This is a genomic window from Oerskovia enterophila, from assembly GCF_001692445.1.
In the GTDB taxonomy this organism is placed as follows: Bacteria; Actinomycetota; Actinomycetes; order Actinomycetales; family Cellulomonadaceae; genus Oerskovia; species Oerskovia enterophila.
This window is the reverse complement of record NZ_MAQA01000040.1, coordinates 1-43,880: the sequence shown is the minus strand read 5'-3', so window position 1 is coordinate 43,880 and position 43,880 is coordinate 1. Positions and strand designations below refer to the sequence as shown.

Annotated in this window: 35 protein-coding genes and 1 pseudogene; 9 read left to right on the top strand and 27 right to left on the bottom strand. The window is 68.9% G+C overall.

The features are described 5' to 3' along the window. Nucleotides 1-1,000: 1,000 nt before the first annotated feature. From OERS_RS15035 to OERS_RS15025, 3 genes are all read left to right on the top strand, one after another. Nucleotides 1,001-3,370: a glycoside hydrolase family 3 N-terminal domain-containing protein gene (locus tag OERS_RS15035; RefSeq protein WP_231907772.1), complete on the top strand. Its 2,370-nt coding sequence runs from the start codon at nucleotides 1,001-1,003 to the stop codon at nucleotides 3,368-3,370. Nucleotides 3,371-3,493: 123 nt separating this feature from the next. After that, entirely contained in the window at nucleotides 3,494-3,907 is a 414-nt protein-coding gene (locus OERS_RS15030; RefSeq protein WP_068626661.1) for a hypothetical protein, read from the top strand. A 152-nt stretch (nucleotides 3,908-4,059) separates the two neighbouring features. Beyond that, the gene (locus OERS_RS15025; protein WP_068626659.1) at nucleotides 4,060-7,050 is read left to right on the top strand and encodes a glycoside hydrolase family 3 C-terminal domain-containing protein; all 2,991 of its coding nucleotides are present in this window, start codon (nucleotides 4,060-4,062) and stop codon (nucleotides 7,048-7,050) included. 78 nt (nucleotides 7,051-7,128) lie between these two features. On the opposite strand, the gene OERS_RS15020 is transcribed toward OERS_RS15025, so the two are convergent. Both OERS_RS15020 and OERS_RS15015 read right to left on the bottom strand, forming a co-directional pair. Continuing rightward, entirely contained in the window at nucleotides 7,129-7,809 is a 681-nt protein-coding gene (locus OERS_RS15020; RefSeq protein WP_169834238.1) for a PAS and ANTAR domain-containing protein, read from the bottom strand. A 237-nt stretch (nucleotides 7,810-8,046) separates the two neighbouring features. Beyond that, nucleotides 8,047-8,334, bottom strand: coding sequence for a hypothetical protein (locus tag OERS_RS15015; RefSeq protein WP_056761917.1), 288 nt, complete (start codon nucleotides 8,332-8,334; stop codon nucleotides 8,047-8,049). 200 nt (nucleotides 8,335-8,534) lie between these two features. On the opposite strand from OERS_RS15015, the gene OERS_RS15010 reads away from it, so the two are divergent. Further along, nucleotides 8,535-9,155 carry a hypothetical protein gene (locus tag OERS_RS15010; RefSeq protein WP_068626656.1) on the top strand — a complete coding sequence of 207 codons (621 nt, stop codon included), beginning with the start codon at nucleotides 8,535-8,537 and terminating at the stop codon, nucleotides 9,153-9,155. On the opposite strand, the gene OERS_RS21220 is transcribed toward OERS_RS15010, so the two are convergent. The 6 genes from OERS_RS21220 to OERS_RS14980 form a co-directional block, all read right to left on the bottom strand. Next, on the bottom strand, nucleotides 9,139-9,567 hold the full coding sequence (locus OERS_RS21220; RefSeq protein WP_139107866.1) for a hypothetical protein: 429 nt from the start codon (nucleotides 9,565-9,567) through the stop codon (nucleotides 9,139-9,141). The genes OERS_RS15010 and OERS_RS21220 overlap by 17 nt on opposite strands. A 133-nt stretch (nucleotides 9,568-9,700) precedes the next feature. Further along, on the bottom strand, nucleotides 9,701-10,309 hold the full coding sequence (locus tag OERS_RS15000) for a hypothetical protein (protein WP_068626652.1): 609 nt from the start codon (nucleotides 10,307-10,309) through the stop codon (nucleotides 9,701-9,703). A 66-nt stretch (nucleotides 10,310-10,375) separates the two neighbouring features. After that, nucleotides 10,376-10,762 (bottom strand): hypothetical protein, encoded by a 387-nt coding sequence (locus OERS_RS14995; protein WP_068626650.1) that lies wholly within the window; start codon nucleotides 10,760-10,762, stop codon nucleotides 10,376-10,378. A gap of 246 nt (nucleotides 10,763-11,008) precedes the next feature. Further along, on the bottom strand, nucleotides 11,009-11,398 hold the full coding sequence (locus tag OERS_RS14990; RefSeq protein ID WP_068626648.1) for a hypothetical protein: 390 nt from the start codon (nucleotides 11,396-11,398) through the stop codon (nucleotides 11,009-11,011). A gap of 505 nt (nucleotides 11,399-11,903) precedes the next feature. After that, the gene (locus OERS_RS14985) at nucleotides 11,904-12,716 is read right to left on the bottom strand and encodes a hypothetical protein (RefSeq protein ID WP_139107865.1); all 813 of its coding nucleotides are present in this window, start codon (nucleotides 12,714-12,716) and stop codon (nucleotides 11,904-11,906) included. Then, nucleotides 12,713-13,837 carry a site-specific integrase gene (locus OERS_RS14980; RefSeq protein WP_083201506.1) on the bottom strand — a complete coding sequence of 375 codons (1,125 nt, stop codon included), beginning with the start codon at nucleotides 13,835-13,837 and terminating at the stop codon, nucleotides 12,713-12,715. The genes OERS_RS14985 and OERS_RS14980 overlap by 4 nt, the downstream gene beginning before the upstream one ends. A gap of 90 nt (nucleotides 13,838-13,927) precedes the next feature. On the opposite strand from OERS_RS14980, the gene OERS_RS14975 reads away from it, so the two are divergent. Next, nucleotides 13,928-14,812 (top strand): hypothetical protein, encoded by an 885-nt coding sequence (locus tag OERS_RS14975; RefSeq protein ID WP_068626645.1) that lies wholly within the window; start codon nucleotides 13,928-13,930, stop codon nucleotides 14,810-14,812. A gap of 835 nt (nucleotides 14,813-15,647) precedes the next feature. Here the strand turns inward: OERS_RS14975 and gap are convergent. Further along, nucleotides 15,648-16,643: a type I glyceraldehyde-3-phosphate dehydrogenase gene (gene gap, locus OERS_RS14965; protein WP_068626641.1), complete on the bottom strand. Its 996-nt coding sequence runs from the start codon at nucleotides 16,641-16,643 to the stop codon at nucleotides 15,648-15,650. 76 nt (nucleotides 16,644-16,719) lie between these two features. After that, nucleotides 16,720-17,325 (bottom strand): TetR/AcrR family transcriptional regulator, encoded by a 606-nt coding sequence (locus OERS_RS14960; protein WP_068626639.1) that lies wholly within the window; start codon nucleotides 17,323-17,325, stop codon nucleotides 16,720-16,722. A 245-nt stretch (nucleotides 17,326-17,570) separates the two neighbouring features. On the opposite strand from OERS_RS14960, the gene OERS_RS21590 reads away from it, so the two are divergent. Then, nucleotides 17,571-17,747 (top strand): hypothetical protein, encoded by a 177-nt coding sequence (locus tag OERS_RS21590; RefSeq protein WP_169834237.1) that lies wholly within the window; start codon nucleotides 17,571-17,573, stop codon nucleotides 17,745-17,747. A gap of 149 nt (nucleotides 17,748-17,896) precedes the next feature. Further along, entirely contained in the window at nucleotides 17,897-18,454 is a 558-nt protein-coding gene (locus tag OERS_RS14955) for a hypothetical protein (RefSeq protein ID WP_068626637.1), read from the top strand. Between the two features lie 74 nt (nucleotides 18,455-18,528). Here OERS_RS14955 and OERS_RS14950 read toward each other — a convergent pair whose 3' ends face one another. From OERS_RS14950 to OERS_RS14905, 10 genes are all read right to left on the bottom strand, one after another. Then, nucleotides 18,529-19,002 carry a DUF4192 family protein gene (locus OERS_RS14950; protein WP_169834236.1) on the bottom strand — a complete coding sequence of 158 codons (474 nt, stop codon included), beginning with the start codon at nucleotides 19,000-19,002 and terminating at the stop codon, nucleotides 18,529-18,531. Between the two features lie 127 nt (nucleotides 19,003-19,129). After that, the gene (locus OERS_RS14945; RefSeq protein ID WP_068626633.1) at nucleotides 19,130-19,342 is read right to left on the bottom strand and encodes a hypothetical protein; all 213 of its coding nucleotides are present in this window, start codon (nucleotides 19,340-19,342) and stop codon (nucleotides 19,130-19,132) included. Nucleotides 19,343-19,375: 33 nt separating this feature from the next. Next, nucleotides 19,376-19,657, bottom strand: a complete 282-nt coding sequence (locus tag OERS_RS14940) for a hypothetical protein (protein WP_068626631.1) — start codon at nucleotides 19,655-19,657, stop codon at nucleotides 19,376-19,378. After that, nucleotides 19,657-20,778 (bottom strand): hypothetical protein, encoded by a 1,122-nt coding sequence (locus OERS_RS14935; protein ID WP_068626630.1) that lies wholly within the window; start codon nucleotides 20,776-20,778, stop codon nucleotides 19,657-19,659. Before OERS_RS14935 ends, OERS_RS14940 begins: the two co-directional genes overlap by 1 nt. A 52-nt stretch (nucleotides 20,779-20,830) precedes the next feature. Then, nucleotides 20,831-22,165: a M15 family metallopeptidase gene (locus OERS_RS22280; RefSeq protein ID WP_139107864.1), complete on the bottom strand. Its 1,335-nt coding sequence runs from the start codon at nucleotides 22,163-22,165 to the stop codon at nucleotides 20,831-20,833. Between the two features lie 124 nt (nucleotides 22,166-22,289). Next, the gene (locus tag OERS_RS14925) at nucleotides 22,290-25,064 is read right to left on the bottom strand and encodes a hypothetical protein (RefSeq protein ID WP_139107863.1); all 2,775 of its coding nucleotides are present in this window, start codon (nucleotides 25,062-25,064) and stop codon (nucleotides 22,290-22,292) included. A gap of 368 nt (nucleotides 25,065-25,432) precedes the next feature. Beyond that, nucleotides 25,433-26,461, bottom strand: a complete 1,029-nt coding sequence (locus tag OERS_RS14920; protein WP_068626624.1) for a hypothetical protein — start codon at nucleotides 26,459-26,461, stop codon at nucleotides 25,433-25,435. Between the two features lie 92 nt (nucleotides 26,462-26,553). Next, entirely contained in the window at nucleotides 26,554-27,066 is a 513-nt protein-coding gene (locus tag OERS_RS14915; RefSeq protein WP_068626622.1) for a hypothetical protein, read from the bottom strand. A 39-nt stretch (nucleotides 27,067-27,105) separates the two neighbouring features. Beyond that, nucleotides 27,106-27,924: a deoxynucleotide monophosphate kinase family protein gene (locus tag OERS_RS14910; RefSeq protein WP_068626620.1), complete on the bottom strand. Its 819-nt coding sequence runs from the start codon at nucleotides 27,922-27,924 to the stop codon at nucleotides 27,106-27,108. A gap of 168 nt (nucleotides 27,925-28,092) precedes the next feature. Then, nucleotides 28,093-31,296 carry an LAGLIDADG family homing endonuclease gene (locus OERS_RS14905; RefSeq protein WP_068626618.1) on the bottom strand — a complete coding sequence of 1,068 codons (3,204 nt, stop codon included), beginning with the start codon at nucleotides 31,294-31,296 and terminating at the stop codon, nucleotides 28,093-28,095. 257 nt (nucleotides 31,297-31,553) lie between these two features. Between OERS_RS14905 and OERS_RS14900 the strand changes: the two genes are divergently transcribed. Next, nucleotides 31,554-31,883, top strand: a complete 330-nt coding sequence (locus OERS_RS14900) for a hypothetical protein (protein WP_068626617.1) — start codon at nucleotides 31,554-31,556, stop codon at nucleotides 31,881-31,883. A 1-nt stretch (nucleotide 31,884) separates the two neighbouring features. On the opposite strand, the gene OERS_RS14895 is transcribed toward OERS_RS14900, so the two are convergent. After that, nucleotides 31,885-33,159, bottom strand: coding sequence for a right-handed parallel beta-helix repeat-containing protein (locus tag OERS_RS14895; RefSeq protein ID WP_068626615.1), 1,275 nt, complete (start codon nucleotides 33,157-33,159; stop codon nucleotides 31,885-31,887). 39 nt (nucleotides 33,160-33,198) lie between these two features. Further along, complete coding sequence (locus OERS_RS14890) at nucleotides 33,199-34,380, bottom strand: hypothetical protein (protein WP_139107862.1); 1,182 nt, start codon at nucleotides 34,378-34,380, stop codon at nucleotides 33,199-33,201. Nucleotides 34,381-34,961: 581 nt separating this feature from the next. Here OERS_RS14890 and OERS_RS14885 point away from each other — a divergent pair. Next, a complete protein-coding gene (locus OERS_RS14885) occupies nucleotides 34,962-41,990 on the top strand; it encodes an RHS repeat-associated core domain-containing protein (RefSeq protein WP_139107861.1) in 7,029 nt (2,342 codons plus the stop codon). Between the two features lie 360 nt (nucleotides 41,991-42,350). Here the strand turns inward: OERS_RS14885 and OERS_RS14880 are convergent, their stop codons facing one another. The 5 genes and pseudogenes from OERS_RS14880 to OERS_RS21805 all read right to left on the bottom strand — a co-directional run. Continuing rightward, the gene (locus OERS_RS14880) at nucleotides 42,351-42,677 is read right to left on the bottom strand and encodes a hypothetical protein (RefSeq protein WP_068626609.1); all 327 of its coding nucleotides are present in this window, start codon (nucleotides 42,675-42,677) and stop codon (nucleotides 42,351-42,353) included. 49 nt (nucleotides 42,678-42,726) lie between these two features. Next, a complete protein-coding gene (locus OERS_RS14875) occupies nucleotides 42,727-43,104 on the bottom strand; it encodes a hypothetical protein (protein WP_068626607.1) in 378 nt (125 codons plus the stop codon). After that, a complete protein-coding gene (locus tag OERS_RS21585) occupies nucleotides 43,101-43,271 on the bottom strand; it encodes a hypothetical protein (protein WP_169834235.1) in 171 nt (56 codons plus the stop codon). Before OERS_RS21585 ends, OERS_RS14875 begins: the two co-directional genes overlap by 4 nt. Beyond that, complete coding sequence (locus OERS_RS14870; protein ID WP_068626605.1) at nucleotides 43,268-43,588, bottom strand: hypothetical protein; 321 nt, start codon at nucleotides 43,586-43,588, stop codon at nucleotides 43,268-43,270. Before OERS_RS14870 ends, OERS_RS21585 begins: the two co-directional genes overlap by 4 nt. A gap of 72 nt (nucleotides 43,589-43,660) precedes the next feature. Continuing rightward, nucleotides 43,661-43,880, bottom strand: a pseudogene (locus OERS_RS21805) (hypothetical protein); the annotation flags it as partial.

Sequence of the window (43,880 nt, the reverse complement as noted above, 5' to 3'; positions counted from 1 at the left end):
ACCCACGCCCCCGGCCGGCATGCGATGGCCCTCGTACCGGGCCCCATCGCTCGCCCCGCAACCCCGGCTCGCGCCACGTCCGCTGCCCGGCACCAGTCCGCTCGCGACCTTGGCCGGCACCGTAGCCGCACGAGCACCTGGGCCCGGCCCCGCCCCTTTTCCCTTGCTCACGGCCACCGCACGGCTCCTTCGCCGGCCATGACCCCGGCCCGCGCCGAGCCCTCTGCCCGGCGAACACAGCAGGGTCCCCAGCTCGTGTGTGCGCGTAGCCACCACCATCGTGGTGGCTACGCGCACACACGAACCTCCCCTCGGGCGAGGAGACCCCGGCACCCGCGGCACCCCGCCCCGTACTCGCTGGACAGAACCTCCAGTGCTCCGGGCCGGGATCAGAGCACGCACCCAGGGGCTGGTGTTCGGTTGCCCGCGCGCATCTGCCCGGGCCCGGCGAGGCCAGCCCGATCGCGCGCGAGACCGTTGTCACGGCTCCCTCGAAGTCCGTTGCTTCCCCGGTCGCCTTCGCGGCGCGCGGTCGTCCGTCCCGCAGCGCCGTCTGACGGCTGGCACGCCCCCGCTCCCCGAGAGTCGCCCTGCTCCCCGACAGCGTCGCGCCGTGGAACGGCGGGCGCCGACGACGCGTGACAAGCCCTCCGCCACTGACAGCGCGCCTCTTCGCCGTGCCCGATCTCGGAGCCGTCGACAGTTTGTGCGCTGAAATCGACAGGTTGTGCAGAACGGGCCGGAGCGTGCCGCCGGGCGCGCTGTGATGGGTGCGCTGGGCTCCGGTGATGGGACACGAGGTGTGCCAGAGGAACCGCAGCTTCGCACGGACCAGGAACGACGGGGACGTCGCCCAGGTCCACGCGATCGATGTTGCCACGAGGGGGCATCTAGAGCGCGGCAGCACTTGAAGAGTCGAAGGAGACACACACGTGTACACCCGCAAGCGCGACGAAATGGGATGTCGATGAAGACTACGGCGGCACGACGAGGCCAGAAGATGACCAGAGGGGCAAAGGGAGCGGCGGCGCTCTCGGCGATCGCCCTGATCGCGGTTGCGGGATGCACCAGCGGCACCCCCGACGAGAACGAGACGAACGACTCGAGCGCCTTCACCACACGTGAGGTCACGGACGGCAAGACCGAGTTCGTGGTCGTCACGAACCCCGGTGACGGACCGGTCCTCTCCTACGGCGCGGACAGCGGTATCGAGCTCCTGACCGAGGAGGTCGACGGCAAGAAGCTGGCGTTCAAGGACATGAACGCCAACGGCTCCCTCGACACCTGGGAGGACTGGCGCGAGACCGCTCAGGACCGCGCGGCGGCCCTGAGCGAGGAGCTCACGGTCGAGCAGATCGCCGGTCTCATGCTGTTCAGCTCGCACGAGCGTTCCCAGGCGGACGGGCTCACCGACGCCCAGAAGGAGTACCTGAAGGACTCCCGCCTGCGCAACGTGCTGCACGCCGGCCCGAGCGACGTCCAGGCTACGGTCACGTGGGCGAACGCGATGCAGGCGTACACCGAGTCGCTGGCCACCGCCGACGAGCCGTACATCCCCGTGAACTTCGCCTCCGACCCCCGTTCGACGGCAGGCAGCGGCGGCTACAACGCCGAGGGCGCGGACATCTCGCGCTGGCCCTCCAACCTGGGTCTCGCCGCGACGTTCGACACCCAGCACATGGATGCGTTCGCCGAGATGTCGTCCGCGGAGTACCGCGCACTGGGCATCACGACGGCCCTGAGCCCGCAGATCGACCTGGCGACCGAGCCGCGCTGGCTGCGTGTCGGCGGCACGTTCGGCGAGGACGTCGACCAGAACACCGAGCTCGCGGCGTCCTACGTCAAGGGCTACCAGGGCACGACGGGCCAGGACGGCTGGGGGCCGGAGTCGGTCAACTCGATGATCAAGCACTGGGCCGGTGACGGTCCGGGCGAGGGCGGCCGCGAGTCGCACACGGACGTCGGCAAGTACGGCGTGTACCCGGGCGACAACTTCGACGCCCACACCAAGGCGTTCCTCGGTTCGCTCGACTCGGCCGCGGTCATGACCGCGTACTCGATCGCTCTCGACGGCAACGGTGAGCCGCTGTTCGGCGAGCGCGTCGGCACGGCCTACGACGACGCGCGCATGAACCTGCTCCGCAAGGACAACAACTACCAGGGTGTCGTCGTCACCGACTGGAGCGTCACGACGTCCGTGACCGACCCCGACGCGAAGCTCGGCACCGCCTGGGGCGCGGGCGACCTGACGGTGGACCAGCGACACTACGAGATCCTCAAGACCGGGCACGACATGTTCGGCGGCAACAATGCGATCGAACCCGTGCTCGCAGCGCACGCGTTGTGGCAGGCGGACTTCGAGGCGGGCGTCAACGAGATCGACGCCGACTCCCGGTTCCGCGAGTCCGGTGCGCGCATCCTCACGATGTTCTTCAACCCGGGCCTGTACGAGAACGCCTACCTGGACCTCGACGAGTCCAAGAAGGTCCTCGCCTCCGACGACAAGATCGAGGCCGGCTACTCGGCCCAGCTCGACTCGGTCGTCATGCTGAAGAACGACGGCGAGACGATCTCGGCCTCCGACGCCGCGGCGTGGAAGGACAAGACCGTCTACATCCCGCGCAACTACAACACGGGCTTCGACGGAGCGTTCGGTCCTGGTGAGTACGTCGAGGGCGAGGGGATCGACGTCGAGGTCGCGAAGGAGTTCTTCGCAGAGGTCGTGACCGACGAGGCCGTGACCGACGCCGACGGCAAGGTCACGAGCTACACCGCTCCCGACCTGTCCGAGGTCGACCTCGTCCTGGTCGGGATGGACAGCCCGGACAGCGGCAGCAACTTCACCAAGGCCGGCCGCGACGCCACGACCGGTGAGTGGTACCCCCTGTCCCTGCAGTACCGCCCCTACACCGCCGACGGCGCGAACGTTCGCCAGACGTCCATCTCAGGTGACATCCTTGCCGACGGGAGCCGGGAGAACCGTTCGTACTTCGGCAAGACGTCGCGCATCGCGAACGAGTCCGACCTCGACGCGTTCGACCGTGCCGTCGCTGCGATCGAGGCCAGCGGCCAGGACATCCCGGTGGTCACCGTGCTCAAGGCCATCAACCCGGTCGTCCCGGCCGAGTTCGAGAGCCGGTCCGACGCGATCGTCGTGGGCTTCGGCACGAGCGACAAGGCGCTCATCGAGGTCGCTCTCGGTCTCTACGAGCCGCAGGGCCGCCTGCCGATGCAGTTCCCGAAGGACATGGACACGGTCGAGGCACAGCTCGAGGACGTGGCCAAGGACATGACGCCCTACACGGACGCCGCGGGCAACGCGTACGACTACGGCTTCGGCCTGAACTACTCGGGGCCGATCACCGACTGACGGCCACGCACCGGGTGGCCGTCGGCGCGAGCTGGCGGTCACCCGGGCGTCGGCGTGTCCATGGACGCGCCGATGCCCGGGCCGCGGGGTGTGCTCGTGGCCGGATCTCATCAAGGAGCAGAAGTGAAGCAGAACAAGGTGCTGACCACCGGCCTCGGCGTCGTGCTGGGCCTGACCGGGCTCTTCGGGCTCACCGCCTGCGGCAGCGGCGACAGCGACTCCGGCGCGAACGCCTCCGCGGAGCAGGCAGCCGATGTCGACATCAAGGACGACCTCGAGAACGCCAAGACGGCCGTGACGGACGCCCTGGCCGAGGACGACTCCTGGGCCCAGATCATGCTTGCCAGCGACGTCAAGGCCCCGACCGTCAAGTACGGCCTCCTCGTGGTGCCCTTCACGGCCTCGGACGCAGCGTCGCGCGTGCAGGGCACGGTCGACATCAAGGACGGCAAGTTCACGATCGAGGGTGACTCGGCCGCCACCGGCCAGACGTGGCAGATCGACCAGAACGGAAAGATCTCCGAGGTGTCGGAGTAGCTCTACGGAGCACCGCCCGGTCCCTGGCCAGACGACGTCCGCGGACCGGGCCGTCGACCAATCACGACGAGACGCTGGCAGTGCGTCACGTCCGCTGCGCAAGCCGGCGATCCCCATGACCTGATCGCTGCCCGCACTCGAGGAGGAATGCAGTGAACGCCAAGGCGAACAACGCCGACCGGCAGAAGAAGCCGATGTCGAACAAGAAGTACCTGTGGATCTGGGCCCCCGTGCTCGCCACGGTGACCGTCGTGACAGTCGTCGCGAACGTGGGCCTCAACGTCGCGGGCGGCTGGGTCGCGTCCCAGTTCGGCTCCGGTACGTACGAGTTCACGAACGCGCCCGAGTCTGCAGGCTGGGACACCGAGTACTACACGTCCGACTTCGGCAGCATCGAGGAGGTCGACGAGGCGGCCAAGACTCTCGTCGAGGAGATCGCCGCAGGCGGCATCGTCCTGGCGAAGAACGAGGCGGGCACGCTACCCCTGGCGACGAGCTCGCGCGTGACGATGCTGGGTCGCGCGGCCGCGGACCCGGTGTTCGGGGGTTCGGGCTCCGGCTCGGTCGACACGAACTCGGCCGTCACCGCCCGCGCCGGGCTGGAGAACGCCGGCTTCGAGGTGAACGACCAGGTCTTCACCACGATCGAGGCGTTCGCTGCGGAGAACCCCCGGGGGTACATCGAGATGGACCGCCCCGACATCTCCACCTATTACATCGGTGAACTCCCGGTGGGCGAGTACGAGGCGCAGTCCGCGTCGTTCGCCGACTACTCCGACGCCGCCGTCGTGTTCGTCGGCCGGCCCGGTGGTGAGGGCGGCGACCTCACGCAGGACATGACCGGCTGGGACGACAACGCCGAGCCCGGTCAGCACCAGCTCGAGCTGAACCAGGACGAGAAGGACATGATCGAGCTCGCGAAGTCGAGCTTCGAGAACGTGGTCGTCGTGGTCAACTCCTCCACGACCATCGAGATGGGCGCCCTCCAGGACGACCCTGAGATCGACTCGATCCTGCTGGCCGGGTCGCCGGGCGCCACGGGCCTCAGCGCCCTGGGCCGCATCCTGGCGGGCGACGTGAACCCGTCCGGCCGTACCGCGGACCTCTGGGCGGCCGACTTCACGGCCGACCCGACGTTCGCCAACTTCGGTGAGTTCGTCTACGACAACATCGAGGCGTCCTTCCCGGTCCCCGCGATCGAGAAGGCCACCTCCAACGCCACGCTCACGTCCGACGCCCCGTTCGTGAACTACGCCGAGGGCATCTACTTCGGCTACCGCTACTACGAGACCGCCGCGGCCGAGGGCTTCATCGACTACGACGAGGCCGTCGTCTACCCCTTCGGGTACGGCCTGAGCTACTCCGACTTCGCCTGGAAGGTCGTCAGCACCGAGGCCGGCGAGGTCGACGGGAAGATCTCCGTGACGGTCGAGGTCACGAACACCGGCACGACCGCGGGCAAGGACGTCGTCGAGCTCTACTACAGCGCGCCCTACACGGCCGGCGGCATCGAGAAGTCGGAGGTCGTGCTCGGCGGCTTCACCAAGACCGGTCTGCTCGAGCCCGGCGCGAGCGAGACCGTCACGATCGACCTCGCGGTCGAGGAGATGGCCTCCTACGACCACCTCGACAACGCCGCGTACGTCCTCGAGGCGGGCGACTACGCCATCACGCTGCGCACAGACTCGCACACGGTCGCTCCGGGCACGGAGCCGATCACGTACACGGTGGACTCCGACGTCGTGTACTCCGGTGACAACCACCGCTCGACGGACCTCGCCGAGGTGACCAACCAGTTCGACGACGTCTCGGAGCAGTTCAGCGCCGAGCCGACCGACGGCAAGATCCTCATGATGTCCCGCGCGGACTTCGCGGGGACGTTCCCGAAGGCCCCGACCGCGGACATGCTCGTCGCCGACGAGGCAGTCCAGGAGGGCTTCGAGCCCTGGGACGACGAGGCTGCGGCCGCCGCGTTCGAGGGGGAGATGCCCGCGACCAGCGCCGAGACCGACCTGACGCTCGTCGACATGCGTGGCCTCGCGAAGGACGACCCGAAGTGGGACGAGCTGCTCGACTCGATCGCCGTCGGCGACATGACGAGCATGCTGCTCAACGGTGCCTACCAGACGGCCGCGATCGGCTCGATCGCCAAGCCGCAGACCGTCGAGCCCGACGGTCCGGCCGGGTTCTCCTCGTTCATCAACTCCTCGATCAACGGTGTCGCCTACCCGTCCGAGTTCCTCATCGCGCAGACGTGGGACGTCGAGCTCGGTGCGGCGATGGGCGAGATGCTCGGCAACGAGGCGATGTTCAAGGACATCAACGGCTGGTACGCCCCGGCGATCAACCTGCACCGCTCACCGTTCGGTGGTCGTAACTTCGAGTACTACTCGGAGGACCCGTTCCTCTCCGGCGCGATGGCGACCTCGGTGGCCAACGGGGCAGCGAGCAAGGGCATGTACACCACGCTCAAGCACTTCGCGCTCAACGAGCAGGAGACCAACCGCGTCAACAACGGCATCGCCACCTGGGCGACCGAGCAGACGATCCGCGAGATCTACCTCAAGCCGTTCGAGATGGCCGTGAAGAACATCTCCATGGACGTGCAGTACGTGTCCGACGCGGACGGCACGATCTCGGAGACGACGATCGGTGCAGGCGGCATCATGAGCTCGTTCAACCGCATCGGCGCCACCTGGGCCGGCGGCTCGGAGGCGCTCATGACGGACGTGCTGCGCAGCGAGTGGGGCTTCGAGGGCTTCGCGATCTCGGACTTCAACCTGTACCCGTACATGAGCCCGAACCAGGGCATCAGTGCGGGCACCGACCTCACCCTGACGTTCCAGCCGTCGAAGTCCTTCGTGGACACCACGTCGGCGAAGGCGGTCAGCGACATCCGGGAAGCGACCCACAACATCCTGTTCACGGTCGCGAACTCCAACGCCATGAACGGGCTCGCGCCCGGCGCGACCGTCAGCTACACGCCTCCGACCTGGGTCTACATCCAGATCGGCGCGACGGTGCTGATCGGTCTGCTCGTCCTGGCCGGCGGGTTCATGGTGACCCGCCGCGTCCTGCGGCACCGGAAGGCGGACTCGTCCGTCTCCACGTCAGAGCGGACCCCCGTCGGCGCTGACGTCTGACAGCCGACCTTCGCCCCCTTCTGAGCAGCCGACCCCCTCCAGCTGCTCAGGAGGGGGCGAAGGTCTTCCTGCTCCCGGTCACCCTCGCCCGGGGTGCGGCGCGTGCGGGTGCTCGAGGAGCTCGCTGACCGAGCGGCGGCAGTCCTCGGTCGGCGGCAGCTGCTCGGCCAGCGCGACGACCCAGCCCGCGAGCCTGCGCAGGGCCACGTTGTGGTCGTTCGACGCTGCGCGCAGGACGCTGAAGGCGTCGTCCGCGCTGACGTCGCACGTGAGGGCCACGATGCCTTTCGCCTGCTCGATCGTGGCACGGTGCTCGACGACCGCCCGGATCTGGTCCTGGGCCAGCGCTCCTGCCCGGTGAGCGAGGGGGGCGGTCAGGTCGGTCAGGTAGCCCATCACCTCGACGACCCGATGGGTCGTGCGATCCCTGCGTCCCTGCCCTACGAGGCACACCGTCCGCTCACGTCCACGGGCGGTCACGATGCGGTGCACGCTCGTGAAGGGTTCGCCGTTCTCACCGGCGCATCGAAGTGCCTCCTCGACGTCGGGACGGTCGTCGGGATGACGGTGGGCCAGGAACAGCTCGATGGTGGGGGTGACGTCGCTGGGCTCGAAGCCGTGCAGGGCGTACGTCTGGCGCGACCACCACCAGCACCCGGACGCCAGGTCGTAGCGGAACTGGCCGACCGGGGGAGTGGCGACGGCGTCGCCGGAGCGTGACGCCGTGACCGGCTCGTGCCGGGAGGGGGCGATGGTCATGATGCGGGGCTCCTTCGGGTGCGGGCTCATCTCGGTGCTCGGCACCACCTCGTGCCCCTCACCCGTCGAGGATCCCGCGTCCGGCGATCGGGCACCTCGACCGGAGGTCGTGATCTTGCGCGTCGCCGTACCGCAGGTGCAGTACGCGCCGCGGGTCTCGTCGTCGGCGCCTCCGTCGAAGCGATCGTCGGGTCCGCGATCGCCTCGGGTTGCCCTGGTCCGCTGGGACGAGGAACGCTACTCGGCGCGGGGCAGGAGGAACCCCAGCGCGACCAGGGCGAGGCCGAAGATCGTGAAGGTACTCGCATAAGTGAGGATCGCGCGGTTGGCCCTGATCGCCTCGGTGGTCCATGCCAGGTCTTCGCCGTCCTGGTCGGCGTAGTACCAGACGGAGTCGTACATGAACCCGCCGTCGGAGCCGAAGGAGAGGAACACCCCGACGGCGACGAACGCGAGACCGGCGGCCACGATCGCGATCGGTCCCCACGGGATCTCGCGTCGTGGATGACGCACCGCCTCGGACATGTGTTCCCCCTGATCGTCGAACCGACGGGGGGAACGTACACCAGCCATGCTCGGTCGACGTAGCACCGAGACGCTGTGTCGATCGGCAGGGGGACCACTCGGCGTGCCCAGCAGCGGCGGTCGAGCCGTGCAGCAGAACGACGGCGGGCACCCTCCCCAGCGCGGTAGGTGACCGTGCTGATGATGGGACGATGTGTCTCATGACCGAGCTGACCCTGCACGACGCCGCGAAGCGCCAGGTGGTGCGCTCCAACCTGACCCTGACCGCGATACTGGTCCCGCTTCTCGGGCTGAACGCGCTCACGACCATGATCACGACGCGCAACGTCTGGCTGGCCCTCGGCTATCTGTGCCTCGTGCTCGCCATGGTCCCGATGGTGTACCTTCTCGCGCGCCGTATGGCTGACCGGTCACGGGTCACGTTCGGTGACGGCTCCGTCACCATGCAGGGTTGGGGGCGGCCGAAGAGGTTCACGGTCGCCGACGTGGAACGTGTGGTCACCATCGACCAGATGGGATTCATGGGCACCGCTCCGACCCATCATCTCGTCGTGGTCGGGCCGCGAAAGCGCCTGCTCCTGCTCGTCGGGCAGATGTGGGACCGCGAGCAGCTCTCGGCCCTGGCGCTCGACCTCGCGCACCGCGGCGTCCCGCTCACACCGATCCACCAGCCGGTCACTCCCGCACAGCTGCGCAGGCTCGATCCCCGCCTCGTTCCCTGGCGCCAGGCCCACCCCGTGGCCCTCAGCCTGCTGGTCGTGCTCGGCGTGCTCCTCGTCCTCGTCGCGGTGTTCGTCGTCGTGGTCACGATCCTGGTCTGACCGACGTGACCGGGGGCGGCTGGCAGCCCGCGGCTCTCCTGACGGCACGAGCCTGTCCGGAGCGGGAGAGCATGATGCACCCCGGGACGAACGCGCCGAGCAGGACCGGGCCACCGACGAGCATCACGCCCCACACGAAGAGCGCGAGGTAGCCTGCGCCGGAGTTGCTCGTGGGATCGCTGTCTGCGTACGCGAGCAGGGCAACGCTCAGCACCCCCGCCGCGACCATCAGCGCGACCGGTATCCAGACCAGCGCCAACGCCGTTCGCCGGTACCCACGCGTGAACGCCGCAGGCGGGATCGCTGGCCTTGGCGGGTAGCTCGGGTACGGGGCACCGGTGTAGGGGTAGCCGAGGGGAACGGGCCCCGTCGACGGGTCCGCCGGAACGGGGTGGACGGGTGGTTTCGTCATGGTTCTCTCCTGATCTCGACCTGGGCCGGCCCGTAGCGGGCCCCGTGGTGTGTTCCCGGCGGGTGCGCAGACGAACCGCCTTCAGCGGCCTCGGTGCTCCGTGGCCTTCGCTCGGGCAGCACACCGGGGGTCATCATCCGTCGTGGCCGGCGGTCCTGGTGACGTCGTCTGGAAGCGCGTCCGGGACCGCGCCCGGCCAGTCACCCTCGCGGGCAAGCCTCTTGAGGTTGAGGGCGCCCTCGGGGCTGTCCTCGGACAGGGGGACGACGAGGGTGTTGTGCTGGGCGCTCTCCCGGACCGGCCCGTACGTCCACCCAGCACCGGCGCCGCTCGCGGACAGGTCGAAGTACGGCTCGCCGTCGCCGGTGCTGGTCCTGATCTCGATCTGCGTGTTCGGCATGTACCCCTCGCCGACCGACCAGACCGACCAGACGACGAAGTCGACCAGCAGGTCGCCGTAGTCCACGACGTAGCCGGGCTCGATGGTGAGGGCGACCGTGTAGCCGGTGTTCCCCTTGACGTTGGGTCTACCACCACCGGTGAACTCGGTGACAGCGATACCCGAGATCGCTTCGATGGACGCTCGAGCCTCGTCGAGAGTCTGTCCGGTCTCCGCATCGTGCGGAATCGTCTCCGCAGCGCTCTGCGGCTCTCCGGGGCTCGGCGGGCTTGAGCTGCACCCCGAGAGCGCGATGGTGAGGGCGACGACGGATGTCAGGGCGCGTCGTCGGGTGATCTTCATGCGAGGTGGGCTCCAGTCGTGTCGCGGATGGCTGCGGCCGGGGTGAGTCAGCTCCAGGCTGTGTGCTCAGCGCTCGTAGGGCTTCGCCCACCAGTCGTGATAGACGGAGACGTGGGTTTCGCTGCCGGTCCGCATGCGCAGCGCCATGTACGCGTCCCACCGGTACTCCTCCTGGTCGAGACCGTCCCCGGGGGCCTGTAGCTCCGTGAGGTACTCCCGCGGCATCTCGAGCGCGTCGGCAAGACACGCCACGTCCCCCCAGGAGGGGCCCACGACCGCCCCCACCTCCCCGAAGTCGACGAACCCGTCGTCACGGTCGATGCTCGCGCCCACGAGGCCCAGGTCGCAGCCGTCGAACGCCGTCGTCACCGCACGGATGTTCGCGCGGCGTTCACGATCTGGGCGTATCGCGACGTGCACGACGAGCGCGGCGACGGCGATGAGAACCAGCACGAGCGATACCGCGAGTGGGACCAGCCATCGCCGTCGGCGACGAGCCGAGCTGGCGAGCGATGGTGCGAGACCCCCGGTCGCGCGGGGGTCGGGGGGCAGAGCCATGGTTCTCCTGCACGTGATTCGTAGGAACTAGCAGGGCTCGCCACCGTCACCAGGCAGGCGCCGCGCACCACCCACGGCTCGCCCCCCGACAAGGCGGGGCGCCGCGCACTCCGCGCGACGCCCTGCCTTGTCGTGCGTGGCCTAGCCGATGAACGTCCTCCATGCACCGCAGTCCTTGATCGGGCCGCCGGCCGAGACGTCCTGTCGGCACGCGCGCACGGAGACTGACTCGCCCCGTGAGATGCCACCGGGGAACCACGTGATGCTCGAGCCCACACCGTCGCTCGCCCTGTAGGTCTTGGTGGTCCCGTCGAACGTCACCTGCGCGACGGCGCTGGCGCCGTCCTTGCGGTTGTCGATGACCTTGACGTATGCGCTGTGATACCCCGGGTCGTTGGGGGCGAAGGTCGCCTTCGCGTAGCTGCCCGCACTGTAGACAGTGCCCGACGTGCCCGCGGAGGCACCGCTTGCCGTCGCGAGCAGCAGTGCGCAGGCCGTGAAGACCGCTGCGGCGATTCGTCGAGTTCTCAAGACGGCTCCTTCGTCGTCGCGCTTCGAGCTGGACGCGACGGTCGATCGTGACGGTGGGCTTCGAGGATCTTCGCACCCGGCAGCACCAACGGGCGATGGGCACTGGTACCCATCCGGTCGCTCGACGAACCACGCCGGCCCGGCGCGACGGGGCCGTGCCGCGGTCGCCTCAGGCGCGCAGAGCCGCTGATGTCCAGGCGCCTCTGGGATGTGTCGTACAGCACCTGGCCGTTTCGAGGTGCTTCTGGATGCCTACGTGAAACGGTCGTCACATCTGGCCGCTCTGAGAGGGGCGAGATGGAGTGCTTCCGCAGGTCACGGGCCTGACGTAGAGGTGCCCCGGGTGGGATTCGAACTCCCACCCGAGTGGGTGCACCCACGATCGTCCTGACTCCAAAATCGGCGAGATTCCAACGACTTCGGGGTGGGTGCATGTGCCGATCGTGCATCCTGATACGTCCAGAATCAACTCCGTAGACGCATGGGTAGACGCATGGGCGCCGCACTACCTCACCTCGTGTGCGCCGACCGAGGCCTCCATGAGCGCGACCGCCTCGTCGAGCCTGGCGAGCAGCTCGTCGAGCTCACGCCCCACCTGCTCGCGGTCGAACGGGACCAGGGGCCGGGTGCGCGCGGCCGGTGCGTCCAAGGACATCCGGGCGGCGCACACACGGGCCACGGTGCGAGCCGAGATCGGAACCTGGCCCGGCAGACCGTGACGGTCCAGGGCGACCAGGAGCGGGGCGCCCGGCTCGACGGCGGGCACCGGTCCCTGGCACACGTGCCCCTCGCCGGCGTGACGCACCACGTGCTGCGCCCCACCCCGCGAACCGTGCGGGACGAGCTCGCGGTGGACGACCAGCCAGCGCGCGAGCACGCACTGGGGGCACACGTCCTGCCCGGACGTCAGGGGCACCCCGGCCACCTCCCACGCGGCCGGGGTCGTGCGCGCCGAGGCGACCTGACGGGCGGTCAGCCCGAGCATCTGGTGCGCCATCACGATCACCGCATCACGGCGGTCCCGGATCGAACCGGGGGAGCAGCGCGCGATGGCCTCGGCCGGGTCCAGCCACCCGGACCCCGCCCGCGAGGGGCCCGGCGGCGGGACGTCGTGGGTCGCAGGTAGCGGTGGGACCAGCCCGGCGCGCTCGTGCTCCGCACGGATCGCGCGCACCCGGCCCAGCGTCGTGCTGGGCGCGGAGGGGACCTGGGCAAGGAAGGCCGAGATGTCCGCGGGCCGGGCCGGGAGCGGACGGCGCCCGGTTGCGGTGCACCAGTCCACGAAAAGCGCCCAGGCGCCGGGGTCGGCCCGAGTCACAGGCCGAGCCTGGTCACGGCGTTGCCGGCCAGGGGGTCGTTGTCGCGCGAGTACACCGCGACGGTCGCCGGGTTCGTGTGCTGGGTCTGGCGCATGACCTCCAGCGAGGACGCGCCCGCACGGACCGCCTGCGTCACGAAGCCCGCCCGCATCGAGTGGCCCCCGAATCGGGAGGCGTCCAGCCCCGCGGCCATGGTCCGACGCTTGACCACCAGGTTCACGCCGTGCCCGCCCATGGCGTCCGGCTGCACTCGGCCCGACCGGTGCACGACGGGGAACAGCGGGCGGTCGCCGTCGAGCGAGTGCGCCTCGAACTCCGGGGCGCGGCACACGTGCCCCGCCCCGCCCGCGACCTCGAACACCGCGGCCATGACCTGCGCGCGGTCGTGCCCGGCGTCGAGCACGTGGACCCAGCGGACGAACGCGCACGGAGCGCACGTGATGGGCCGCTGGCCGTACGGCAGCGCCTTGACCGCACCGCGGCTCTCCTGGTCCGTCTTGGACCGGCGGACCTTGACGTGCAGCCCGTCGTCGCGGTGGCGCGTGACGTCAGCGACCCGCAGCCGGGACAGCTCCTCGCGGCGGAACGCCCCGACGAAGCCGAAGAGCAGCAGGCACGCGTCGCGGGCGGCGTGGACCCCGCCCGGGTAGGTGCCCTCGCGCGCCACCTCGAGCACGTGGGCCAGGTCGTCACGCATCAGGGGCGCCACGCGCCGGGTCGGGCGGGCCGCACCCGACAGGCGCCGCACCCCGGCCAGGACGACCTTCACCTGAGGGTGGGCACCGGGGGCAGCCATGCCCTCGCGAGAGTGCACGGCGTTGATCGAGGAGATCCAGCGGCTGATCGTGGCGGGGGAGTACGTCGGGCGCCCGTCGACGTCGACGAGCTTGGCGTGCGAGGCGATGTACTCCACGAGCGCGGCCGGACCGACCGGCAGCGGGTCCACGCCCTGGTCCTGGCACCAGCGGGTGAAGCGCGCCCAGTCCGCGGTGTACGCGGCCCACGTGCTCGGCGCCAAGGCCCCCTGGGCGTAGACGATCGCCTCGGCGCTCACGGCCATCGTCTCGACCGGCCTGTGCGCGCTGGGGTGGGCGATCAGTGCGCCGTCCTGGGGGTCCACACCTCGAATCTAGCCATCGCCTCCCACCCGGCATGAATCGCGGCCCGGCGACTGGCGGCCCCCACGAGGCCTTGGCTCTAGGATCTGGCCATGACCTTCGCAGCGAACGTTGTTAGCGTCCTGATCGCTTCGCCGAGCGATACCGCTGCGGAGCGGGATGCGGTCGAGCAGGCGATCCACCAGTGGAACGCCGATCGCGCAGAACGCCAGGGCGTTGTGCTAATGCCACTGCGGTGGGAGGTGAACGCGGTGCCGGTGATGTCCGACACGCCCCAGGGGGCGATCAACAAACAGCTGCTGGACCGAGCGGACATCGTCATCGGAGTGTTCTTCGCCCGCCTGGGCCAGGCAACCAAGCGTTACCCGTCGGGCACGGTCGAGGAGATCATCGAGGCGAACGAGGTCGGCAAGCCCGTCCACGTGTACTTCTCGTCGGCCGACGTGCCGATCAACCAGATCGACATCGGGCAGCTGACGCACCTCAAGGACGTCAAGGCCGACCTGCGCATCCGTGCGCTGTACGGGGAGTTCGCGTCGATCGACGAGCTCAAGATGAAGGTCCGCTCTGCCCTTGAGCACGACCTGGCTGAACTGAACCTCTCGACTCCTGCAGCGCCCGCACGGGAAGACGAGAAGCCCGCGTTGCGCGCAACGTACGAGTCGAGGCGCAAGCAGTACCAGGACTCGAAAGGCAGAATGAAGTACCGCACCGTAGGCACACGCGTCGTGGTCATCAACAGCGGCAACGCGGTCGCCCGAGAGGTGCGCTTGTCGCTGGAGCCTGTAGATGGAGGTGCCCTGCCAGCGCGCATGGATGGGTGGGAGCGTCCTCGTGACATCGCGCCGAACGGGGGCACGTCGAGCTATCCGCTCATCCTCATGATGGGGGTCGCCAGGGAGTACGAAGCGACTCTGACGTGGACGTCCGAGTTCGGGGACGAGGAGACCACCTCTCACTCCCTTTCGTTCGCCTGATCCTCGCGATGGCGGTCCGTTTCGGTGCGAGTGGCGGCAAGGTGCCCGGCGGCTACTGCATCAACTTCGCGATGCGCAAGCGGACTCCCTGCGACTCGGGGACCTGCTTCACGAAGTAGTGCTGGTGAGGCTGGGCGTCCATGACGACCTGTGGGCTGGCGGCGATGGCATCGCGATGCTATTGGGCTGAGCCTCTCGCTATTCGTTGCCCCGTGCCTTGAGTCTGGTCGAGCCCCGCAGCGACCTCGCGTTCGAGACGACCGTCTGCTTTGACGTAGAGGGCCTGGCAGATGGTCTCCGGACGTACTCGGTGCCCCGGAGATGGGACCGCCCACTGACATGCCGATTCCTGTCGCGTCGAGCACGCTGGCACGCTGCGGTCTGGCACGCGGTCCGCCGCCTGGTCGAGGACGGTGAGCGCCCGTGAGGGCTGAGCATCGCCGAGGCGTTCACGTTGCTCGGCGAGGAGCCCGTCGAGGTGCGGCGCAGCAAATCCCGCAGCGAGGTTGAGCACGGGCCGTCGTTGTCGAGGCCGGTCCAAGTGCGGTGGTTGACGTCGGCGGCGCGGTCGGCATCGTCCATGTCGCGGCGGTCGTCGTTCTCGGCCATCTGCTCGAGGATGCGCCGGGCCTGGTCCGCGTCGCCTTCCACGATCCGTGCGGGGCTGGCACCACGCAGGGGCCGGGATGTCGCGCTCGTCCTGGTGCCCGGCGGGCGCACGACTTTGCCCTGTCCCGCCGGGCCGGCCCTGTCCCGGTGCGTCTACGAGGTGCTCGCCTGGGTCGACGAGCACCTCGTAGATGTCACCGCGTAGGACGGCTAGCCGGCGGGTCGGTCAGCCCGCGACGAGCTGGGATAGCTCGACGAGCCGGTTCGAGAAGCCCCACTCGTTGTCGTACCAGGCGAAGATCTTCACCTGCGTGCCGAGGCTCTCGGTGAGCGGCGCGTCGAAGATCGCCGACGCCGGGTTGCCGACGATGTCGGCCGAGACGAGCGGCGCCTCGGAGTACTGCAGGTACGGAGACAGCCCTGACGTCTGCGCGGCGGCCCGGAACGCCTCGTTCACCTCGGCGGCCGTGGCTGGTCGCGAGAGGACCGCCGTGAGGTCGGTGATCGACCCGACCGGGACCGGCACGCGCAGCGAGAGCCCGGTGAGCCGGCCCTCGAGCTCAGGGATGATCTTGCCGATCGTGGCGGCGGCACCCGAGGACGTCGGGATGGTCGACAGCGCGGCGGCCCGGGCACGGCGCAGGTCGCTGTGCGGGGCGTCGTGCAGGCGCTGGTCGCTCGTGTAGGCGTGGACCGTCGTCATGATGCCGGACTCGACGCCGAACGCGTCGTGGAGCACCTTGACCATCGGGGCCAGGCAGTTGGTGGTGCACGAGCCGTTCGAGAACACGTCCTGCGTGAGGTCGAGCGCGTCGCTGTTCACGCCGAGCACGACGGCCGGGACCTCGCCCTTGGCCGGTGCGGAGATGATCACCTTGCGGGCACCGCCCTCGAGGTGCTGGCGAGCGCTGGCCGCGTCGGTGAAGAACCCTGTCGCCTCGATGACGACGTCGACGCCGACCTCCGACCACGGGATGCGGGCGGGCTCGCGCTCGGCGAACACCCGGATGGTCGAGCCGGCGACGGTGAGCGTGGAGCCGTCGGTGCTCACGCCGTCGAGGTGCCCGGAGACCGAGTCCCACTCGAGGAGCGTGGCGAGGGTCCGCGCGTCGGTGATGTCGTTGATCGCGACCACCTCGACGTCCGCGGCGCTGCTCAGCGCCGCGCGCAGGTAGCTGCGCCCGATCCGACCGAATCCGTTGATGCCGATGCGTACTGTCATGAGCGTCCTCCAGGTGGGTGTGGTGGTGGTGGGGGAGCGCGAGGCTGCTGCCCTGCCCTGCGCGGTGTGCGGGCGGTCAGCCCTGCACAGGTCGGGGGCGGGCGGCCTCGAGCAGCGCGAGCGCACCGCGGACGGCGGCGTCCATGGGCTCCTGCGAGCCCTGGGCCCGGGCGAGCACGTAGCCGCCCTGGACGACGGCGGCGAGCGTGCTCGCCAGCTCGTCGGGGTCTGTGGTCGCGGGCAGGTCGCCGTCGGCGACAGCCTCGGCGACGAGCGCCGCCCACTGGGCGGCGGCGGTCTCGAACGCGTCGCTGACGATCTTCAGGAGGTCAGGGTCCTCGACGACCTGGGGGTCTTGGGTCATCCGCCCGAGCCGGCACCCGAGGAGGCCCGGCCGCGGGTACGAGAACCGGCGGCGGAGCCGCTCGATCGCGGTTCCCTCCCCCTCACTCTCGACGGCCTCGGCCATGAGATGCTCCGCGACGGCACCGAGCGTCTCCAAGGCAAGGCCGTGCTTGCCGTCGAAGTGGTGGTACATGCTGCCCTGGCCCACGTCGGCGCGGGCCATCACATCCCGGGGGCTCGTCGCGGCGTAACCGCGTTCCCAGAGGAGCTCGGCCATCGCCTCGGTGAGGCGCTCTCGTGATCCGGGACGCGGGGCGAGTCGTTCGTGTACTGCCATGATCTGACTGTAACACCTAGTACGTACAGAGGTGATGTTGTGTGTCCCTGGACGGGCAGCACGTCGATGTCGTCGAGGACAAGATGCTTGGCAGAGGCCTCCACTCAGGCCTGCGGCCGACTCAACGAATCGCGCGCCTCCTGAGCGCAAGGCGCGCTTTTGCCAGGGGGCAGAACGCTGCCGGCGCACACATGAAGCCCGGATGACAGGCGACACTGGTGGTCCCTGCCGCAAATGTGCGAGGTATGAACTTGAGTATCGCCCGCTGGGGCCTGAACGCACTGACAACTCTGCGGGCCCTCGACGGTCGTACATCCGACGAGCACGAGCGCACGGCACTCGAGCAGTGGGGCGGATGGGGACCGCTGACGCCAGCATTCGAGACGTTCCTCGCCCGCGAGTGGATGCCGGTCACCGACTAACCCGCCTCGAATCCTGGGTCGCATAACCTACATTGTCGGAGCCTTGCTGCTGCCCCCCTGACACCAGGTCCGAAAACGCGATGGCCCGCGCGCACCGGGCAACCGGCCAGGTCAGCGCCCCATCGGGCGGTCCCCGTCAACACACGGGTATGGACTACACCGAGGCCGACCACCCGCGCACCAGCGACGGCAAGTTCGCGACCAAGCCCGTCGACGAGGCGCCTGGGGGACTGAACTCCCTCGGCGGATCGAACGTGGGGCGGTACGCGACGTTCGAGCTCTCGCCCGAGGACCGCGCCGGACGCGACATCGAGGACCTCGTGGAGGCCGTCGAGCTCGCCGCACCCGGTCAGGAGTGGAAGGCCCAGGCCCGCGAGCAGGTGCGCGCGCTGGCGCCCGACGTCGAGGAGCAGGCGTTCGGCGAGCACTGGGGCAAGGTCGAGCAGGCCTACGAGCTCGCGCGGCGCTTCGAGGACGACCCGGACCTGGCCAGCCAGGAGGAGGCCGTCGCGAACTCCCTCGTCGAGATCGAGGACTACTTCGGGGTCAACGCCGGCGACCGGCCCGGGGAGGGCGACTACGGCGGGTACGACTACTCGGCGATGAACGACGACCTGGCCCAGGCGTGGCGCGAGGAACTGCGCGGGGCCGCGCGGGCCCTAGCGGTGGCGCAACGCGAGACGACGCGAACCACAACCGGTGCGTGAATCCCGGCGGTGATCCGCGTCGTGGTGGCTGGCGTCGTGGGCGGTCGCAGCAGAGGCGGCGCCCGCGGGCTGGGTCAGTCGATCTCGGGCTGGCCCATCATCGTCTCGCGGGTCGGGGCGTAGAACTCCTCGCGCAGGATCATGGCCGCACCGATGCGGGTGGTGGCGTCCTGCGGCAGGGGCTTGATGTCCGGGACGTCGGCCTCGGCGTCGAACCAGCCGTCGGCGGTGACCACGAGCACGGCCCGCAGGTTGTCCAGGCGCAGGCGCAGCATCTGGGCAGCCTGCGCCGCCCGGGCGGTGTCGTCGAGGTAGATCACGGCCAGGACCCCGTCAGCCTGCTCGGTCTCGGTCGCGGCCCAGCCCGCCAGGGACACCAGGTCCACGGTCGGGGGCAGGTCGATGCGGCGGATCGTGCCCGAGCTCGTGCGACCGCTCTCGTCGCTGGTCAGCGACATCACGACCATCGAGTGGTCGGGGGCGAACCCGAGCTGGTACGGGATCAGGGTCAGCACTTCGCGGGGGTCGATGACTGAGGTAGTGGTCACGATCGGAGCCTTCCGTCACGGCCGACCTCGGCCAGCCCGAGGTCGTTGCGCCCGGCTCGTGGGGCGGGTCGCGAGGAAAGTCCCCGACGGGTTCAGTTCGGGCCCGGACGACCGGGCGCTGGCGGGGTCATGCGGCGGTCGGCGGCTCGGGGGTGGGCTCGTGCCCGGCGAGGGTCAGCGACTTGGGGCACGGCCAGTGCACGGTGCTCCCGGCACGTGCCGAGCAGGTGGGGCAGATCCCGAACAGGTCCGCGGTGTGCGTCAGCGCCGAATCGACGTCCGGGTCGTACATCGACGGGACGGACCGCAGGGTCGCTCGCTTGCGCGTGGTTCGGGCCATGACTGCACCTATGCGCGCAGGCGCCCGAGAGCGTCAAGGAGCCCGCGAGGCTCCGTCGGCCGGCTCGTTGGGCCTCTGGCGGGCCAGGAGCGTCGCCTTGGCCCTGCGCAGGCTCGACACGCTCATGCCGGCGAAGCGGTTCGGCTCGCGCCAGATGCGCTCGATCTCGGTGTCGGCGAACCGGAGTCCGTCGTCGAGGCAGCCCTCGCAGATGCTCCGGTCGTACCAGCGGCCGGGACGGTTGTAGCTTCCGCCGCCGAACTTGGCCACGCGGACCAGGCGCTCGGTCCGCTTCTTGCACTCGGCGCAGCGCATCAGGCTCGGACCCCGACCTGCTCTTCGAGCCAGGTTGCGGCTTGCTCGGCCAGGTCGACGAGCGCGAGCATCGCCGCCTTGTCCTTGATGCAGGCCGAGTACGAGCCGCGCCCCTTCTCCTGCTCCAGGATGATCTGGGTGGTGTCCTGGTCCATGTCGGTCCCGAGGGCGAACCGCACCCAGCGCGAGAGGTTGGCGGTCATGTACGCCTCGTCGGAGACCTCCGTGCTGACGTCGTCGTCGTAGTCGCGGCGACCGCCGTCGAGGGCCAGGTGCTCGGCCGCGACGCGGGCAGCGTCCGCGTAGGCGCGAGCCTCGCGGGGGTCGATGAAGGCGCCCAGGTTCCCCATCCCATTGGAGGTGGGGGAGGACGAGCCGTACAGGACGGCGACCGGGGCGCGGCCGTACGTCGTGCGCTCACCCTTGCCCAGGCGCAGCATGATGTGCCGGTGCCCGGAGGAGCCGTGCACCATGGCGGGGCCGACGGTGATGCGCTCGGAGACGGGGGACAGTTCGGGGTTCTGGGGGTCCATCGGCTCGACGATGACGCGCGCCTGGTCGTCGGGTGCGTGCACCTCGACGCGCAGCCCGTACCGGTCGAGCAACGCGATCACGGACCCGGGCTCGACGCCCAGGGCGCCGGGACCTGCGACCTCGACCGCGTAGACGCCCAGTTCGTCGGGGGGCAGGGAGCCGATGTTGGATGGGACGAGGATCTCGTCGCCGGGGCGGACCTCGCTCCACGCCTTGGTCACCGCGCGCCCGTCCAGCTCGCGGGTCTTCTCAGCGACCCGCTCAGCCTGGGCGGCGGAGGCCTGGGCGCGAGCCACAGCGTCGCGCTCGACGAGGGAGGCGCCCTGCGGGTCATAGTCCTCGACGCGGACGGTCTCGCCGTCGTGATCGGTGACGGCCTCGATCTCCTCGACGTCGTCGAAGCACTCGGAGCAGCCGGGGGACTCGACGCGAGCGGCGAAGATGTTGTCGGTCGGGCAGCGGCGCTCGTCGGACCGCTCACCGCAGCGCGAGCACTCGTACACGACGACCGGCTCGACGATCTTCTCGTCCTGCGGGCACCAGTGTGCGGTGAAGGTCTCGATCGGTGCGCTCGCCGTGGTCGTCATGACCTCAGAGTGGGGCGCTGCTCCAGGTAAGTCCCAGGGCGAACGGGCGACCTCAGCCCACGAACTCCCAGTGCCACGGCTCGGGCAGGGACCCGCCGGGCTCGGCCCACTCCGGGTGGACGAACCCGAACCGGGCAGCGTTCGCCTTCATCCACCGGTACTCGGGGGACGAGAAGGAGTTGATGCCGCCGCGGAGATCCACGGCCAGACCCCAGCCGTGGTTCGAGGTGCCGGGGGTCGCCGCCCACTTGCCGCGGATGGCCTTGGTCGAGACCTGCTCGGAGAAGGATCGGTATCCGCCGGAGATCGTCAGGTTGCGCCCGAACGCGCCGACGAACGCTGCGTTGAGCGAGTCCAGGCTCTGGCTGGCGGCGCAGGCTATCTGCGAGCTCGGCGCCCAGCTGATCGGGCACAGCTGGCTGGGGCTCAGGCGACCGTTGGCGCCCGAGATGGTCGGGAGGGAGGTTGTGGCCGGCGTGGTGGCGGACGCGTCCTTCTTGGCCTTGGCCTCGGCCTCGCGCTGGGCCTGGAGCCGTTCGGCTTCGACGCGTGCCGCCTCGACCCGGGCCGCTTCCTCCTCGGCCAGGCGTTGCAGCTCGACCTCGGCGCCCAGCCGTTCGGTCTCGGCGAGCTCGATGGAGGCGACGACGGCGATCGCGTCCTCGATCGGCAGCTCGTCCACGGCCACCGAGGCGACCACGACCTGCTCGGCGACCTGCACCAGGCGTTCCTGGTCGTGCAGGGGCCCAGGGTCGGCCGGGATCACCTGCACGGGGGTCACGACCTCCACGGCGTCCACGATCGCTGCCTGGGAGGCTGGGGCCAGCGGGACGGGGGTGTCTGCGGCGGCGGAGGCCTGCATGACGGAGGACTCGACGGCGGCGACACGTGCCGCAAGGTCTGAGCGCACCTCCTGCTCGGTCCGCAGGGCCTGCCCGCGCACCGCCACCGACTGCGCAGCGTCCACGACCCGGTCCTGCTCATCGAGCCAGACCCGCTCGTCGCGGTCAGCCTGCCCCTGGGCGGCATCCTCCCCGAGCACCAGGGTCGCCGCGAGCGGCGTGGGGTTCGGGGAGCCCTCGCCCCCGGCCAGCGTGGCCACGGAGCCGCCGCCGACCAGCGTGGTGACCATGACTAGGCTCACCCCGAACGCCGCACCGCGGCGCGCAGGGATCGAGCGGCGGGCACGGTGGGACGGGCTGCGCCCCGACGCGGACCTGCGCACCTGTGGGCGTCGCCGGACCGCGGTCTGCGCCTGGGCCTGACGGGCCTTGGCCTCTGCCCGGGTGGTGGGGGCAGGGACGGTCTCGGCCTGAGCTGCTTGTGGCGTGCTCAGGTCGACCGCCGCGTCAGCGGGCATGGTGAACTCTCGCGCCTTCGGGCTCATGCACTCACCTATGCGCTGAACGCGGGCCCGGGTACGCAAAGAGCCGGGGTGCCAGGCCATCTCGGCCCAGCACCCCGGTTCTTGGTCAGGCGCCCCAGTCCTGCGGGCACCTACCTGACGAGACTCACGCCTCCAGGTCGCTACCGGCAGAAGCCGCCGCGCGGCGACGCTTGGAAGCGACGGCCAGTGCGATGCCGCCAGCGGTCAGCGCCAGGGCCAGGGCCGCGACGATACCCGCCTGGGTACCGGTCTTGGCCAGGTCCTTCGCGCCGGTCGTGTTCGCAGCCTGGTTGCCGCCGCCGTCGACGACGTTCGTCGTCTCGTTCGGCAGACCGCACTCGCCCTCGTGCAGGACCTCGCCGGACTCGTCGTACAGGGTCTCGACCCAGTAGACCTTGCCGACCGAGTCGACCTTGGTCGTGCCCGACTTGTAGTCGCCCTCACCGGTGACCGGGATCTCCGCGGAGGTGAACACCGGCTCGCCGGTGCAGACCGGGGTCGCGCCCGACTCCTGGGGGCCGTAGGCGCGGAAGACGAGCTCGGCGCCCTCGGGGACGTCGCCGGTGACCTTGGCGGTGTCGTCGAAGTTCTCGCCGACCTTGACCTCGGGGGTGGCCTGCGTGACGACCTTGACCTCTTCAGGAGTCCTGGGGACCTCCGGCGTCACGGGCGTACCCGGGACGAAGAAGCGCTCCATCTCGTCGTTGAACGGCGAGCTGAACGCCTGCACGCGGGCGTCGCCCTCGAACTCATAGACGAACACGTAGTAGCCAGGCTTGGTCGGGATGACCTCGTTGCCCTCGCCCCACCCGATGCGGAACGTGCCGTCGACGGCGTCGATGACCTGCTCGGTCAGGACCGGGGCGCCAGCAGGCACCTCAGCCGAGTCGAAGACCAACTCGTCCGCGAACGGACCGTAGACCTTCACCGTGGCGGTGTCGACGTCGGCGATCCAGCCGCCCTCACCCTCGAACTCGGTGTGGGTTGCGGGGAAGCCGTCGATGTCGACGGTGTCGAAGGCGCGCCCACCGATGTGGACGTTGTACTCACGCGAGAGCGAGGAGTGCTCCAGGGTGTGCAGGGCCGAGGTGGTCTCCAGCTCGGTCATGAACATGTCCGAGACGGACTCCTTGAGGAAGTCCTTGTCCTCGGGGTCCTGAGCGTCCTTGTCGATCGTCCAGACCCAGGTGTAGAAGCCCTCGGCGAACGCCTGATGCTCGGCCTGGGTGTGCTTGGTGCCGGGCTCGGTGAACGACAGGCGCTCCGTCGCGACGACGGGTGCGCCGGCGGGGGTCTCACCGGGAGCGGTCGGGACGTCGAACGGACCGTACAGGGTGCCGTCAGCGTGGAACTCGACGGGGTCGCCGAGCTCGTTCTTCAGCCAGACCTGGCCCTCGGGGAGGGTGACGGTCAAGGAGTCGCCGAGGCCACCCCACGGGTCAGCCTGGGCCGCGAGCATCGGAGTGCCCTTGGCGGAGTCGGGCAGGACGAACTGGTTGTCGCGCTCGGATGCGAGCTCGACCTCCATCTGGCCCACGATGACCTCACCCTCGGTGAAGAACCCGTCGGTGATGAAGTCCGCGCCGCCCGGCTGGTTGCCGGGACGCAGGAACTGCTGGTCGGCAGTCGTCTGGTTCGCGCGGGCGTAGGTCCAGACCCAGGTGTAGTAGCCCGAGTCGTCGGCGTTGATGTCCTCGCCGACGGTCTGGGTGCCAGCACCGTCGAACGTCAGGGTGCGCGTCGCAACGACGGGAGCCCCGGCAGGGACCTCGTCCGAGGCATCCTGCGGCTCGGTGAACGGGCCGTAGAGCGTGCCCTCGACGGTGACGTCGACCGGGTCGGTCTTCGCGCTGTCGTGAGTGATCCACGGGTCCGGCGCCTGTGCGCCGACGGTCACGGTGTCCGTGAGCGCGGTGCCGCGGGGCGTGAACTTGTTCGGGACGAGGCTGGAGATGGTCGGCGTGAAGTCGTAGATGACCGAGAAGGTCTTCTCCGGGCTGACGATGGAGAACGGGTCGTGGGGACCGAGGAACGCCACGTCCTGACGTCCAGCGCCGGCCGCAGCCAGGAGCACCGTCTTGGGGAGCGAGCCCGTGGAGCGCTGCTGCCACCGGACGTCACCGTTGCCGGTGGAGACCCACTGGAGGGACTGTGGGCCATCGGTGCTCTTGCCGGTCCAGACGTTGGTCTCGCCCGCGTCGGGGAAGCCGTTGCCGTTGGTGTCGAAGACGGCCGGGCCGGTCATCGTGACCGTCAGGTCCAGGCCGGGGATGTACGTGTTGCCGGACGCTCCGCGCACGCCGACGTTGTTGACGGCGCCCACGCGGCGGTCGTCCGTCGAGGTGCTGGCGTCCGTCATCGTGTACGGGCCGCCGAACTTGGTCGCGGAGTCCACGAGCTCGGCCGCACGGTCCTTGATGTTCTGCGGGGTGTTCGCCTCGATCTGCGCCTTTGCGTTCGCGGCACCGCCGTAGTACGCCCCGTCACGCTCGAACGTCGTGTGCGTGAGGTAGCTGATCGCGGCCTGCGTGACCTGGTCAGCGGAGCCCGAGAAGTTGGCGTAGATGAACGCCATCGTCGGGTGCTCGACGCTCTCGGTGGCACCGATCGTGCCCGCGCCACCGGCACCAGGCTGGTTGTACTCCGTCACCTGGATGCAGTAGACGGCCGTGCCGGCGGGGGTGCCCTCCGGAGCCCAGGCCTGACCGAGGACGGCCTGGTTGCTCGTGTAGGGAAGGTCGATGTTGATGCCTCCACCTGGGCCAGCAGCAGCCGTAGGTACCAGGCCCGCGATCAGGCCAGTACCGAGCAGGGTGCTTGCCGTCACACCGGCGAGGATCTTCTCCCCGCGGCGGCGCTTCTCGGGGCCGCCACGCGGCCTTGCGGTCCTCTCAGACATGGATTCCTTCTTCCTGGGTCCGGGGCGCGACCTTCGTGCCGTTGCACGAGCGGAAGCCGCGAGGTCCCTACCCATCCCCTATGCGGAGAAAACCGGGCAGCTCCCGGCCGGAGACCGGGTGAACCTGTGAGCGGGCGGTGGACGCAACCCGCGCACCGAGACCAACCACGGCCCGGGGGGCATGTGGCTCACGTGCTTGAGCACGAGCGGAGGCCACACGGTCCCTCCCCGGCACCTATGCGCAGAAACCTCGAACACCTGATTTCGGGCGGGCACGAGAGAAGGCCCGAACCTGTGGAGGTCCGGGCCGTCTCGTTGCTCGTGCCTAGCGGGTGTGCGGCCGGTTGGCCGTCGCGCAGCTCAGGTGGTCAGCACTGGTTGGAGTCGCCCGAGCCGCCACCGCCGAAGCAGGTGTCGACGCTGATGTCGCCGCCACCACCGCTGCTTCCACCACCGGTGCTGCCGCCGCCCTTGGGCGGGGTGACCGGCACGGTCGGCTTCTTCGTACCCGAACCCGACCCGCTCGACGTACCGCCGGACGTACCGCCGGACGTACCGGACTTGGTGCCGCTGCCGCCTGACTTCGCTGTCGAGCCACCGGTCGTACCCGACTTGGTGCTGGTGCCCGACTTCGCGGTGGAGCCACCGGTCGAGGCGGCCGCCCGCTGACGAGCCGCCTCCTGCTCAGCTGCCGCAGCCTGCTCGGCCGCGACCCGCTGGTCCTCCGCCGCCTGCCACGCACCCTGCGATGCGGTCACCGGCTCGACCAGGGGAGCGAGCGCGTCACGCGCCGCCACGATGGCCGCGCTCTGGGCGCCGACGTCGGTGGAGACGCCGGCGACCTCGACAGCGGACGCCTGCGAGGCTGCGGTGATCCCCGCCGCCAGCGCGTCACGAAGGCCCGCCTCAGCGTTCGGCGCACCGTCGAGCGCACCCTGGGCCGAGGCGATCAGGGCGTCCAGCTCAGCCTTGGCGCCCTGGTGGGCAGCCACAGCCTCCGCCAGCGCGGAGGCTTCGACACGGGCCAGGCCGATCTCGGTCGCCAGCGCAGAACGAGCTGCTGTCAGGGCGGTGATCGCAGCGCGAAACTCGGCCGTCGCGTCCAGCGAGGAGCCCTGCGCCAGGAGCTTGGTCACCGCTGAGGTGTCGACTCCGAAGCGCTCGGCGGTGCGGACCTGGGCCGAGGCGACCGAAGCCAGCTCGTCGTAGGTCTTCTCGGCCTGCGCGAACTCGACGGCGGCAGCCTCACGGGCGCTGGCCACCTGGGTGATGGTGAATCCGCCCGCGATGAGGGTCGCCGCGACGCCGATCGCGATGAAGGCGCGCGTGCGCCGGCGGGGCTTGGCCGCGACGGCTGAAAGCTCGACGGTCTCGGTCGTGTCAGTGTCCGTGCTCATGGTGTGCTCCTCGTGAGTTGTAGTCAGTCTCTTTGCGGACTCCTCGTCTGCATGCATAGTTCGTGGGTGAACCTGCTGGGAACGTCCCAAAGTCACCCGCTGAACCCCTTGCTAAGTGGCTGGTGGACCAGGAACGAGACGAAGCCGAAGCGGTCCAGCGACTCCAGGAACACGCGCTCATGCGACGGGTCGACGAAGACGACGTTGCCCCCGGGGGCGCTCGTCTCGGTGAACGGCTCGTAGTCGGTCCGCACCAGCACCAGCGGGATCTCGTGGGTCCACGGCCACTGCAACTCGACGGCGCCCTGGCCGCGGTCGCTGAGTAGGGGCGTCAGGGTCTCCTCGGTCTCGGCCGCGGGGTCCAGCGCGGTCTCGCAGTACAGCGCCTGGGTCATGCCCGCGATCGTGCAGGCCGCGTCGTAGCGGGCCAGCAGCGCCTGGTCGTCGTCGAGCCCGACGTACGTCTCGCCGACCAGGTGCGCGACGAGCTCGGTGATGGACTCGGCCACGATGGTGGTGGTCGCGGTGACCAGGCTGAAGGGCCAGGCGCCGCCGCTGGGACGTGCAGGGGCTGCGGACTGGGCGGGGTCGAAGGTGATCTGCATGATCGCTCCTGTGCGGTGAGGTTCGGGGGTGGTGTGCGCTCAGGCCGCGGCGCGAGCGGGGGAGGCACCGAAGGTCGCGTTGACCAGGGTCGCGACGGTCTGGGCCAGGTCGTCGAGGGTGCCCGAGTTCTCGATCACGCCGTCGACCATCGAGCTCGGCAGACCGAACTCGGAGGAGTGGGCGTTGACCGCGACGATGCCGGGACGGCGCACCTCCCACACAGTGCCTGCCTGGGCGTGGACCCACTGGGCCTCGACCCGCGCACGCACGTCCGAGATCACGACCGGGTACACCCCGCCGAGGGACTCGTCCTGGACCAGTGCGCGTTCCAGCGCCCGGACCCACACGTCATCCCCGAGGTGTCCGCGGATCGCGTCCGTCCCGAAGCGCTGCATGAGACCGCGGACCTCGCTGGCGTAGACGCGGTGCTTCTTGGCACCCTCCCACCCGTCGGCGTCGATCCGGTCCGAGAGGGTCGAGGTGCCGTCCAGGCGCGGGTCCAGCGACGTGATGATGGCGTCGACGGTCGCGGCGTCGACGTCGGGGAACCCGAGCCAGTCAGGCAGCACCAGCGTCGAGAGCGACTCGCGCAGCCGTTCGACCTCGGCGCCGGTGGTGCGCCCGCGGGAGGCCACGTCGATCCCGCCCGCGGTAGAGACCGTCGTGGTCCCGTCCAGGAACGGGTCCAGGCCGGCCAGGGCTTCCTTCATCTGGTCGGCGAACGCGTACCGGGAGAACCCGAAGTCGCGCACGAGGATGGAGGCGACCGAGTCCTTGCCGGCGCGGGCCAGCCATCCGACGCCGATGACGGGTCGGGCACGTACGGCGGGGCGAGTCGGGTCCGGTGCAAGGTTCATGCCCGCACCTATGCGGCAACGGGCCTCACAGCGGGCAAGGGGAAGGGCACCGTGTCCACGACAAACGCGGCGCCCCAGCCCAGCACGTGGTCCTGCCGGCACCCCGGCCGGATCAAGACGAGTGTCTCAGTTCGCTCGCGGTTTGGTCGACCCCAATGCGGGGGTTTGTCACTTCGCCTGCTCGCCTCGCTTGGCCTCCGCGGCCTCGACCGCGAGCTGGTGCGCGGCAGCCGCGGCCCCGTGCAGCCGGACGTCCGGTGAGTCCCGGCCGTCGCCCGCCCCGAAGCCGCCGGAGTCCAGGCGCGAGGGCGGGCGCTCGTCGTTCATGTAGTCGTCCAGGGACGGGGTGTGCTTCGCGATCTGCGCCGGGGTCGGCGCAGGGTTGGGTGTGGTGGAGATGCGCAGGCGCACCAGGTAGTCGCAATACTGCTCGGTGGTCGCGAAGTACGACTTGAAGACCGAGGCCGGACGCCCCTCGAACTCCGCGACGCCCACACCACGCGACGCGGCGCGGTCAGCCTTGATGTTGTCCGGCACCAGCGGCGCCGAGCGCGGGTCGAGGAACGCGTGGCCCCGGGCCTGCTCGTTCGGGTTGGCGCCCAACAGCATCCGGTTCGCCAGGTTCGTCTTGAGCGGCACCCCGATGCCGGTGTTCTGCTGGGCCATCTGGGTCGCGATGATGACCCTGATCCCCACGAACCGCAGCTCGGCGGGGATCTTCGCGACCGTAGCGACGGTCGACTGGATGATGAGGTTCTTCGCCAGCGGTTCCTGGACGAGCGGGTGGTCCTTCGGGACGCCCTTGGGCACGGGCTCCAACGCGAACATCCCGGTGACCTCGTCGAGCACAATCAGGATCGGCTTGGGCCGTACGTGCTCGGGCAGGTCCTGGAGCTTCTGGGCACCGTGCTTGGCGAGCAGGGCCGAGCGCACGTCCTTCTCCTGGTAGACGAGCTTGAGCATCGTCAGGGTCGCCTCGGGGGAGTCGCATCCCCACCCCCCGGGGCGGCAGTAGTTCTTCGCCCAGGTGAAGTCCAAGGCCTTGTGCGGGACGTCGCCCAGGCACAGCTCCCAGCCTCGGGCCAGGGCGCCAGCGATGAGCGCGTTGATGGCAACGGTGTTGTGGGTAGGGATGAACTCGCCCGTCAGGTAGGTGTGTTCTGGGTGGTTCACGCGCAGGCACCTGACCTCCTTCACGCCGACCCGTTCGACCCCCACGACGTAGTTCCATCGCGACGTTGGGCGCATCGAACCTTTGGAGTGGAGACGGGCACGCTTGCGTGGGAGTCGGAACACGACCTCGTCCGTCGTGAACTTCACTCGGTGCCGCACGCCGACGACACGGCGCCGCTTCGAGCCCGGTCTGGTCGGGTCAGGCTCAGTGAGAGCGGCGTCGTTCATCGTGATCGAGGCCTTGATGCCCAGTGAGCGCACGAGCTGGAGTGCGTGGCGGGCGAGGCGCTCGTCACAGACGGCGAACTCGCACTGTCCGGCCTTGTTGACCGTGCCGTCAGTGTCCATGAGGCCTTGAAGCAGGGCGAGGCGCTGCTCGCGGGATGCACGTAGATAGAGCGCCGGGATGTGCTTGTTGCGGTAGAGCCCCGCGTCTCGCAGATGCATCGAGAAGGTCGCGTTGCGCGCGAACCTCGTCGAGCTGGAACGCGTGACCCGGCAGGTGCGGCAGTACGGCGAGTGACCTTCGACAGGGACCCAGTCGTAGTGGCCGTTCAGGCAGGCAGTGACGTCGGGGCGTCCAAAATGCAGGGAGACGGCGGAGGAGCCGCCTCGGGTCTCGACGCGAACGCGAGACGGGCCCCACGCCTGCGAAAGCAGCGCCCGCATCTCAACGAGGTCAGCGTCGCCCACCGTTACGCCGCCGTTGCGGGCGGTGCCGTCCCCGAGCCACGCACCTAGCAGGTACGGGTCGATGGGGAGATCTGCTTCCTTGGTGTCGATGGCCGGGGCGACCCGCACCGCGAACTCATTGCGCTCTCCCGCGCCGGTCTGTTCTGCCAGGAGCTCGGTCGTGGTGACGATCCTCGTCTCCGGAAGCCGACGCGCCCGCGCCGACTGTCCGTTGGTCTTCGCTGTCTCGTGATCGCGGTACGCCAGCGCGAACTCATCCACCGGGTAGATGCGCGCAGACCCAGACCCTGACGCCAAGATGAACGGCAGGCCGGCGTTCTGCGCGATGACGCGAACCTTCTGCTCGTTCAGTCCAAACATCCTCCCCAGTGCCTGCGGGCTGGCGCCTGCGGCGACCTTGCACGCATCCTCTGCGAGGAGAGAGATGCGATCCAGTCGTTCCGAGAGGCGCTCGCGCGTCGCAGCCCGCTTGTTCACACCCCTGGCGCCGTGGGCGATCCTGCTCGCGACGTCGGAGACGACCCACATGTGCTCCGCGTCGGCCTCCACTTCCTGGCCGTCCGAGAACTTCACGATGAGAACCTCGCGCTCCGAGATGGGGGAGAGGTAGTCGACCAGCGCGACCTCGCCGCCGCCGGTGAAGACCTGGTCTCCCAACTCCAAGGTGCCCATGGTTGCCCAGCCGTCGGGGAACCTGTCCGAGACTGGAACGGGGATGGGAGTGTCGAGCGGTTGCGCCTTCCCCGCTCCCGCAGTGCCCACGATCAGGGCCCCGGGGGTCGCGTCGAAGTCGAGGACCAGGTCCTCGCCCTCGGCTCCGTTGTGGCCGAGTTCGCGCCCCACGGGGATCTCCCAGTAGGCCTTCTCGGACTTCGGTGCGGTGAACGGGTACGGGATCACGGCGGGGAACGTCGGCGGGTCCGAGGGGATGATCTCCGCGGTCAGGGCCCGGGTGTCGATGTCGACGTACCAGCCCTCCTGCCCGACGACGACCGTGGCGACCTCGTCCATCTTGTCGTTGTGCTTGGACGGGACGTAGGTGTGCGGCAGGGCGACGTGGAACCCGCCGTCGGGTCGCTCGCCGACCTGCACCTCCCACGGCTTGACCGACAAGGCCAAGGCCAGGGCGCCGCGGCACCGGGCCACCTCGTCAGAGAGCTTGGTCAGCTCGGCCCGGCCCAGGAACGGCTCGAAGCTCGTCAGGTAGAACCCGGGGTGCTGGTCCTCGAACCGCGCGGAGATCTCGTCGCCGTCGGACGGCTTGGTCCCTCGCGGCAGGTTGACCTGCTTCATCGGGGCGCTCTTCTTGCGCGACGTCGGCTGGGCGGCGGTGACCTCGGTCAGTGCGACCTGACGGGTCAGCGTCGCGGTGGAGTCGGCCGGGTCGATGGACTCCAGCTCCCACCCTTCGCCGTGCTTGGCCACGACCATCGCGACCAGCGCCTGGGCGTGCTTGGAGGGGTCGAAGCCCCCCGGCAGGTCCGCCGTCATGCGTTCGATCGCCACCGCTTGGCCTCCGTGTCGTGGTCCTGGACTGCGTCTCTGGGGTCCATGCGCAAAAAGTCCTCAGGCCTGGCACCGACCGAGACCGGTGCCAGGCCCATGAGGAGGACACAGCGCACGAACACACAGACCGCCGGATCGGGTTCCGTCGCCGGAACCGTCCAACACCCGTCACCTATGCGGGGGCCGTGCGGTCAGGTCTGGGCTCGCCCCTGCGCATAGGTGCATGTGACCGATCCACGCACAGGATGGAGCCCGACATGTCCCGCACCGATGCCCACGTCCCCGACGATGTCGAGATCGCCCGCCTGCCGTTCACCGCTGTGGAGACGAAGCACCGCCACTGGCGCGTCCTGCCGCTGCGCCAGGTCTCGTGCCTGTCGCCCGAGGCTCGGTGCTTCCCGGTAGCAGCACGCTGGGCGTCCCGGCAGCCGCACTCGCGCCGCGGCTCGGGCCGCATCGAGCGACGCTCGGTGGTGCGTGACGTCCTGCGCACGGCGACCGTCGCAGCCAACAGCGGACTGGACCTGGACGACATCGCGATGCCCGTCCCGCACCGGTTCTGCCTGTGCCAGACGTGCGGGGACTGAGTCAGCAGCCCGAGCTCGCACCGGACGGGGAGACCGTGACCTCGTACGCCTTGAGCTGGCCCCCGGCGTAGCGGGTCCCGACGTTGTTGGCGACGTCGACCGGGCCCGAGGGGCACTCGAAGGACTGGACGTTCTTGGCCGCGCACGCCTGGTCGCAGAACCAGTCGGAGACCGCGGCGTGCACCCCAGATGCCTCGATCGTGTTGCCGGTGACCGAGCCCGAGCTGGCGTTGCGGGTGCGCACCGCATCCCCGGAGACCTTCGAGATCGTGTTGCCCCGCACGTCCAGGCCGGTGGACAGGACGGCGTAGATCCCGTGCACGAGCCCGGCCTGGGCGCCCGAGTTCTCGATGCGGTGCAGCGTGTTGGCCACGACGCGGGCGCCGTCGGTGTTCTGCACGTGGATGGCGGCGTACCCCGTCTTGGCGGAGTGGGCTGAGCCGATCCGCTCGAACGTCATGCCGGTGACCGTGGGGCGGGGCAGGGGGCGTCCTTCGCCGCTCGCGCGCTCCGCCGGGCCACCCTTGTAGGAGTACCCGCCGGAGATCCGCAGCCCGTTCGAGTACCCCGTGACGGTCAGGGACCGAACGTCATACGTCGTCTCGGCGCCAGGGGCGAGGATGTCGAGCCAGTACGTCCCACCGAGCCCGGACCCGTCGAAGACCGGGACCTGGGCCACGGGCAGCGCCTGGCCCTCGACGTAGTCCTGGGGGAGGAAGCGGATGCGGTGGCCGGGGGAGGCCAGGGACCACGTGCTGGGCGTGAGGCGGTACGTGCCTGCGGCGATGCGCACGTCGATGTTCGCCCCGGCCCCGCCCGCGGACTTCGCCACCTGCTGGGCGCGAGCGAACGACCCGACCGCGGTGCCAGGACTGAGCCCGTCGCCGGAGTCCGCAGCGCCCGGAGCCATGAAGACGGTGACGGTGGGTCCAGGACCGGCCGGCGACTCGGACGCCACGCCGGTGGACCGCGGCGCACTGGACGTTCCGGAGACGGAGCCGCCCGTCGTGCCGGTGGCGGTGCTGGTGGCGGGGACCGGCTCGGGGGTCGGGGCCGGGACGACGGTGACCGGTGGGTCGGGTGCGAGCTGGGTGACGTCGTCGGGAACCACGACCTGAGGTGCGGGTGCCTCAGTCGTCTCCTGGCCGGCGTCTTGCTCGGGCGAGGCCTCCGCGACCACGGTGGCGGGGTCAGGGAAGAACAACATCACCGCGATCAGGCCCAGGGCCAGGACGGCGGTGATCGGGTTGCGGGGCAGGGGGCGAGTCGGGTCCACGCACGCCCCTATGCGCAGACCCGACCCGGAACCTGGTGCCTACTCGAAGTAGATGTTGCCGTCGTCCCCGACGATCGGGCTCGACTCGTTCAGCGCACGGGCCACGTCCTGGAGACGTTCTCCGTGCTCACCCAGGCCCCGGTCGAAGAAGCCGGCGCCGTGACCGTTGCGCGAGAGGTACAGGTCGTGGCCGACCTGGGTCGCGTCCTCGCAGCCGAAGTAGTCCGGGCTACCGGTGGCCTTCAGGACGTGACGCTGACCGATCAGGAACCGCTCGACGTCCTCACGGATCTTGGTCTGCGTCTGGGCGGGAAGGTCCTCCCACATCACCTCGCGCGGGTTGGCCAGCCCCTGCTCCACCAGCTCGTCCGAGGACGACCACAGCGCGGTGTCCAGGTACTGCTGCGAGGCGTTCTCGACCCGCTCGTCGTGCTCGGCCAGGTGGTCGCGCAGCTCGCGCCACATGTCGCGCGACCCGTACGTCCCGGGGTCGGACTCGTTGTAGAGCGCGATGGCCTTGGTGCCGGACTCCAGCGCCGAGGTCAGGTCCTGCGTCGAGGCGTCGGCCGGCAGGTCGGTGGACACCGTGGCCTGCTGCCAGTCCCAGTCGTCGCCGTCGAGCCGCTCGACGCCGTACTCGTCCGCCATCCAGGCGTTGATCGCCGGGGAGTGCTCGTCGAGCCAGGCGTCGACCTTCTCGGCGTCCTCCTCGCTCATCACGTCCCCGCCCTTGGTGCTCACGCCCGGGACGAGGTCGCCCAGCCCCTCGCGGATGCCGAGAACGATCGAGGACTCGGCGTGGAAGGTGCCGTCCTCGTTGCGGGAGAGGCTGATCGCCCCGAGGGCGTCGTGGCCGTGCTCGAAGGTGCCGATCTGGGCCTCGTCGCCGCCGCCGAGCTCCTCGGCCAGCGGCCGTGCGGCGTCGGGGTCCTGCGCGCCCGGCCCCAGGTCGTGGTCCTGCCCGATCGGCAGACGCATCTGTCCGTCCGGGGCGCAGCAGTTCTGGCAGGTCTGGTCGGTGCCCCACGGTCCGTCGCAGCGCGGGCACTGGGGAAGCTCGGGGCCCAAGGCGCCCAGCCCGCCCACGGCCTCAGTCACGTCCTTGGTGGCGAACTTTCCATCATGCATCCTCGGCTGCGTCGCTGAGGCGTTCAGTGCGCCGCGCAGCATGTGGTGCTGTGAGGTGGCGCGGGGGCGCGGGATCTCGTCGTGGGTGCTCATGCCCGTACGTTGACGGGGCCGGTCCGGGCCGGCGCGACAACCCTGAAGTGTGAGGTGGCTCACTTCTGTCGCCGAACCGGGAGAGCCGTTGAGCGGTTTGGGCGGAATTGACGGCCGTGAGAATCCGGGGTGTCGGCTGATCGTTGCCTGGGAGTGCTAGTTTCCAGTCACCATCGTGGGCTGTGAGCGTGCTGTGAGCCAGGTTGGGGCCTGCCCGTAGGGGGTGTGGGTTCTGATGTGCCGCTGGCAGTGTTGCTGGTGGCCGCACAGTTGGAGCGGTGGCCGTGGCCATTCTTGTCTCGTTCTCTGGTGTTCCTGGTGCTTGGCGATCTGGTGTCGCGACGGTCGCGGCGACCGTCGCTCTTGCGGTGGGTTCTGTGGGGCTGTCGTCGCTCCCGGCTCAGAGTGCCGTACCTGCCACGGCACCTGCGGCACCGGCCGTGTCTGAGCCAGCGCCGGAGCGCACGAGTCAGGGTTACCTTTCTGCGCCGGATGCGGTGACTGCGCGGGCGATCGCACGACTTGAGGATGAACCCGTTGAAGTTGTAGGTGAGAGGTACGAATCAGGTTCGGTGTTCGCGATGCCTGACGGCACCATGATGTTGGGTGCGGCATCTGGGCCCGTGTGGGTGCGACAGGGTGGCGATGGGACATCATCGCAGGACTGGTCAGAAGTCGACACCACCCTTGCTTTTGGTGAGGACGGACTGGTTCACGCGAAGGCGCATCCCGGTGATATTGCTCTCTCGGGTGGCGAGCCGTTCGAAGGGGGCGTGCCGGTCGAATTGGGGTCGTTGAGTGGTGACGGTGGGTCTCGGCAAGTGATGGAGTGGGAAGGGAGTCTGCCCACCCCGCGCCTAGAAGGATCTCGCGCCGTGTACGAATCCGTACGGCCGGGGATCGACATCGTGGTCGATGTACACACAACAGGGTTCGAGCAGTTCTTCGTCGTCAATGAAGAGGTGGGCAACGGGCAGCTCAGCCTGCCGCTATACCTCTCGACGGATGAAGGTGCCATCGTCGAAGAGGACACTGGCGAACTGAGCGCGATGAATGGCTCCGGCGAGGTGGTGGCATCGTCGTCCGTCCCCATGATGTGGGATGCGGTTGCCGACGCGGATCGTGTACATCCGGTAACCGAGGAGTGGTCTCCGGCCGAGGTCGTTTCCGCGAGGCCACCGATGCCTGGGTGGGAGGAAGCGAGTGCGGGGCCTGCTTCAGCGCCGACCGGAGCTCGCACTTCGGCGCCAGAGTCGGCAACGTCCAAGATGCCCGTGGAGCCTGCCAGTGATGACCAAGTCGAGGTCGAGCGCACGATCGAACTAGTCGATGACTCCCGGGCTCGTGTCGATCTCCAGCCTGATCAGGGGTTCTTGACGGCGCCGTCGACTCAATTCCCGGTAGTGATCGATCCAGAACTGGAGATGAAGACGACCTTCGACACCTGGGTGCAGTCAGATTCCAGCGTTGATCAGTCAGGTAGCGCAGAACTTCGGTTGGGATCCTACAACGGTGGCGGTGTCATCGCCCGCTCGTTCATGGCATTCGACGTTCGTCCGATCTTGGGCAAGACGGTCTTGGCGTCCACACTCTATCTGTACGGGATTCACTCCTACTCGTGCTCGGCGAGGAACTGGGTGTTGTGGCACACCGATGGCGCAAATACCTCTACGCGGTGGAGCAACCAGCCCACCTGGTTCAACCCGCAGGCGATCTCATCGCAGACCAGAGGATACTCGACCGCGTGCGCGCAAGGCTGGGTGTCGGTCGATGCGAAATCGCCAATGACGTGGACGGCAGCACAAACCCATGCCGGCATTACGCTGGGCGTCAGGGCGGAGAACGAGGCTGACACCTACGGATGGAAGAGGTTCCTATCGGCGAACAACACTGCTGGGGCGCCGTTCATCTGGGTGAGCTACAACAGCAAGCCGAACGTTGGCGGTGCGGTAGGTGTATCGCCGAAAGGCTCATCGGTTTCCGGCGTGACGTGGACGAACACCCTCACACCCACGCTGACGTCGACTGTGAGCGATCCGGACGGCGGTACGGTGAAGGCGACGTTCCAGGTGTTGCAGGGTGGGACGATCAAGCACAGTGCGGAGGTCAGCGTCGCCAGCGGCACCGTTGCCCAGTACAAGGTGCCCGCTGGTGTGTTGGTCGAAGGGACGGCTTATACGGCCCGGGTCGCGACGTTCGATGGACAGTTGTGGAATGGCGCCTGGTCTCCAGTCCTGGCCTTCGCGGTAGACAAGACAGCACCTGGTGCTCCGGTGGTGTCCTCAACCGACTACCCGGCGGACAACACATGGCACAAGGACGCCAACGAGGCTGGGACGTTCTCGTTCAGGCTGGCATCAGCCGACACCTCGGTCACCGGCTACAAGTGGGGTCTAGACAAGGCTCCAGCGACATTGGTCGCTGTTGCTGGCGGCGCCGCCGGTACCGCGAACATCAAGCCGACCACTGTCGGCAAGCACACGGTCCAGGTGCAAACCGTCGATCGGGCGGGCAACGTCTCGGCGCAGATCAGCAAGTACACGTTCCTCGTCGGCAGGGCGGGATTGCTCACTCCTGAAGAGGGCGCACGGGTGGTGCGCCGGGCCCGGCTAGAGCTCGGCACCAATGACACGACCATGACGCACGTCAAGTATCAATGGCGCCGAGGACCGGACTCGACGACCATCACCGATATCGCCGGGGGCGCGCTGACAGCATCGGACGGTGACGCATGGGGCGCGGGTTGGCAACCAGCCCCCGACTCTGACGACTACGTGTCGTGGGATGCGGGGATGACGCTCGGGTTCGCCGGAGGACCAGTACAAGTACGGGCAGTTCTCGCAACGAGCGCCTCCGGGGCGGGCGCGGCGAACACCCAGTGGGTGACCCTCATCGTTGACCCAAGCGCAAGCGGTGCCGCGTTCACGACGATCGGCCCCGGATCGGTGAACCTGCTCACCGGTGACCATAACCTTTCCGTGACGGACGTGGAAGAGTTCGGCATCTCGCTGGTCCGAACGACTTCCTCACGGGACACCGATTCGGGATACCAGCTACAAGACGACCTCGTCAGGCCAGCGGCTGAGGGAGCAGAGTTCTCGAACGTGCGGGCCGCGGCCGGGGAGTCTGGTGGGTACGCGACGGTCGCGATGGACAGCACCCGTTTCAACTCAGGAACCCAGAGCATCCGCGTCACACCAGGTACAACAGGCACCAGTAACACCTACGGCTCGCTCGTAGGCGACCTCGGCGGCGGGATGCGTCTGGGCCTCAAGCCTGGGGGGACCTACCGCGTCTCGGGTTGGATCTTCGTCCCCGCAGGTACGGGATTGACGGCGCCGAGCCCGCTGGGCAACCGGATCACCATGCTCTGGAAATCGGGCGGCGTGTACCCGCACCCGACGGCAACGGGTGCCATGTCGAACGCTCCGACCAAGGTTGACACGTGGCAGCACCTCACGTTCGACACCACGATTCCCACAGATGCGACCGAGGCGTTCATCCGGCTGTACAACGGGCAAGACGCCGGGACCGGCAAGCCGGTGTACTTCGACGACGTCTCGGTCCGACAGATCTGGGCACCGTTTGGCAAGGCATGGGAGACCGGCACCGCCGATGCCGCCGCAGGCACCGCGTACACGCGCATTTCGATGCCCTACGACGACGTCGCGGCGGTCCACCTGGCCGGCGGTGCGCAAGTGTGGTTCAGCACGGGTGACCGCACCAAGTGGTTCCCTGAGCCAGGCGCTGAAGATCTCAAGCTCGTGCGCACGAACGCGAACGCATGGCGTCTGACGGAGATCGACGGCACGATCACCGATTTCGCCCGGACGAGATCGACAGGCGACTTCGACGTGCAGATCACAGCACCGCCCGTCGCCACCGGGCAGGCCCGACACATCTACACGATCGTCAACGGTGTTCAGCGATTGACCAGAGTGATCGCCCCGATCGAGACGGGAGTAGACGACTGGCCGGCCAACAACGCTGCGTGCACCACCGCCACGCCCGCACGTGGATGCGAAGTGATGGAACTTGCCTACGCCTCCTCAACTACCGCGACCGTGAACGCGCCCGGCACGTTCACGGGACAGGTCTCGGGCGCTTCGGTGTGGGCATGGAATGGTGCCACCTCGACAATGAAGAAGGTCGACGTCGCCCACTACCGGTACGACACAACGGGACGCCTGGTCGAGGTCGAAGACCCACGCATAGTCGCGGCCGGTGCTCCTGCGTTGGTGACCCAGTACCAATACGACGCTGATGGTCGTCTCGTGAGCGTCACCGCGCCCGGTGAGGAGCCCTACACATTCAGCTACGGCGCGGGCGGCGCATCCAAGACCGGTGCTGGTGACTTTGTCGACCCCTCGCTCGGACGACTACTCACCGTCTCCCGCGCCTCACTACTGCCTGGGTCGAAGATAGAACTTGGGCCGGTGAACACGACAACTGTCGTGTACGACGTGCCACTCACGCGCGCCAAGGGGGGGCCCTACAACCTGGACGCGGGTGCGCTGGAGACGTGGGCGCAATCCGACGGCCCCACAGATGCGACTGCGGTCTTCGGCCCGCAAGACCTCCCGGGAGTGACGACTGCGACCGCAGCCAAGCCTGGCGCTGACGGCTACGGTCCGGCTACTGTGCACTACCTCAACGCCGCAGGACTTGAGGTCAACGCGGCGACACCTGCGGGCAGTGACGCGCCCGCTGAGGGATTCATCGACACCGCTGAGTACGACCGCACAGGTAAGGTCGTGCGTTCACTTGACGCGACCAACCGGCTCCTGGCCTTGCGCAAGCTGGCGAACGCGGACCAGATGCTCATCGACTGGGGCTTGCAGGACCGCACTTCCATCGACCTGGCGACAATGTTCGACTCTCGCTCGGTCTACTCCGCCGACGGACTAGAGGTTTTGTCCGAGATCGGGCCCGCGCAACAGCTCGCCGTCGCGAACGACCCCGGTGACGTGCGCTTGCTACGCCCGCACACGGACTACAAGTACGACGAGGGCAAACCTGATGGCGCCGCCTACCACCTCGTCACGACTGAGACGACCTCGGGGCTGGATCCGGACACAGGGGACAAGGTCGACCCGATCGTAACCAAGACGACATTCAGCCCGGTTGACGGTGCGGCCGCACTCGGTGCAACATCGGGCTGGGTGCACAAGGGTGCCACGTCGATCACCGTCGACGCCGGACAACCCACCGCCCTGACCTCGGTCGTCCTGTACGACGCCCGCGGACGAGCAATCGAGTCCCGCAAGCCCGGCTCGACGGGCAACGATGCTGCGACCGTGAAGTCGATCTTCTACTCTGCGGGGACCGAGGCTCCCGACGCACGGTGCCAGAACAAGCCCGAGTGGGCGGGGCAGCCGTGTCTGACGTTTGCCGGGGGAGCGGTCACCGGGCACGACCCGGCCCGCATGTCGGCGGATCTGACGGTCAAGCGCACCGAGGCCTACAACGGGTTCGGGTCCCCGACGGTGATCAGCGAGAGCACCGGTGCTGATGCTGGCCTGGTCACGCGGACCACGACCACTACCTACGACGCGGCCGACCGCGTCACCGGGGTACAGATCGCGGGTAGCACCGCGGCGGCCGGGGCCACGATCGCAAAGACGACCACGACGTATGACGGCCCGACGGGTGACATCGTCAAGAACGCCTCGGTCAACGCTTCGGGGGCCGAGACCGCGAGCGTGGTCAAGGAGTACGACCGCCTCGGTCGTCTGATCAAGTACACCGACGCCAACGGCGGGTGGACGAAGTCTGAGTACGACCGGTACGGCCAACCCACCAAGGTCACTGACTCGATCGGGACCACCCGGTCCTACGAGTATGACCGGGCCGCTGACCCGCGTGGGTACGTCACCAAGCTCACCGACTCGGTCGCCGGAACCATCACCCCGACCTGGGGAGCCGACGGACAGCTCGAATCCCAGACCCTGCCCGGCGGGGTCACCCTCACCATGACCTACGACACCGCACGGGTCCCGGTCGCCCGCAGCTACACCCGCACCAGCGACGGAACGGTAATCGCAGCGGACTCGGTCGTGGAGAACCACCGCGGCCAATGGATCACCCACACCACTCCCACCAGCATCCGCAACTACTCCTACGACCGCCTCGGACGCCTGACCTCGGTCAACGACACGTCCGGTGCGACCAACCAGTGCACGACCCGCACCTACGGGTTCGACAACCACACCAACCGCACCTCCTTCACCACGGCCACCGCCACGGCCGGCGGTGCATGCCCCGGGACCACCGGCGCCACCACGATCACCTCCACCTACGACACCGCAGACCGCCTGGTCTCCACCACCGAGCCCGGCGGCAACACGTGGGCCTACGACCAGCTCGGGCGCATCACCAAGATGCCCACCGAGAACGGCACCAAGACCGCGACCACGTCCTACTTCGTCAACGACCTCGTCGCGACCCAGGAAGTCCCCGGGACCAAGCGCACCCAGTGGGGCCTGGACCCGCTCATGCGCTTCGACACCCAGGACACCTTTGAATGGGTCAACAACGCCTGGGCCAACTCCACCGAGACCATCAACCACTACGACGGCGACAGCGACGAACCCTCCTGGATCGTCAACGACGCGACCCTGCCAGACAACCTCACCCGGTATGTCGAAGGCATGGACGGCGCACTGGCCGTCCAGACCGGCAAGACCGGTGAGCGTGTCCTGCAGCTCGTCGACCTCCACGGCGACATCACCGCCACCCTCCCCATCGCCGACGGCGCCACCACGGCCACCTTCACCGAGCTGCGCTTTACGTCCTTCGACGAGTTCGGCATCCCCCAACCCATGACGAGCGGGGCGACGAGCAACGCCCCACCCGCCCGCTACGGATGGCTCGGCGCCGCACAACGCAACGCCGACACCCCCACCGGCGTCATCCTCATGGGCGTCCGCCTCTACCACCCCGCCACCGGCCGCTTCCTCCAACCAGACCAAGTCGCCGGAGGCTCAGCCAACACCTACGACTACTGCAACGCCGACCCCGTCAACTGCACCGACCTCGCCGGAACCTTCACCTGGAAGGGCCTCGTCAAGGGCATCGCCAAGGTCGGCGAAGTTGCCGCCTGGATCCCCGGCCCTGTCGGTGCAGCAGCAGCCGGCGTCTCGGCCGTCGCGTACGCCGCCTCCGGCAACAAGGGCAAAGCGCTTGCGATGAGCGCCACAGCGGCACTTCAACTCGTAGGAGCGGGAGCGGGGGTCCTGGTAGGGCTGAAAATAGCCTCTGTGGCGGTGAAGGCGGGGCAAAAGGCTCGAGCAGCTGAGAAGTTACTTCGTGCAGCTCCGATTTGGAGTGAAACGAAGAAACTGAGCCCGATTGCAAATGCGGTGAAGCACTTTGGCAAGCATGGGAAGGAGTTCGGTGCAAACGTCACGCTTAGACGCTACGTGCAGGCGGCGAGTCGTTTCACTAATAGGAACTCATTCGGGACCTTATCGCGCACTCGTTCCAATGGCGACGTGGTGAAGTACAATCCTTTCACGAACACCTTCGGGGTGCGTGCGGCGAATCGCGCACCCCGAACGTTCTTCAAGCCGACTTCGCGGGTTGTGGGCTTTCGACAGTTTATGAGGTGAGTGTGGAATGTGTAGAGTTTGCGGATGGTCTGGCGATGTATTCTGGCAGGAAGGTGTTCCGCTCTACGTCATTTGTCCTTGCTGTGGATCAGAGTCTGGGGTTGACGACGTGCCAGCAGGTCACGCAGACATGAGGCGACGAGAATGGCTTGCCTCAGGAGCCGAGTGGTCAGACCCGCGCGAGCGGCCGCCAGATTGGTCACTAGAGTTTCAGCTTGCTCGCCTGAGTAGTACTGAGTAGTAGTGGGTCGCGGGACTGAGTGTTCGCAGCTGTTGTCCTTTTTTGGCGCACCTCTAGACCATGCCACACAAGCGGCCAGTACGCGGTGATGGTCGCCTCCACGACCGACTCGCCGGACATCAGCAGGTTGCCTCGACCTCCGTCCCGGTCCTGTCCGGGTCGGTGGTGATCTGCACCGCTCGGTCGGCGTGGGAGCCGCAGACGTACCCCGAGGGGGCGTCGACGACGGACACCGGGCCGAACTTCTCGGTCATGGCGGAGACCAGCGGCACCTCGGGGGCGGCGGTCGCCAGGGCGCTCATGCCGCCGTCGGCGTCCGTCACCGCCTTGGTGGCGAACTTCCCGTCACGCATCCTCGGCTGCGCCGTTGAGGCGTTCAGTGCGCCGCGCTTCGCGCGGTGCTCCAAGGTGGCGCGCGGGTGCAGGGACTCGTCGTGGTCGTTCACAGGAGGTGCCTCTCGTCGGCGCGTGGTCGTACCTGGTTGTTGACGGGGGTCAGGCGAGCAGGCGGGCGACGATCGCGCGCCGGGTGCTGAGCGCGGGCACCCCGCTGGCGGTGAACAAGGTGACGCCGAGCTCGGTCTGCATCGCGGACCAGAACAGGACGCCGGTGTCCAGGACGTCGGTGGAGGTCCACCGGTTCGTGGTGGGGAAGAGCCCGGCCAGGGTGCGGACCATGCGCGAGCCCCAGCCGCGCACCCCGGTCGCGTTGATGATCTCCACGACGTGCGGTGCGGTGCCCGCGTCGTCGAACAGCAGCCAGGCGCCGTCGTCACCAGCCGGGGTCAGGCGCCAGCGATCACCGCTGGGCCCGCCGACGAACCGCAGGCTCAGGCCCTCGGCCTCTGCCGCAGCCTTGGCACCGGCGATCACCGCAGCTGCTCGCGGATCTCGCGGCGGGCGTTGGAGCGGCGGGCGCCCTTGCGCGGGCCGGGGACGTGCGGGGAGGCCGCGGAGGACGAACGGAGCCCGTGCATCGCTCGGGCCAGGTCCGGTTTGGCGACCGGGGCGTGCGACCCGGCCTTGCGGCGCGCGATCACAGGCCACCGTCCTCGGCGATCACCACGGAGTAGGCCATGCCCAGGTCGTGGGTTGCCCCGCTCAGCGAGTTCGACGCGTAGACGGTGCCCGGCAGGTCGACGTTCGCGAACCGGCGCAGCTCGCCCAGGGCAAGGTCGGGGGCATCGCCGGGCGCGGGTGCCAGGTCCGCCTCGGCCAGGACCATGTCGGCGAGGTTCAGGGCGAGCTCGCGCTCCTCGGCCAGGTACGCCCACGCCTCGGCCGCCGTGTCGAAGACGGCAGGGGACTGGTCGCCGTCGGGCAGGTAGCCGGGGACGTTGATGGTGGCGATGAACATGGCGGGCTCCAAGGTCGGTCCGTGCTGACACCCACCTCGTGGGGCGCGCGGGCAGGAAGGTCCCCGTGGGGGTCAGGCGCGCGCGATGACCCGGGCCAGGTCCGGCGGGGTCCAGCCGGCAGGCTTGAGGATCTTGTTGTCGCCCGCGCGAAGGATCGGGAGCCTGTCGGGGCCGAGCTTGGCCATGTTCGTGCGGTGCACCTCGACCAGCGCCTCCTCCAGGGGCAGGTGCGCCTCGATCGCCCACCCGTGCTCGACGACGACCAGGTCCGCCAGGGCGTCCAGGATCTCC

Coding starts and splice junctions, on each gene's coding strand:
- OERS_RS15035 (WP_231907772.1), top strand. CDS start 1,001: ATGACCAGAGGGGCAAAGGGAGCGGCGGCGCTCTCGGCGATCGCCCTG.
- OERS_RS15020 (WP_169834238.1), bottom strand. CDS start 7,809: ATGACCATCGCCCCCTCCCGGCACGAGCCGGTCACGGCGTCACGCTCC.
- OERS_RS15015 (WP_056761917.1), bottom strand. CDS start 8,334: ATGTCCGAGGCGGTGCGTCATCCACGACGCGAGATCCCGTGGGGACCG.
- OERS_RS15010 (WP_068626656.1), top strand. CDS start 8,535: ATGACCGAGCTGACCCTGCACGACGCCGCGAAGCGCCAGGTGGTGCGC.
- OERS_RS21220 (WP_139107866.1), bottom strand. CDS start 9,567: ATGACGAAACCACCCGTCCACCCCGTTCCGGCGGACCCGTCGACGGGG.
- OERS_RS15000 (WP_068626652.1), bottom strand. CDS start 10,309: ATGAAGATCACCCGACGACGCGCCCTGACATCCGTCGTCGCCCTCACC.
- OERS_RS14975 (WP_068626645.1), top strand. CDS start 13,928: ATGACCTTCGCAGCGAACGTTGTTAGCGTCCTGATCGCTTCGCCGAGC.
- gap (WP_068626641.1), bottom strand. CDS start 16,643: ATGACAGTACGCATCGGCATCAACGGATTCGGTCGGATCGGGCGCAGC.
- OERS_RS14960 (WP_068626639.1), bottom strand. CDS start 17,325: ATGGCAGTACACGAACGACTCGCCCCGCGTCCCGGATCACGAGAGCGC.
- OERS_RS21590 (WP_169834237.1), top strand. CDS start 17,571: ATGAACTTGAGTATCGCCCGCTGGGGCCTGAACGCACTGACAACTCTG.
- OERS_RS14955 (WP_068626637.1), top strand. CDS start 17,897: ATGGACTACACCGAGGCCGACCACCCGCGCACCAGCGACGGCAAGTTC.
- OERS_RS14945 (WP_068626633.1), bottom strand. CDS start 19,342: ATGGCCCGAACCACGCGCAAGCGAGCGACCCTGCGGTCCGTCCCGTCG.
- OERS_RS14940 (WP_068626631.1), bottom strand. CDS start 19,657: ATGCGCTGCGCCGAGTGCAAGAAGCGGACCGAGCGCCTGGTCCGCGTG.
- OERS_RS14935 (WP_068626630.1), bottom strand. CDS start 20,778: ATGACGACCACGGCGAGCGCACCGATCGAGACCTTCACCGCACACTGG.
- OERS_RS22280 (WP_139107864.1), bottom strand. CDS start 22,165: ATGAGCCCGAAGGCGCGAGAGTTCACCATGCCCGCTGACGCGGCGGTC.
- OERS_RS14925 (WP_139107863.1), bottom strand. CDS start 25,064: ATGTCTGAGAGGACCGCAAGGCCGCGTGGCGGCCCCGAGAAGCGCCGC.
- OERS_RS14920 (WP_068626624.1), bottom strand. CDS start 26,461: ATGAGCACGGACACTGACACGACCGAGACCGTCGAGCTTTCAGCCGTC.
- OERS_RS14915 (WP_068626622.1), bottom strand. CDS start 27,066: ATGCAGATCACCTTCGACCCCGCCCAGTCCGCAGCCCCTGCACGTCCC.
- OERS_RS14910 (WP_068626620.1), bottom strand. CDS start 27,924: ATGAACCTTGCACCGGACCCGACTCGCCCCGCCGTACGTGCCCGACCC.
- OERS_RS14900 (WP_068626617.1), top strand. CDS start 31,554: ATGTCCCGCACCGATGCCCACGTCCCCGACGATGTCGAGATCGCCCGC.
- OERS_RS14890 (WP_139107862.1), bottom strand. CDS start 34,380: ATGAGCACCCACGACGAGATCCCGCGCCCCCGCGCCACCTCACAGCAC.
- OERS_RS14885 (WP_139107861.1), top strand. CDS start 34,962: ATGCCTGACGGCACCATGATGTTGGGTGCGGCATCTGGGCCCGTGTGG.
- OERS_RS14870 (WP_068626605.1), bottom strand. CDS start 43,588: ATGTTCATCGCCACCATCAACGTCCCCGGCTACCTGCCCGACGGCGAC.